The sequence below is a fragment of the Mucilaginibacter limnophilus genome, assembly GCF_004005815.1.
GTDB classification, from domain to species: Bacteria; Bacteroidota; Bacteroidia; order Sphingobacteriales; family Sphingobacteriaceae; genus Mucilaginibacter; species Mucilaginibacter limnophilus.
This window is the reverse complement of the sequence record NZ_SACK01000007.1, coordinates 115344-173014: the sequence shown is the minus strand read 5'-3', so window position 1 is coordinate 173014 and position 57671 is coordinate 115344. Positions and strand designations below refer to the sequence as shown.

Genomic DNA, 57671 nt, shown 5'->3' with positions numbered 1-57671 from the left:
TAACTGGTTGGGCGATGTGGTGATGAGCACCTCATTCGTTACTGCGGTAAGGCAGCTTTATCCTGATGCGCAGGTTGACGCCATTGTAAAAAAAGAGCTTCAAGGCGTGGTTTCTTTAATACCCGGCATCAATAATATTTACCCGTTTGCCAAACAGGAATATAAAGGGCTGCAAGGCGTGTACCGTTTTGGCAAAAGTTTTAAAGATCAGCATTACGATATTTACTTTAACCTGCCGCCGTCACTTTCGTCGGCTGTTATGGCGTTTGCAACAAGTGCACGGCACCGCGTAGGCTTTAACTCCGAGGGAGGCTTCTTCATGCTTACAAAAGCCTGCAGGCGTCCTAAAAACACCCATCGGGTACGTGAGTACATCGCCTTATTGGAACAATACACCAGGCAACCCGTGCCTTCAGAACCCGCGAAAGTAGCAGCCCACCCGCTGGTAAACGACACAAAACTGTTGCTGGTAAATTTTAACTCTGAAGCCATATCACGCCGTATGCCGGTTGATAAAGGCATAACGTTGCTTAACCTGCTATTGAGTAATTTTGATAACATTACGATAGGACTAATAGGTTCACCAAAAGATGCATGCTATGTGGACACGCTTATAGCCGGGATTAATAACAGCGAACGCATTGTAAATTACGCCGGGCAAACCAGTTTACCAAGTCTGGCCGGTATTATGGCAGGATCAGCTGCATTACTAACCGTTGACTCTGGACCTGCCCATTTGGCTAATAGTGTGGGTCAGCCGGTGGTGGTGTTATTTGGGGCCGGTAACGAAAACAACACCGAACCTTTTAACCTTGATAACTTAACCGTGATTCGCGCAAACCAGCTCTCATGCGAACCCTGCGTACGTAACACCTGCAAACTGTATGGCATACCTAAATGCATGCAGTTGCTTAATGAAAATAAAATAATTGAAGCGCTAAGTAAATACTTACCTCATGCTTAAAGAAGAAGTTGCCAAAGCATTAAAAGTTATTCAGGATGGTGGCATCATCCTTTACCCTACCGATACCATCTGGGGCATAGGCTGCGATGCGACAAACAGCGAGGCAGTGAAAAAGATTTATGCCCTTAAACAACGTGAAGAAGCGAAAAGCATGATCATTTTGCTGGATACCGACAACAAGCTGCAAAGCTATGTAAGCGAGGTGCCCGATATTGCGTACGACCTAATAGAGTTTGCCGAAAAACCGTTAACGCTGGTAATGCCCGGCGCCAAAAACATCGCGCCCGAACTGATAGCCGCTGATGGAAGTGTAGGTATCCGCATTGTAAAACATTCTTTTTGTGAGCAACTGATACAGCGACTTCGCAAACCGCTGGTATCTACCTCAGCCAACATCAGCGGGCAGCCATCACCCAAAAACTTTAACGATGTTTCGCCTGAAATTTTAGAAGGCGTTGATTATGTGGTGGATGTTGATCAGCACGATACCACTGAAAAAAAACCGTCAACCATTATGCGGCTTTCTCCAGGGGGACAGTTTGAGTTTTTGAGGAGGTAATTTTTAATTAATGATGCGTCTTTAATTTAGTAAGCAACGCACGCGTTTCTTCTATGAAATGCAATGTACTATTATTGGCATTGTCTGCGCCGGTTGTCAGTAATATTTCCTCGTATTGTTCCAATAATTTTAATGCATCATATCTTGTAGTGTCTGAAATATTTAATGCATGAATTTTCAAGATGTCGAAAGCACCCCATCTTGCTTCATATTCCTGCTCACAAAGTATTTTTACTATATCTAAATAATACTGGCTTACATCCATATCAGATAATGCAAAAACAAGTGTTCCATTGCAATTGTATAATTCCGGCTCATTTATTTTCTGAATAATGAAGGGTGCGGCTTCATTATAACGAAAATCATAAAATATCAAGGCAAGATGATTTCTAATACCTGGATCCTGAGTAACCATAAAAAATCTTAATAGCTCCTCTTTATCAGTGCTATCCAGTTCTTTTATGTCTATGGTTTTAATCAAATTACGAATTTGAGTAGACATATTTATGATGAAGCTTGAATTTTCAACCCTAAATTATAGTAAATAATTAAATTTGCCCGTTCAAATGCCTTTTGTGGCATTAGCCGGGATGAAAAAACATTTGCAGCATCATATCTTCACAATATTATCGCAACTGGCCGGCGAACAAAACCTTCAGATATATGCTATAGGCGGTTTTGTACGTGATATCCTGCTGAAACGCCCCTCGAAAGATATTGATATTGTGGTGATTGGCAATGGTATCGCCTTTGCCGAAACAGTTGCCAAAAAACTCAACGTACAGCTATCGGTGTTCAAAAACTTTGGGACTGCCATGCTGCGCTACCACGACCTTGAGGTAGAGTTTGTAGGCGCACGTAAGGAGTCGTACCGCCGCGACTCCAGAAAGCCAATTGTTGAAGACGGAACGCTTGAGGATGACCAGAACCGCCGCGATTTTACCATAAACGCGCTGGCCATATCGCTGCATCCGGATACTTTCGGAGAAATGCTTGACCCGTTTGGTGGCGTACAGCATCTCGAAGAAAAACTGATTAAAACACCGCTTGACCCGGAAGTAACCTTTAGCGATGATCCGTTACGTATGATGCGGGCAATCCGCTTTGCTACTCAACTTAATTTTACCATTGATGAGGCCGCTGTTGAAGCGATAAAAAAAACCGCCGATCGCATCACTATCATATCACAAGAGCGCATCACGGACGAGCTCAATAAGATCATTCTGTCGCCAAAGCCATCAATTGGATTTAATTACTTGTTTGATACCGGTTTGCTGCATAAAATATTTCCGCAAATGGTAGCCTTGTATGGCGTTGAGTATCGTGAAGGAAAAGGCCATAAGGATAATTTTTACCACACCTTGCAGGTGCTTGATAACATTTGCGAAACTACCGACGACCTTTGGCTGCGCTGGGCGGCAATATTACATGACATTGCCAAGCCGCCAACCAAACGCTTTGAACCCGGTCACGGCTGGACATTCCACGGACACGAGGATAAAGGCGCACGCATGGTGCCTAAAATTTTCGCACAGTTAAAACTACCGTTAAACGACAGGATGAAATTTGTCCAAAAGATGGTAGCCCTTCATTTAAGGCCAATAGTTTTATCACAATCAATAGTTACTGACTCGGCAGTACGTCGCCTGCTTTTTGAAGCTGGTGATGATATTGAAAGCCTGATGAAACTATGCAAGGCCGACGTAACTACCAAGAATGAATACAAGGTTAAAAAGTACCGCAACAACTTTGAACTGGTTCAGCAAAAGCTGAAGGATGTTGAGGAACGCGACAACATACGCAACTGGCAACCACCAGTAACCGGCAACGACATTATGGAACTTTTTGGCATTAAAGAAGGCCGTGAAGTGGGCATTATAAAAAATCAGATACGCGAAGCTATACTTGAAGGCGAAATACCTAATAACCGCGAAGCCGCGCTTGAATTTACAATATACAAAGGCACACAAATTGGCTTGAAAGTTGTTGCAAAAACCAAATAATTCAAAACATTATTAATTTTGACTAAAATCTATACACACAATGGCATTATACAGGTTCAGGGTTACTTTTGAGGATTATGATGACGTGGTAAGGGAAATTGATATCAAATCGAACCAAACCTTCCAGGATCTTCATTACGCTATACATCAGTCGACAGGTTACAAACCCGACTATCCTTCATCTTTTTATATCAGTAATGATCAATGGATAAAAGGTGAAGAGATTACCTTTATGCCTAATCAGCGCCGCGTTGACCGTGGTGTTTCACTTATGGAAAAAGTAAAACTGAGCAGTTTTATTGATGACCCGCACCAGAAATTTTATTACACTTTTAATTTCGACCGCCCGTTTGATTTTCATGTAGAGTTAATGAAGATCATTCTGGACGAATCGCCATCGGCAACATATCCACAAGTGGTTAAAACGGTAGGTGAAGCGCCAAAACAGTTTGGCAACGTATTCAATCCAACTGTGTTGCCACCAACCAGTGAAGAGTTCGACTTTTTGAACGAAATGGAATACAATCCTGAGGATGCCGAAGATTTTTCGGAAGTAAATGAACATGGCGAAGCCGTTGAAGAGGAAGAAGAGGAAGTAGGAGAAGAAGAGGATGAGTTTGGTGACGAATTTTCAGACAACGAAGGATTTGAAGATGACGATCGCAGAGGCGGTAGCAAAGATGATTATTGATTAGACGATAGTCCATGGTTAATAGTCCATGGAAAAAATAGCAAAATAGCGATGGGTTTAAAACCCATCGCTATTTAATTTTAAGGCATCTATTCAATCGCAATCTATGGTCTATTGACCATCGACTATGGACACAAAAAAAACCCTCATAGTAGTAACCGGACCAACGGCTGTTGGTAAAACAGCGGCTGCCATTCGTGTTGCGCAGCATTATGATACGGCAATAATTTCGGCCGATTCGAGGCAGTTTTTTAAAGAGATGTCTATAGGCACGGCTAAGCCCGATGCGGATGAACTCGCGGCAGCAAAGCATTACTTTATTGATTCACACTCGGTAACCGAAGATTTTAGCGTAGGCGATTTTGAGCGGAAGGCACTGCAACTGCTTGATGAACTGTTTAAAACGCATGATGTGGTGATACTTGCAGGCGGATCGGGATTGTATATCAATGCTGTTTGCGAGGGCTTTGACGATTTGCCTAAGCCTGCTGAAGGTGTGCGTGAACGCCTGAACGAAGAACTGGAAAACAATGGCATTGAATATCTGCAGGAAAAATTAAAAGCTGCCGATCCTGACTATTATACGCAGGTTGATTTAAATAATCCTCGCCGTTTGGTACGCGCGCTCGAAGTATTTGAAACTACAGGTAAGCCCTTTTCATCATACCGAGTATCGGCACAAAACAAACGGCCTTTCAATATTATCAACATAGCGCTTAACATGCCGCGCGAGCAATTGTATGAGCGTATTAACCGCCGGGTAGATATTATGATTGAACAGGGGCTTGTTGAAGAAGTACGCTCGCTGCTACCCTATCGCCGTTTAAATGCACTGAACACTGTTGGATACAGTGAGATATTTGACTACTTTGATGGCAAAACAGATCTTGATACAGCTATTTCCCTTATAAAACAAAACACCCGGCGCTTCGCAAAAAGACAGCTAACCTGGTTTGGCAGAGATAAGGAAATAAATTGGGTTGATGCCGCAAGCCCTTCCCTGCTTCAGGATGTGCTTGATATTATAGAAAAGCGTATTCAGTTAAACCATTAATTTACCCTCTGTTTGCATTTACTGTTTTAGTTTTTACTTTTAGCAACCTTTACACAACTGATTGGTTAATCTCGCTGAAAATGCCTTAGGAGTAAACCAAACGCTATGTAAAAGGTTAATTTATCATGCCGTAAATCAAACCATAAGCGGCATTGCAACGTAAACAGTAATACAAAGGCCTTATAACTTATATATGACAGATATTAGCAACGACCGTTTTACAAAATCCATCATTATTACCGGCGGCGCGGGTTTCATTGGCTCGCACGTAGTAAGACGGTTCGTACAAAACTATCCTAACTATCAAATTATCAATGTTGATGCGCTTACCTATGCAGGCAATCTTGAAAATTTGAAAGACATTGAGCACTCGCCAAACTACGTTTTTGAGCGTGCCGATATAAAAGATGCTGAAAAAATTAATAGTTTGTTTGAGCAGTACGGCGTTACTGATGTAATACACCTTGCAGCTGAATCGCACGTTGACCGTTCGATAACTAATCCGCTTGACTTTGTGTACACCAATGTTATCGGCACAGTTACACTGCTTGAAGCAGCGAAAAAATACTGGAGTGCTGATTATTCAAGTCATCGTTTTTATCATATTTCAACCGACGAAGTTTACGGTTCGCTTGGTACCGAAGGTTTTTTTACTGAAACCACCAAGTATGATCCGCACTCGCCGTATAGTGCCAGCAAGGCATCAAGCGATCACTTTGTGCGGGCTTACCATGATACCTACGGCATTCCGGTAGTGGTATCAAATTGCTCAAATAATTACGGGCCAAATCACTTCCCCGAAAAGCTGATACCACTGCTGATCAATAATATTTTAAACAACAAGCCTCTTCCTGTTTATGGCGATGGGAAGAACGTGCGCGACTGGCTGTATGTAAAAGATCACGCCCGCGCTATTGACCTGATATTTCACGAAGGCAAAAACGGTGATACCTACAACATCGGTGGCTTTAACGAGTGGGCCAATATTGACCTGGTGCGCGTACTTTGTCGCCAGATGGACGAGAAGCTTGGTCGCGAACCCGGCACTAACGAAAAACTAATCACTTTTGTAAAAGATCGCCCGGGACATGATGCCCGTTACGCCATTGACGCAACCAAATTAAATAAAGAGCTGGGTTGGGAACCATCGGTTACATTTGAACAGGGCCTTGCCGAAACCATTGACTGGTACCTAGCCAACAAAAGCTGGATTGAACATGTTACAAGTGGAGCTTATGCCGATTATTACGAGAACCAGTACGATAAACGCTAAATATGACCATTGAACAAACCCCTCTTGAGGGTTGCTACTTAATAAAGCCTGCCGTTTTTAATGATGACAGGGGCTACTTTTTCGAAAGCTATAACCAGGAAAAATTCGATAACCTGCTGGGTAATAACATCCGTTTTGTACAGGATAACCAGTCGTACTCGGTAAAGGGTACGCTGCGCGGACTGCACTTTCAAAAAGGTGAGCATGCGCAAGCTAAACTTGTGCGTGTGGTAAAAGGTGAAGTGCTTGACGTGGCGGTTGATATGCGCCCCGGCTCAGTTACCTTCGGGCAACATTTCAGCGCTTTGCTTACCGAAAGTAACCAGTTACAAATGTTCGTGCCTCGCGGTTTTGCGCATGGCTTTGTGGTGTTGAGCGACGAAGCGATATTCTTTTACAAATGCGATAACTTTTATAATAAGGCTTCAGAGGGCGGTTTGCACTATGCCGATCCTACCCTGAACATTGATTGGAAACTGCCGCATGATGAGCTGGTAGTATCTGAAAAAGATAAGGTACTGCCTTACTTTGAAGGCACTGAAGCATTTTTTTAGCAGCATACACTATGAAGAACATTGTAATTTTTGGCGCATCCGGACAATTGGGCAGCTGCTTTAAACAGATTGCCGAAAATGAAGGCATTACTGACATTTATTTTCCGCCTGAAAGTGAGGCCAACATATTAGATATTGATGCTTTACGAAAAGTATTTGAGCAGTACAAACCTGCGTATGCGGTTAACTGCGCTGCTTATACCGCTGTTGATAAGGCTGAAGATGAGGTTGAGCTTTCTGAAAAAATAAATAAAACGGGAGCCGAAAACCTTGCCAGGTTATCTGCAGAGTATGGCTCGGTGCTGATACACACCTCTACTGATTTCGTTTTTAAAGGTGATGTGGCATCTCCGCGTACTGAGGATGATATAGCGGAACCAATCAACGTGTACGGGCAAACTAAGCTTGACGGTGAGAAAGCGGTAATTGATAATCTTGAAAAATACTTCATTTTACGTACCAGCTGGTTGTATTCGGAGTACGGAAACAACTTTGTTAAAACCATGCTGAAGCTTGGCAGCGAGCGTGCTGAACTCAAGATCATTGCCGACCAGATAGGTACGCCCACTTATGGCATCGACCTGGCATACGCTATTATGGAGATCATCAATACTGAAAATACCTGTTATGGCATTTACCATTATAGCAACGAGGGCGTTGCATCATGGTATGATTTTGCCAAAACGATATTTGATATTTCTGAAACCCATGTAAAAACGCTGCCTATCCGCACCCACGAGTATCCAACAAAGGCAGTACGCCCGGCGTATTCGGTAATGGACAAAAGCAAAATAAAATCGACATTGGGTATTGAGATACCCTACTGGCGCGATAGTCTGCATATTTGCATAAACAGGCTGTTGAGTGAGAATCAAGAGCAAAGAATTAAAAATTAAGATAAACAATCAGTTCAATACAAACTTCAATATCAATGAAAGGCATCATTTTAGCAGGCGGATCAGGAACAAGGTTATACCCCATTACCAAAGCCATCAGCAAGCAGCTGATGCCTATTTATGATAAACCGATGATCTATTATCCGTTGTCGGTTTTAATGCAGGCTGGCATTCGTGAAATTCTTATTATTACTACCCCTGAAGATAACGAAGGGTTTAAACGTTTGTTAGGCGATGGGCACGAACTTGGCTGTCAATTTGAGTATGCGGTTCAGGAAAAACCCAACGGACTTGCACAAGCATTTGTGATAGGCGAACAGTTTGTTGGTAATGATAAGGCTGCCCTTATACTTGGTGATAATATTTTTTGGGGAACCGGTTTTGATAAGCTAATACAAAGCTTTAACGATGTTGATGGCGCTGCGATATTTGCCTATCCAGTTAACGATCCCGAACGTTATGGTGTTGTTGAGTTCGACAATGAGTTCAGAGCAATATCTATTGAAGAGAAACCGGAGAAACCCAAATCTCGCTTTGCGGTACCCGGCTTGTATTTTTATGACAACAAAGTAATTGAAATAGCCAAAAACCTTGAACCTTCCCCGCGTGGCGAATATGAGATAACCGACGTGAACAAAGCATATCTGGAAGCCGGCACCCTGCATGTAGGTGTTATGGACCGCGGTACAGCCTGGCTGGATACCGGTACGTTTGATTCACTTAGTGATGCCTCTGAATATGTACGCGTTATTGAGAAGCGCCAGGATACCAAAGTTGGCTGTATTGAGGAAATAGCCTACCGCATGGGGTTTATTGATAAGGAACAGTTAAGCGAACTGGCCAATCGGTACATAAAAAGCGGTTACGGCAAGTACCTGCAAAAGCTGATCAGCTAAGTTTTTAGCTTTTTAAATCATAGTTGAGTTCAACACTGGATTTTTACTGGCATTAACCTGATAGGTGTATATCTTATTATCGTCGCTCACCTCAACCACGCGGTAACCTTTGTAGCCCGTACCCCAGCTTCCGCCTATGTGCGAATCAAAGAAATGAGGCAGCTTAGCCGACCGGCGCATACTGTCGAGCGAGTGTTCGTGCCCGTGAAATAACGCCTTTACATTTGGTGCCTTTTCTAATAACCGCATTACTTCCGGACAATCAACAAAGGCTTCGCCTTTTAACCAAATCACCGGCGGAATATGCAGTATTACAAACACTATTTCCTTGGATGAGAACTTATCTAATGATTCGGCTATGAAGCTTACATCAGGACAAATGTATTTGCCTTTGGTATCGGCAGTATTAGCGAGTATAAGGCCTACCTCACCTTTATCAACCACATAATTGTCTTTATAGCCGAATATCTTTTCCCACAAGGTAGCATCCGCAAAATCATGGTTACCGGGAATAGTATAATATGGCGCTTTCAGCTTATCAAGGCAATTGGCTTTCAGTTCGGGCAACAACTCAGGCTGATCGTGCACCAGGTCGCCGTTAATTATTACAAAGTCGAAATGATTTTTCGCGTGGTCTTCATTCAGCCAGCGAACCATATCGGCATGAAAGTTTTTATAATCGGTACCCGGTTGCCCGTAATGCCCGTCGGAAGCCAGTGCGAAACGCAGCTTGGGTTTGGCGTTAAACATCCTGTTGTAGCGGTTATCTTCACCCGCGAATGTATTTACCGCCGGCAGCAAACTGATAGCAGCCATGCCGGTAATTCCGTTTTTAATAAAATTCCTGCGTGAAGCCATACCTAAAGATAAGGCATTATATATTAATGCACTATTAATTTTTTGAGGCGGCATCAACCAGTACAAGCGCCATTTTTGCCAGCTGTTGGTTACGGGTTTTTTTGTTAAGGAACGACGGCTTTAAACGTGTTACCGGATAATTATCAAATACCTTAAGTGGTTTTACTCGCCTGCCTGATGCTATGTTATTAACTGCTTCTGCAGGCGCGTAAAGCATGAACATGCCATGAGGCAACACCACAGTGCTATCGTCTGCAAGGTTTATCATCGGCTGGTCGAGATAGAATTCCATCGCGAAATTCACCTTGTCACCGGTTTGCAGTACAGGTAATTTTTGCGGATTATGTTTGTTTATCCACATAGCGGCTTCACTCCCCCCCTGATACTTCATTAATGATGAATAAAAAGCACCATTAAGATACACATTTACAAGCGCTGCAGTTAAAATACATGCAAAACCTATCCGCTGGTGCCATGCTGCAGAAGCTTTAGCAGGAAGTACTAATAACAAAACAACTAACACCCCGACGGCCATCCATATCGATAAGTTGATATTTTCAGGCCGGTAAAAGTAATGCAAAGCAAAAACCAGACTGAATAGTATGGCTATTATCACTGCCTGGGTAATGCTTATAAGCTTCCTTGTTTTTTGCTGCACTATGCTACAGAAATACTGCGCTGTTATTATGGCAAAGAAAGGAAATACAATGTTGAGGTAATGCGGCAATTGAAATTTTGATGCCGAGAATAATAAAAAGGTAATCAAGCCGCCGCACATGCAATACCACTCGTAAGCCCGCGGGTTTCGCACTCCGCTTTTTATGTATTGAAATATGGCGGCAAACAACAACAACGACCATGGCAGAAAAGCCCACAACGTAGTATGTACAAAAAAGAATGGGTCGCCGGTGCCTTTAATGGGGCCGGTATTAAAAAAGCGTCCGAACTGACTATCCCACAAGAAAAATTTAATGCCGGATACGCCTTGCTGCCCGAACACTATTTTTTCGGGATGGGCATCAAACTGTTCGTATAAGCAATATATTTCAGGCAATGTAAATATTATTGTCAGCACCGCCGCTATCAACCAGCGCCAATGCAAAAGGCGTTTCCATTGACCGGTTATAAGCAAATGGCCAACTATTGCACCGCCAATTGTTATCAGCACGAAGATACCTTTTGTCATCACCGCACACCCGGCAAATAAGCTCGCTGCAAGCAGGTGCCAATAGTCATTCCCTCTTTCAGCTTTGTAAAAGTGATATACCGAGGCTATAATGAGACCGGTTAGGTATGGCTCAGCACGGACGTCGTTATCTGAAAGTATGATGTGCTGCGCCGTAAGTAGGATCAGTACGCTCCATAAGGCTATATCTTTGTTATATAATGCCTTTGCAAATTTATAAGTATAAACAGCGGCCATCAGCGTAAACACGATACCCGACAGCTTATACGCCCAGGTATTTATGCCGAATATTTCAAAGAACAACGCCGCTATCCAAAACGGGAAATGCGGTTTATCCAGCCAGTCGGTACCGTTTACAATAATGTTCACGTAATCGTTACGCAGTACCATGGTTTTGGCAATGGTAGCATACAGAGTTGCGTCGGGGTTCATAAGCGGGATGCAAAGTCCGCTCAGGTTTATACAAACAGCCAGCAGTAAAAAGAAGTATAGCCACTTATTAAATACGGTTGTTTGTTGCATATTGCGGTAAAGATATAATGAGTTTTTAAAAATATGAGGCCTGTATTAAAAGTGCTGACAGCATTGCTTTCTATAATAGCTGTGCTTTACCTGACAATATGTTTATATTTCTACTTCTCTCAGGATGAAATGATATTTCCGGCTACAAAACTTGAAGCCAACTACAAGTTTTCGTTTGATCAACCATTTAAAGAATATAATATCAAGAATGTAAACGACACCTTAAGCGGCGTTCTTTTTAAAGCTGACAAACCTAAAGGACTTATATTTTATCTGCATGGTAACGGGGGTACTGTTGAAGACTGGAGCGTAATAGCACCGCTATATAATGGCAAAACACCATATAACAAGTTACAATATGATTTATTTATACTTGACTATCCCGGCTATGGTAAAAGCACGGGGAACGTTCATAACGAAGATGAACTTTTAAGATCGATCCAAACGGCATTTGATACTATAAAAGCTAATTACAACCAACAACCTGTTATTATTATGGGCTACTCTATTGGAACAGGGCTTGCAACATGGCTGGCATCAAAAAACAATTGCAGTAAACTTGTACTGTTCGCACCTTATTATAGTCTGCCCGATCTGGTTGCTACACTTTACCCGTATCTGCCATCATCATTAATATTGAAGTACAAGCTTGAAACTTATAAATATCTTCCACAGGTAAAAGCACCAATAACCATTTTTCATGGCAATGCCGACAAGCTGATATACTATGGCTCGTCGGTGAAATTAAAATCTCAATTTAAGGTGAATGACAGACTGATTATCCTTGACGGACAAGGGCACAATCATATCCAGGAAAATAAAATATTTTTAAAGGAGATTGAAAATACGCTGCGTTAGAGACGTAGCAACAGGTTAATACTCCTGCAACTCTTTCTGTTTAACTATCACCATACCAAATTTACCATACAGATCGAGGTTTATGGTGATGTTATACAGGTCGTCGTCAAAAATGAAGATGTTTTTGGTGTCGTCGAGCCCTTTGAAGCTTAGCTTTAAGCCTGATTTTGCAGCCTGACTTATCAGGTTTGATATGAATTGCTTATTGTTTGATTTATAGTAAACGGTACGCAGCATAGCCCCATCGCCAAGCGGAATGCCGTTGCCAACCTCAACTATTTCATATTTAGCATTTTCACCTGCTTTTTTATATTGTTCTATAAGTTGCCTGTTAACAGCCTGCGAATTGTCAAGCCGAAAGCTCCGTGCCTGTGTTAGGTAAGTATTTGCCTCGCCATTATCTAAATGCGAAAGGTTGGTAAGATCGTTAAAGGTAACGCCCTGCCCGTAAGCACAGGCCCCCGTTAAAAGCAACAGTATAATCAGGTATCGTTTCATTAAAATCAATAGCTTACCAAATATACTCGCCCGGTATTATTCAGCCAAATATTGAAACAAAGTGTATATTAAAATTTCGTGTGAGATATAAAATAGACGTTTGGTATTATCTATTAGGCAAATACATACCGGTTACATCGCCGGCGCGATGGTTTTAAGTTTAGGTTGATGCCGTTTATACCAGGCCATTACCAGTGTTATCATCTGGTTATAAGTAAGCAATCCCTGGGGCTGATTATTCGCTTTTAAAAATTTGTCGTAAAAGATACCGCTGATCACTTCAAGCCGGCCTTCATAATATTGCCAGTATGTATTTTCGGCTTTCAGGTCGGCGCGTACTTTATCAGATATCCGTTTTTTATACTGTTTGAAAGCTACGCTATCTACACTGCGCAGGGCATACATAAACTCCGTCATGCCCGAGTAGTAAGCTGAATACCGCAGCAACCTGTCGCGTGATTTTATGCCTGCCAGAAATCCCGCAAAGTTAGCTTCATCTTCGGGCCCAAAACCCATTTGGTGCGAAAGCTCGTGGCACGACACAAACGGCCGCAGTTGCAATGGCATCTGGTAATTTATCTGCGCCTCGGCTGTGAAAGGGTTATAGTAGCCTGAAGTACTTAAATAATTTATAAGTGGCGTAAGCAGCGATGGCTTAACATTAGGGCTATGCGAATTAAAATTAATTGAGGTGCTTGACAACGACTTCACAGCTGCTATTGCATTTTGATATACTGTATCATTGGTTTGGGTACGATCAGCATGTGTTAAACGTTCGCGTGCCACATTAGCGCTGTCAATCAGCATCAGCGTTACGTTTTTAAGCTGATCCATACTGTAAACCGTATCTTTCAGGTTGAGCCTCACTGCCGCAGGCTGGCGGTAATAGTTCATTCCCCAAAAAAGATAGAATATAACGATGCCCGCCTCGATACCGACGACTATGCCTAAAAGAACATTTAATGCTTTAGCAAACTGTTTCCGGAAGGCCCACCTGATTATGTTTACTACTGAAGCGATAAGCGCTATAACGGCAAATACATACAATACATCGCCAACACTAAAAGGAAATAAGTTTAATACCGGGTGCAGTACCATGCAAATAACCGGGTATAATCCGCGCGAATAATATTTTTCGATAACGTCGGGGTACCCGGCAAGCCACATAAGCAGGCAAATTACAAGCAGCAGTATTAACACTGCCGCTATACGTTTACGTAATTTTTTATTCGCCCTAAAAGACATCGGAATAAATATACATATTGGAACAATACATCAGGACGGGACAATACAATAAAAAGCCCCGCCAATATATGGCAGGGCTATAAAAATCTCCGTTTTACATTGATTATTTTATTTTAACCGGAACGGTGACATTTTCCCAGTTAAGGGTAATGCCATCACTATTAAGCGCATAAGTTAAACGTTCGCTCATGGCAGGCGCCTTTACCGGTTTAACCTTTACACGCAGAGCGTCTTCTTTTTCATCGTATTTATAAGCGCCCCACTGGTCGGCAGTTTTGTTAAAGATAATTGTCCACTCACCTTCGGTTGGAATGGTAAAAAAGCTGTAGGTACCAGCCGGAAGCGATTTGCCTTCTACTTTTATTGCCTTATCGGTTGTAAAAGTGGTAGCTTTGTTTGCACCTGCACGCCAAACCTGCCCAAAAGGCACCAATGAGCCCCATATTTTACGCTCACGTACCGATGGGCTGCCGTATTTAATGGTGATATTGGCTTTACCTACTTTTCCGCTTACACTGTCGGCCGGGCTTGCCAAAGGTTTGTTTTCCTGCGCCGAAGCACATAACGAAATAAACAGCATTACAGCCGCTACCGGAAGCGCCTTTAACTGAAATAATTTTTTCATAGTATTTTAAGATTGATTAGCTGCACAAATGTAACAGGTTACCTGCTTTGTAGTATGCGAATAGCGCACAAATTATTCATCAACCTAAAAACCAAATATATAAGCGACTTGTTATATCAACTGAAGTCACATTGCAGTTAGGAATAGCCTTTAAATAAGGTTAAACAATTGTTGTGAATTTTTGCCCTTGCCCTTCGATAAGGCAGGGGTTTTTTATTTAGAGCCTGCATCATCTTTTACTTCCTCCCAGTAAACATGATTGATCAATATTCCGTTTTGCGATGCAACCTGAGCTTTTACCTTTTCCAGTTCTATCTTGATTTCTGCTATGTCTTTATCGCTGCTTATTGAGTGATAGTAAATAGAATAACCTGTGTTGCTGTTGATAAATCTATAGTGTTTAGCGGCTGTTTTCATTTGGGGTAGGGCTATATGTTAGCCAACGTGATAAACAGTAAATAGTTTAATTAAAATACATTTAACATAACAAAGTGCTTACTTGTAAATTATTTTTTAAAAAATTTTCTTTTTACGAATAAATCTGATTTATCAACGTTATTTATATATTTACAAACGTATGACAAAGAAAACTGACTTCATCTACTCGGAATATTCCGAACCGCACCGTATTCGCACCAAGAAGATTTTAAAAGAATTTCCGCAGATGCGTAAGCTAATCGGTAAAAACCCGAATACCATTTATGCTATTTTAGGATTGGTAGCATTTCAGGTTATTATGGCATGGCTGGTACGCGATCAGTCGTGGTGGGTAATAGTTGGAGCAGCCTACTTGCTGGGCGCCTTTGCCGATCATTCATTGTTTGTAATGATACATGAGTGTGCACATCATTTGTTATTTAAAAATAAAGCAGCCAACCGCTGGGCAGGTATGATCGCCAATATGCCACAGATCTTCCCAAGCTCGGTATCATTTGAGCGTTACCATATTAAGCACCATGCCTTTCAGGGCATACATGAGCTGGACGCCGACCTCCCTAACCGCTGGGAAGCTAAGCTAATAAACAACTCGTTTTTAGGCAAAGCCATCTGGCTACTGTTCTTCCCGGTTTTTCAGTTATTCCGTTTGTCACGCTTGCGCGAGATACAAAATTTTGATAAGTGGATTGTTGCCAACGTAAGTGTACAGGTAATATTTACTGCAGCGATATGGTACTTCTTTGGCGCCCCTGCTGTGGGTTATTTGTTTTTAAGTTTTATGTTTTCGGTAGGATTACACCCATTGGGTGCACGCTGGATACAGGAGCATTACCTTACCCATACCGAAGAGCAAGAAACTTACAGCTATTACGGCAAGTTGAATACGGTATCATTTAACGTAGGCTTTCATAATGAGCACCATGATTTCCCTTCAATTCCATGGAACAGGCTTCCGCAGATAAAGAAAACCGCGCCTGCATACTATGATACGCTGCATGCACACAAATCATGGACATTGCTTTTCCTGCGCTTTTTGTTTGATAAAGAAATTTCGCTTTTCTCGCGCATAGTACGTAAAGACCGTGGCAAAGTGCCGCTGCAGGATACATCGAAGCCCGACCAGGACCTTGTTAAAACCCAGGCCGAGCCCGTAGCTGTTGTTTAACGGCCTGTAGCCCTTAACCTTTCATCTAAGAATTTTTTAGCGCGGGGTACATCGCTTTCATCCAAATGTTCTATTATTATCGGAATATTTGGATGATCGCGGCCCAGGCGGTCAAGATAGAGATCGTAATTAAGCGAGCCAAGGCCCGGCGCAGGTAATTCAATCATACCTACACCGCGCAGGTTATGCGCTTCAGAGGCTTCAATGTTTGCCATTGTCACGCCCTGCTCTGCTTCAGCACGTTTTACGTCTTTGGCGTGTGATATCTTAACACGGTGCGACAAGGCGTCGAATATATAGTTCAGCACCATATCCATATCATCAATGTTATGGTCTTCAAAATAATTCGTTGGATCCATCAGTAAACCCAGGTGCTGGCTGTTTATGTCGGCAAAAAGCCTTAAGGTCTCTTCAACCGAGCCAATTACGTTGTTCACGTAAGTTTCGGTAAGAAAGGTAACCCCATGATCGCCTGCGTAGCGCACAAGGTCATATATCACATCACGGCATTCAGCATAACCTTCTTCGGTTTTATTTTTAGGGTGATGCACCCAATCACTTTCTGTGTCAAAAGTACCGGTTTCACTAATGACATAAGGTGAGCCCAGGTCGTGCGCAAAACGTATCAGTTCCTTCAGCCTGTCAAGGTTTGCTTTACGTTTTACAGGGTCAGGATGTACCAAATTGGTGTAGCCTGAAATACAGCTTATAGGCAAATCATGGGCGCGGAACATATCACGTATGCGGCAGCTTTTTTCGGTTGTAAGCTGCCCTACCGATACATCAATATCTTTAAAGCTTACATCAAGCTGTACGGTGTTAAATCCTATTTCGCGTATTTTTTTAGCCGTTTCTTCAAGGCCGTAAGGGAAATACCCTGTAAAAATTCCAACCTGTATCATTGTTTATAATTTAAGTTTAGTGATTGAGAAAGTGTCTACCCTTTTAATATTTCATCAATAAAAACCGGGCGGTGGTCCTGATATGACAGATAGCATGCATCAACCAACGCCATGGTTTTCAAGTTATCTTCGCCGCTTATTTCAGGCGCTGTACCTTCTTCAAGCGCGCAAAGTAGTTGCGCCATTGGCCCCACAAAAGCGTCGGGGAACCAAACCTCATCCCAGCGGGGTTGTATCCAGCCCTCATGCTGTGTGGTTGACAGATCGATAGTACTCGGCTGCCGCTGCGGATATGACGGCCAGCCTATCGAACCTTTGGCCAGGCCTTCGGTGCCTTCAACACGCCAGTTAATGTAATGGTCGGTTACACCGCCTTCACGTGCAGGGCCTGTCCAGATATCGTCCCATGCTACGGCCCTGAAACCGTTCGCGTACTCCAATATGTAAACGCATACACCGTCGGTATGCTTAAGGGTTTTGCTAAGCCGGGGGTCTTCGGTAACGCTGGTATAAACGCTCACCGGGTCGCCAAACAGGTAGCGGAACGCATCAAGGTGATGAATGCTCATGATACGGATGGTAGCCCAGCCCAGCGGCTCCTGCCAGGGCGCGAAATGCGGAATGGCACGCATATCAATAGTAGCAAAAACCGGCTGGCCAAGCAGGCCCTGATCAAGCGCCGATTTACATGCCCTGATACTTTGATCGTACCGCATATTCTGGTTAACACCCAATGTGATGCCGGCATCGGCACAAAGTTTTACTATCTCTTTTGCTTCACCGAAATTTAAGCCCATAGGCTTTTGCGCCAGTATGCCTCGGATATGTTTTTTTGTTACCGCTTCGCGGATAATTTCCAACTGGTATTGCGGAGGTACGGCAACGTCAATCACCTCAACTTGCTCGTCGTCTAAAAGCTGGTGATAATCGGCATATACCTTTTTAATATTATGCCTTTCGGCTACTTCGGCACTATGTAATGGATTTTTTGAAGCTATAGCAACAGGGTTAAAACCGGCGTTACGATAAGCTACCAAATGACAGTCGGCCATAATAAAACCGGCACCTATACAACCAATTGCAGGTTGCAAGTTTTTAGGCAGCCTGGGTAAATAATCAAGCTTAACAAACGACATAGGGAAAGAAGATTTATAATGGTATGCATCAAAGGTTGCGCTAAATTCATGGGTATTCCACCGCTTTTAAATCAAAAAAATAAAGTATATTGACATTATTATGCAGATATGAAAAATAGTTTGCACATTAACTTTCTTTTATAAACCAATGCGCCCGCTTGTACAAAAATTGCCGCTATCAAAAAATTCATCGTTTTTGATAGACAAGTTTATTACTCCGTACTTTGAAACACCATGGCATTACCATACGGAGTATGAAATAACCTTGGTGCTATTTGGCAAGGGCAAACGGTTTGTTGGCAACCACGTAGGCGATTTTACCGAAGGCGACCTGGTATTTCTTGGCCCTAACCTGCCGCACTGGTTCCGCAAGGAAAACAATGAAGATACCGGCGGCACACTGGTGATCCATTTCCAGGAAGACTTTTTAGGGCAGCACTTTCCGCATATACCCGAGATGCAAAAGATAAAACATCTGTTCGAAAGGTCGAAAATGGGTGTACTGCTCAATGGAAACACAAGGGAAGCGATAGCGCGGCAAATGCATAATGTTTATGAGACTGAAGGTATGCACCGGCTGATAGCGCTGCTCCAGTTATTTATCACGCTTGCCGATACTGATGAATACGAGTTGTTATCGAGCCCTGATGTAAGCGGACAGAATGCCCGTGACAGCGACCGTTTGAATAAGGTGTTTGATTATGTAATGAACCACTTTACCGAAAACATCCATCTGGAGAAAGTGGCCGAAATTGCCAACATGAGTTATTCGGGCTTTTGCAGGTATTTTAAAAACCGTACGAAGAAAAATTTCTCGCACTTTGTAAACGAGATACGCATTGGTTATGCCTGCCAGCGACTGATGGAAAGCGATGTATCAGTAAGCAGCGTATGTTATGAGTGTGGATTTAATAACCTGACAAACTTTAACGAGCAGTTTAAGAAGATCATCAAATTGACACCGCATCAATTTAAAATGAAGAGCAAGCTATAATAGTCCTCTCCGTTGGAGAGGATTTAGGAGAGGTACCTTTCTTTTAGCAAACCCTTCATAAACTTATTCACTTCCCATTGATCGGCTATGGGCTGTTGGGTATAAGGCAAATGTATCATGTACGGGTGCGGACCGAACTCGGGTAAAATGGTCAACTCTTCTGCGTCTTCAGCCCTTTTTGTTGCTACTATCTTATCCCACCAGGCCAGGTGATGATCAAGGGCTTCCTGCCATTCGGGTGCACGTGGGTCGGATATTTGCGGCCCTTCAGGGTAGCCTACCCGGGCATGTATATGGTCTGTACGGGAAATGGCCAGGTCAACTGCTTCCTGCTGATCCTGCAGGTAAGACTCGGCTACATTCACCCAGTGCGAAATATCCAGCGTAAGGCGCAGGTAATTTATTTTTTCGAGGTATTGCTTGGTAATATGTGCCGCGAAGTTGAACTTGTTTCGGTGGGTTTCATGCGAAACCGGCATACTATATTTCTGCTCATACTCAACGGTAAAATCAATTAACGCCTTATTCTGCTCAAATGTGAAATAATCTTTACCGGTTTGGGTACTTACACGCATCCATGGGTACGGACTTATCATTTCAAACCATTTTATGTAATTATCATAATGCAAATTAAAATCGGCATCATAAGTACTGTAGTGCTGGGCTATAACGCCTATGTTATGCTTCCGGCAAAGGTTGTGAAGCAAATCAAGTTCAGCCCGATCAACATCCAGCGGGAAAGCAAATTCCAACCCATCAAAGCCGTCGGCTAAAAGCCTTTCAAAAAATATGTCCCAGGGTTGATTGTTTCCCCATCTGGTAGCCAGGAATTTTATGTTCATAACAGCAGGTTTATATCGATACAAGTATAGAAAATTACAGTATGTAGTAGTAAAAAGTGTAGATTTTTATTTGTTTGTTACAGATATAATTGATTAATTTGCTAATAAAATTAGCAAATTATGAAACGGATAACAGCGGCGGAAAAGATATTAATATTCAGTAAATACATAGGACAACAGGTTGTTATAACCAATCTGCTGGACGACATTGAAATTGGCTTTTTGCTTGGCGTACGTGACAATGCCGTGCTTGTTGAAGTAAATAAATATAACCGCTGGATACCGCTTTCAGATGAGATTACCTTGTGTGATATCAAGCTTATATTGAAACCTTTAAAGAAGCTTACCCCTCAAATCATAAAGACAGCAAACAGTTTGCCCGTTCAGGCATTCATCACTCCCTACTACCAATCATTAGGGTTTGATATGCCCGTATTTATTTCGCCGGGACATCCTTGTAATTGCAGATATGTGCAGGAGATTGGCCTGGCAGATTACCGTACCCCTGCCGAAATCAGGAATCAGCATCAGATGGCTGCGGTTCATGCCGGTTGATTTATTTATCGGGGAGTACAGATATGGTAACAATAGTTTCCGTTGGAATAAGCATACCACCCGGAAGTTTGGGATTATCCTGAATTTCTGCATTGCCTTTTAGGGTGCGCATGATCTTAGCCTGTTTTATCCAGCCTGTTTTTTTGTCTACGGTGATAGTTGCATTTGAGCGTCCTGCAAGCCGGTACTTTACAGGCATGCCGTTAAGTGACGCCATAGCATCAGCAGTATTAATAGTTGCCCCGCCTTCAATAACGTAATTAAACGCGGTTACATCTTTTATAAAGTGAATGGCATGCTGATTTGCCTGCATGCGTCCGCTGATAATATTATCTATTACCCATTTTTCGGTTCGACTAACAGGAGCTTCAGGATAGATATGAGTAAATGCTTCGATGCCTGCTTTAACTTCGCCGGTACTAAATGTTTGTTGCAACTGTGCAAGTGCCTGTTCTTTTTGCGATGCCGAGAAATTGCCGATGCTATCTGTTATATTTTTTAGTACTGTTTCTATACTGTCGATATCCATAATAATACCGGTATGGCTTAGGTTCAAATTGCATGACCTTAATTTTAATCTGTTCAGTATGGCTGAAAAGATATTCTTAGCATTAACAGTATCTGAATTGTAATTTAATGTTGCACCAAGAAGGTCTATTTTTAACCCAATGCTGTCATAACACATCTTTACATTATAAAGAGTATCATTTATACCGTTAACAGTGAACTGCATACGGGCATTGATAGTGGTTGATATATCCAGCTGATGCCCATTAATAGTTTGTAGTATTTGATTCTTTGCAAGGATATTGCACTTGTATACGGCTGCCTGTTTTAACTGCAAATGTGGCCACAGCTTTTGTGAAAAGCAGGCTGTATTCAGCATCAATAATGTTACAAAGCAGAAAATTATTTTCATTTTCACAATTATACCTGCTTTACTAAAACATCAACCGAAAAATTTATAATTTTTTTATCGTTTTATTGAAAAATTACTCAACATTAGCGATATTAAAGTTAATCATAGCGATAAAAAGTTTATAAAAGTGATATTTTATCAATACAGTAAGAACATTTTGTATTGTATTGTGAACAAAATGAACGACAACTCTATCTAAGCGAAATTTCCATTTAACCTACAATTAAAATTTCGCATTTTAAAAATCACATTTTCTGCGTTTTTAAAACTTTTGAGAATAAATCATATATTATTCCGGCATTTATCCACATTATTCATTTATGGCAAAGCTTTGGTTGTAATCGGCGCAGATAAGATAGATGACCCATGAAATCAATTTACGTTTACAACAAGTATATTACATGTATTCATAATGCTAAATCTGCCTTCACACAGTATGAGAAGTATCGGCACTGTTATTCTATCCGTTCGGTTGATGAAGAAATGCAAAACATCTTCAGGCGCATTGGACTTACTTATGCCAAACTGATACAAGTTGTAGCACTTAACAAAACCGGTAGTGCTAAAATTGAACCGGAAGTAACCAATATTATTGATGAATGTGACAACCTGCTTAAAGATAAGCACTCATTTTTTGATAACATCATCAACTACCTTGATCAAAACAGAATCAGTATATCAACCGTATTACGCAACAAACTATTAAACACAAAACTACTTACCGACTTAACCGCGCTTGAAAATCACCTGGCATATGCCAACAAACTTGTGAATCGCATGGAATTGATGTTGAAATCATCACAGCAAATTTACCGCGGTTCTGAGTTAATGCTTAAATCAGCCTGACTTAGTACGAAACAACTGCTACTACCGGAAAATGGTCTGACGGTACACGCAGCTTCGGCTTAGCATCCTGAGGTGAGCTGCCAAAATAGGTGTCAGAAAGAATAGCATAACGCAAAGGTTTAAACTTTCCGGTTACAAAAATATGATCGATACGGCTTTCACTTATCGTATTTGGATCGAAAGAATTAAACGTGCCATGTGTAGCAAATTTAACTGGCGATAACTCATACACATCACGTAAAACGCCCGACGTATTTAATAATTTATAGCTCTCATCAAACTGGTCGACATTAAAGTCGCCGGTTAAAACAACAGGCAAACCGCTGGTCATCTCTTTAATTTTTGCCAGTATCAGTTTAGAACTTTCTCGGCGGGCTTGTACCCCGACATGATCGAAATGTATGTTAAAAAAGAAGAACGTTAAATTACTGCCGTTTTCTTTGAATTTTCCCCAAGTACAAATTCTTGGTAACATGGCGTCCCAACCTTTTGATACTACCGTTGGCGTTGGCGACAACCAAAAATCACCATGCTGAAGTAATTTGAATTTATTTTTTTTATAAAATACTGATGCAAATTCGCCGCCTTGCTTACCATCATCACGGCCTACACCTATATAACTGTATTGCGGCAACATTTTCAGCATATCCTGCTGCTGCTCATATTTACCTTCCTGCGTACCAAAAATATCAAGATCCTGAAACTTTACCTGTCCGGCTATATATGGTGAGCGTTGCGCCCAGCCATCGCCCTGCAGCGAGTCACCTTCGTTTTTGTAACGGATGTTATAAGTGCCTATCCGTAATTGCTGGGCGTTAGCAACCATGCCCCAAAGCATAGCCGCAGCCAAAAGGCTGTGAAATAACTTAGTTTTCATAGGAAGATGTTTTAGATGTTACTTGCTTTTCAGGCTGTCAGCACGTTCGCGCTCACGTTTTTTGAAAAATCCGCGAAGCAAAAAGTTATGCTGTAATGCCTCAAGGTTATCGTTTAGTTTAACTGAACTTTGCTCAAGCTGATTAATAGTATTTTGTACCTGCACTGCTGATTTCCTGTCGTTAAGCAGAACACCCAGCGCGTTATCTGTACTGTTTAATTTGTTACTTGCCTTATTCAAATTATCAGTTAATACTGAAGCATTTTCTGCCGACTGCTGCAACTGTGTAACAGCAGCACGTATGCGGTTAAAGGTCATTGTATCAGTAAGTACATTATCGGCAAAGCCCCCCTTGGTGTTCATTTTACGGGCGAAACCATCCAACTGAACAGCCATTTGTGAAGCGCTCTCTGTCGTAGCCTGCAGGTTCCGCATGGCGCTACGGAGTTGCATAGCCATAGTGCTGTCGGCAAGTAAAGCACCCACAGTGCCTTTGCCCTGCAATATCTGTCCGCTAAGCTGTTTAAAATCACGGGTTATGGCAAGCAGGTTCTTGTTATTCTCCTGCAGCGTGGTCATCATATCTTCTGTTGACAATAATTTTTCCGACTGCAGCATGTCTCCATCCTGAATCATAGGGGCCTGCGGGCTGCCGCCGTCAATAACGATGATCTTGTTACCTATCAAACCATCTGAACTGATTTTTGCCTGGGCGTTACGATGAATGTACTGCTGCACATTAGCATCAATGGTCATGATAACATCAACCTGCGAGGCGTTTGTAAAACGGATATCTTTTACGGTGCCCACTTTTACACCCGAAAACCATATGTTACTGCCTTTTTTTAAACCGGCAACATCGGTGAAGTTTGACCGCACCTGGATATTTTTTCCAAATGTTTTTTGCGAGCTGCCCAGTGTAAGCACCCCTACCACAAATATTACAAGGCCAAGGGCTATAAAAATACCTACTAAAATCGCTCTTTTTCTTTCCGAAGCATCCATGTTAAATGGTGTTTATTGTATAAAGTTATAATCAAAAAATGGTTTAACGCGTTCATCATCTGTGTCAAATACCTCATCAAAAGTGCCAACCCGCTGAAACTGCCCGTCAAGCAGCATGGCAATACGGTCGCCAGTGCTTTTGGCGCAGGTAAGGTCGTGCGTAATGATAATAGATGATGTACGGTAGCGTTCCTGAACCTCGTTTATCAGTTCGTTGATTTCGATACAGGTAATGGGGTCGAGACCGGCGGTTGGCTCATCATACATCATAATCTCAGGGTTAAGTATCAGCGTACGTGCAATACCGATACGCTTACGCTGCCCGCCCGAAAGTTCTGAAGGCATCTGGTTAATGGTTTGCGATAACCCTACCGCGTCAAGCACCGTCTCAACCGACTTGTTGATTTCTGCCCTGCCAATACCCTTACGGTTACGCACCAGCGGAAATTCAAGGTTTTTACGCACGGTCATGCTATCGTATAAGGCGCTGTTTTGAAACGAAAACCCTATGCGTATGCGTAACTCCTGCAGTTGCTTATCTGATAATGCCAGCACATCGTTACCCAATACACTTATGCTGCCTTTATCAGGACGCAACAAGCCTGAAATAAGTTTTATAAGTACCGATTTACCTGTACCTGAGCGGCCAAGCACCACCAGGTTTTCGCCCTGAAAAATATCCAGATCGATGCCCCGCAGTACATGGTAATCACCAAACGACTTTTCAAGGTCGCGTATGCTGATGACCGCGTTATTATAATCAATATGTGATGCCGCTTTCTTCATTTTATCTGAACCAGCCGGTTATCTGTACAATTAAAATTTCTTCAATAAATATTAAAAACATGGCTATAACCACCGCGTTGTTAGCAGCCTTGCCTACGCCTTCGGTACCTTTATTTGAGTGATAACCCTGGTAACATCCTACTATACCAATGGTAAAGCCAAAAACAATGGCTTTTACAAGTGATTGGTTGATATCTATAAAGCCGATGGGTTCAAATACATCCGACATAAAAGCGCTGTAGCTTGTGCCTTCATTTGTGTTCACGTTTAAAAATGCACCAAGCAATGCAATTAACGCAACATAGGTTGCCAGTAAGGGTATGCAAAGCGTTGTAGCTATAACACGTGTGCAAACCAGAAATTTAAACGGTTTGGTACCTGATACTTCCATAGCGTCAATCTGCTCGGTTACGCGCATTGAGCCTAATTCGGCACCGATACCAGACCCTACTTTACCCGCGGCAATAAGTGCGGTAACCAGAGGAGCAAGTGCTTTTAGTATAGCTATTGATACCAGCGAAGGTAGCCATGATGTCGCACCAAACTCAGATAGGGACGGCCTCGACTGCTTGGTGAATATCACCCCAACAATAAATCCGGTAAGCGTGATAAGCGAAAATGATTTCACGCCAACCTCGAAACATTGCCTTACAATTTCCCTGAATTCAAAGGGCGGCACAAAGGCTTCTTTAAAAAAACGTGCGGTAAAACCGCCTATCTTGTACAGATCGACAAAGAAATCGGTTACTCGTTTTTTAAGCTTTGATCCGGGCTTTTGCTGCTGCGGAGTTGTAGTGCCTGCTGTATCCATTAATGCGGCAAAGGTATTACTTATACAATTACTTTAACGTCTATTACTTTACAAAATCAGGCGCATCTTGTTTACCTGTACTGTAATATTGAACAAAACTGACATTTTGAGAACCTTTAACTGAGTATCAGAATCAATATTTTCAAAATTGTTACATTACAACCAATCCTATAAAATCTGCAAATAAATAAAACCTTTATTCAGCCTGTGTTATTTATGGATTAAAAGACAATTAAATGGGCGCATATAAACAAAAATGGTTGCAGATACTGGAAAGGGCCAATTTACCGGGATGGGATATTGAAGACCGTGATGACGGTATTTTTATTAATATGCCTAATGTTACTGATATTAAGCTGATAAGAGATAATATACCGCTTACTATAGCCGGCCTTACGTTAGATATTAATGCACCAAAAGAAAGGTTAAAGTTTACGTTTCATAACGGGCACGAACAATTTGATTATGTGCTGAACCCCGACGCGGTAGATACCGGAGAATAACTAAAGGTAAAGCGTGATATATAATATCTATATTGCAGATATTATTCTTACTTCATGTCAACCTCAAAAAACCTTATAAAATTCGCTACGGCTTTACTGTGCTTGGCTTTTAATAACAGTTATGCTCAGCAAAAACAAAATAATTTGTACAGTGCAGGCCATGCAGGTGCGTTTATAGGCGGTTTGTATGATGTGTATTTCCCGTACAGTGAGGTTTTGCAACATGGCGATTTCGGGCTTGGTGCGCCAGAATTGCTGGATGGAGAGCTAATGATCTTTAAGGGTGTTCCATATAAAACTCAATATACAGGCAAGACCACCGCAATTAAAAGCGGCACTACCCCTTACGCCATTGCATGCTTTTTTAAAGCCGGTAAAACCATTAAACCCGGCCGCACGCTAAATAAAGAAACACTGTTTAAATATATTGACAGCGTTACCGCTAATACAAACGGATTGTACGCCATACATGTAAGCGGAAAGTTTGGCTATATCCGCACCCGGGCTTTTCCGCCGGTTGAAAAGCCTTACAGGCCATTGTCTGAACTGCTAAGCAATCAGCGTTTTTTTGAGTTTAGGGAGATCAAAGGCGACCTGATAGGTTTCCGTGTACCTGATTATATGGAAGGGCCGTTTATCAAAGGCTACCATTTTCATTTTCTTTCTGATGCAAAAGATGCCGGAGGGCATATCATCGATTTGATTGCCAATGACGTTACAATTGAAATTAACGAACTCACCGGCTACACCATGGATTTACCTCAAACCGAAAGCTTCAAAAATTTTGATTTCAAAAAGGACATGAAAGAAGCCGTTAAAAGTGTTGAGAACGGCAAAAAAGATTAATAGATCAGGGTGTTTTGTAATAATATATGTTTGAATAAACGCCCTCGCTGGTAGTATAATACCCTTTACCATCGTGCGTAAAACCGATGGCCTCGCCAAACTTTTCCTGCTTATAAGGCGGCTCGGCATCAGGCTTTCTTTTTAAGGCCTGCCAAACTGCCTCTCCCTCCCTACGGTGCCAATAGTAAACCTTTTGATAACTTTTTAGCAGGATATGTTGCCCGTCGTGCGAAATGCTTCCGGCAGTTATCCATTTAAAAGGTTTCATTCCCTGGAAGAAAAGGCTGCACCTTTTTTTCAATGTCAAAGTATCATTTGGCTTAAAACTTAACGGGGCGGTATAAACTGTAACGCTATCGCGGCGCTTGGTTACAATATACATCAGCTTGTCAAGCGGGTCTATCATAAATGCTTCGGCATCCTTTGGGCTATCCGGATATTTTAAATTTACAACGGTAGCTTTCACATCTACCTGTTTTTTGGTAACAAAAGCCGGACTGTCCTGCACACGGTAAATACTTACAAACTTCCTTTCCGAGCGATTATCGCCAATATTTGCTATATACACATAACTTTTCCCTGTTACCGGGCCGGGCCCTGTGGCTATATCTTCACAGTCGTGCTGCTCGGCATGCGTATCCCATGGGTAGGATATGGTTGAAAGGATCAATCCTTTGGGGTTTATTGCGAAAAAACGGCTTTTATCACCGCTATCGTTCATCACATAAAAAACATCTTTATTTATGGCTGATGCAGCGATACCGGATATCTCGTTAGTTTTTTTGCTGAGGTGGCCGGTTACCACGTATTTACCATCAATAAAACGGTGCTTGGCATAAGCGGCTAAAAAAAGCACCACTACCAGAGGAATTATTACTTTTAACTTTTTTCGCCTGCTCATTTATTGATTACAACAGCAAAGCAACGCATTTATTATGATACTATCATTAATCAAGAAGTTTTATTGAAAAGATTTATAAAACAGCAGTTAACTTTGACCGTTCAATTAATGCCTGAAAATCCATCGCTTGCAAACACAATAATTTATATATTTGAGGTTAGCTGACTACTACTAATTGGATACACGTTTACAATATTTATCTGCCGATACCCCGCAACATCGGGTTAAAGCCATACAGGCGCTATACGAGCGATATGCAGGTATGCTATTTGGGTATATTCTTGACGTTGTTAAGGATGAAAAGCTTGCCGAGCAATACCTTGCCGAAACTTTTAGCAGCATTCCATTGCAGGAAAATGAGTTTTTTACCTCAGATGGCAATGAGTATTGTAAACTGCAAAATCTTGCCCGAACAGCGCTATCGTCGTTTTACAATAGTAATAAAAATGATAGCACAGAAAACGGCTCCCCTAAACGACCAAACAGTTTTTTGAAACTGATGACCGCCACGCAACGGCAGGTTTTTTGCGGATTATATTACTGCGGCAAAACCACATCGGGTTTAGCTGCCGAGCTAAATATTACTTCAACAGAGGTAAGAAAATTATTAAAAGAGGCGTTTACAATAGTGAGGAATAACAGCGGAAATGCAACAGGCGTACATTAATAGCGGGATACTTGAAACGTATGTACTGGGCTGCGCTTCAGAAAAGGAAGCTGAGGAAGTATTGTACATGGCCGAGCAATACCCTGAAATAATGGATGCTTTACGTCAACTTGAGGATGATATGGAAGTAATTGCAGCAAATATGGCAATAAATCCTCCGCCGCATGTATGGCCTAAAGTTGAAAGAAAAATTGAAGACTTGATAAGGCACCGTCCGCTTGAGCCTGCGCTGTACCGCGAAACCACTGAAAGTTACCGGAAAGCCCATACGGATGGTTCACATATTATAGCAATTGAAGGCGAATCAACCCATATGCGCGTACATAAAGTATGGCGTTGGGTGTTTTTAGGTGTGTTTATTTTAGGCAAGATATTTTTAGCCTTTGCCATTTATTACTTCGTACAATCCATGCGCTCAGAACGCGAGATAGAAAAACTGCAAAACCAAATAGAGCAGTTAAAGCGTTAAATTATCCGATGAAAGCAAGCAATAAGATCATTCTATTTTCAGGGATTATTGGGACAGTATTTATGCTGGGATGCAAATCAAAAGTTCAGCCCGAAAAACTGTATGGAAAATGGAACTACATCCGTGCATACAGCCCAAATGCTAATCCGCCTGACAGCGTATCCAATACCGAACTACAGGAATTAAAGCCTTATATTGAATTCACCAGGCCAGATAAGTTACGTATTATATGGGACGGGAAAGTATTATCGCAAGGAACCTTCACTTTGGATGGTGACAACATCCGCTACAAAGAGATTTTTGCCGATGGGCAGTCGCGACAGTTTCCCTTCTATGTTTCAGAACTTACTGATAAGCAGATTATTTTTGAAACAGTAGGTAAAGACGGCTCAAAGGTAACGGCTGTGAAGGATGGCAGCAGATAGTTGATAGACCATAATAGACCATGGTCGATAGTCAATAGTAGTGCAAGCTGTTCCCAATGACTAATGGCCAATGACAAATGACTGATGACTAATGCACTGCCGCTACTGCAGTTGCATCATCAACGCTCACAAACTTACCTCGATTTACGCGTACACTTATAAAGTGCAGTCCAAAAGCGAGCAAGGCTGTAATGCACATTACTATTGCTAACGGAACTGTTGAATGTGCTTTAAATTCGCTCATAGTTACAGTTACCAGCGAACCAATACCTAATTGTATCGCCCCGAAAAGAGAAGATGCCGTACCTGCATTTTTTGAAAACGGTGCCAGGGTTAAGGCTATGGCATTAGGGTTGATAAACCCTACACAAGCGAGAAACAGGAAAAGCATCACTATGGTACCGGCCAGATCAAACACTCCGGCGTAAGCGCCCATCGCGAACACAATGCTGACAATACTTTGCACACTCAGTGTTACACGGATGATCTGCTCACTGGTAAACTTACGCAGTACCAGGCTGTTTAGCTGGCTTGCACCGATCAGCGCGACAGACAGGCCGGCGAAAATCCAGCCGTAAGTTTTATCATCCAGATGATAAATTTCCATAAATACCTGCGGCGAACCTGATACATATGCAAACAATCCCGCGAATGCAAACGAACCGGTAAATGTGTATGTATAAAACTGCGGGTTTTTAAATACCGTTAAAAAACCTGTAATAATTGGCTTTGGCCTAAGCGATATGGTTTTATCGGGCACATAGCTTGAAGGTAAAACCAGTGCTACAGCCAATAATATTAACGCCGCCATAATGGCAAGAATAATAAATACCCATTGCCAGCCCGGGCCGGCAGTTACATAGCCACCAACAGTTGGCGCTATCATGGGTGATGTGCCAACAACCAGCATCAGCAGGGCAAATATCTTGGCGTTTTCGTTAACCGGAAACAGATCACGCACCATAGCCATTGAAGCAACCGCGGCGGCACAACTGCCAATTGCCTGTATAAAACGTACGGCTATCAGCATTTCAAGCGATTGCGCTAATGCACAGCATACCGATGCTACTATATAAACACACAAGCCTATGTAAAGCGGTTTCTTGCGTCCGTACTTATCAAGCAACGGGCCGTAAAGCAGTTGCCCTGCAGCCAAGCCAATAAAAAAGCCTGATAATGAAAGCGCTACTCCGGGTACATCCGTATGAAGATACTTTGCCATGGCCGGAAATCCCGGCAGATACATATCAATAGAAAACGGCCCAAGGGCGGTTAGCGTACCTAAAATAAGTACCAAAAAGAAGTGCTTTTTCCTCGTCATACATCAGTGCATTTGCACGCCTGCAAAGATGCTGCAATAAGCCCGAAATACAGCGATGATAATATCAACAGTTTGTAAACTGTTTATTCATTATCGTAGTAAGTGGCGTCTTTAATAATCTTTCCGTCTTTAAATGTAAGTACCGAACATATTGGCAAATACCATTTGGCCTGCCCTGCGGGCGTACCTGATGAAACAAACTGAACGGTCACCCTGTCACCTGAAGCACTGATATCGGTTATGTTATCGTTGATATCCGGGAACATCTGCTGCATGCCCGCGTACTTTTCGGCTGTTTCTTTGCGAGTTTTCTTCACATAATCAATCCCAAACGCGGGATCAAGAAATTCGGCAGTATCTGCATAAAAAGAAGCCATTTTTTTCCAGTCGTGACCATTAAACGCCGCGAACATTTCTTTTGCTGCCGCAAGATTTTTTTCGGCGGTCTGATCGGTGCTGCTGCAACCGGCAAGGGCCATAGTTAATAGTAATAAGTATATCAGGTTTTTCATATCTAAAATAATGAAGCAAGTTTTAAGTAATGATATCGTTGGCTGTCATCTTCGCAAACAGTTTTCAATTTAAGCAATAATGCTTCCCAATCAATAACGGGTTGACTGCTTGACCAGCATTTCAGCTTAAAGGTAAGTATTGTATCACTATTTTTGGGTTCCAACTCAAAACAAACGATGTACTGTTCGTTTGACTCATCCGCCAAATGTCGCCATTCCACATACCGGTTGGGTACTTCGTCAGCAACTATAAACGATACTGTTGTACCGGCCTTAGTTATTACAATATGTCTGTTATCCTTTTTAATAAGATCCAATTGTTTTAACCGGAATGCATCTGTAAGGGAGGGGTAAATAACCTGCACGGGTTTATTTATTGTTACAGACAACAATATCTGATCGTCACAACCACTATTGTACTGAAATGCATTGAGAGTAAACAGCATAAGATCACCGGTTTTAACTGAATACTAAGTTAAAGGGATTATTATCGCCGGGTACGGTTAAAAATGTCAACATGAGGGGGTAAACAAGACAATTTTTCTATTTTAGTATCCGGATAACCAACATTATGATAAACCTTGCCGTATTATACACCAAGAAATGCAGGCCTTTAAGTATTGCCGCTATTCTGGATGTTTTTGAAAGCGTGAATAGTTTTTACCAGCACAGGCAGTTGCAGCCGGCATTTAATATCCAGCTGATAAGTTTGGAAAAAGGGCTTAACGTGCTTGATAAATATTCAACCCTTGATACCGGTGGCGATTACAAATCCAGCCTGGTATTGATACCCGCCTTCAATTCTGAATACATTGATATCAGCGAGGCGATAAAACAAAACTATGGGTTTATTCCGTGGATACAGCAGCAATTTCAGCAAGGGGCCGAAGTAGGCAGCTTTTGCACCGGGGCTTTTCTGCTTGCTGCAACCGGATTGCTTAACGGCCGTAAAGCTACAACACATGTTATGGCTACATACAATCTGGCAAAAAACTTTCCGGAAGTTAAAGTACAGCCCGAAGATGTGGTTACCCATGATAATGGTGTTTATACCAGCGGCGGCGCTACCAATACTTTCCACTTGCTTTTACATTTGGTTGAACGGCATTGTGGCCGCGACATTGCCGTGCAGGTTGCCAAACTGTTTGCCATTGATATGGACCGTGACCGGCAAAACTATTTTGCTACCTTCCTACCAAGTAAAGATCATGCCGATACGCTGGTAGCACAGGCGCAGCAGCGCATGGAAGAGTTATACGGCAAAGCCTCAACCGTTGAAGAAATTGTCGGCGATATCCCCTCAAGCAGGCGCAATTTTGTGCGCAGGTTTAAGCATGCTACCGGCATCACCCCTATTGAATACCTGCAGCGCACACGGCTTGAAGGCGCTAAAAAACTACTTGAGAAAACCAATCAAAGCATCTCCGAAATAATGTACAACTCGGGCTACAATGATGTAAAATCTTTCAGGCAACTGTTTAAAAAAGGAGTCGGTTTAACACCAAAAGAGTACCGCGACAAGTTCAATACCATCAAAAGTAACTGATAGTAACTGCATTGGCTTGCTATTTGCATAAACTCAGTCGGAACAAAATAAATGAGTTATGAAAAAGCTGTCAATATACATAAGCCTTGCCATGGCCATGCTGCTATCGGCAGGCGACGCTGCTTATTCACAGCAGCAACCAAAAAAGAAAAAAGAAATAAGCGCGCAAGGTAAAGGCGCAATCATCGGCGGTGCCGGTGGCGCAGTTGCAGGCGGTATAATAACCAACGACCTTAAAGGCGCGCTTATAGGCGGGGCCCTGGGTGCAGGAGGTGGTTACATTATAGGTAACGAAAAACAAAAAGCAAAAGAGAAGAAAGCCGCTCAACAACGCGCTGCTTCTAAAAGCTCAAATTAATTTTAAAAAAAAGCAGCCAGGAAGAAATATCCCGGCTGCTTTTTTTATATCTTTAAAGCAGATCGCTCTCCAATCCCTAAATTACGGCATGTTCAAATATTTAATCGTATTCCTGTTAATACCCTTTTGTGTGCTTGCGCAGCCGCAGATGGTTAGGGACACGGCTAATTATGTTGATTACAGCAACCAAACAGACCTTATTGACCTTGGCCGTTCATTGTTTAACGTTACCCCACCAAAGGTTAAGGTAGAAGAAGACAAAGATGTGTATTTTTCATTCCTGCCTGTTTCATCACAGGTACCGGGCGGAGGCAAAGCGCTTTTAACTTCAACAACCGCGGGTTTTTACCTGGGTGACCGCCGTACAACTTATATATCCACTGTAACATTTACGCCTTATCTTAATTTCCGGGGTCGGTACGGATTGCCCATCCGCTCAAATATATGGCTGAAAGACAACTCATATACCATCCAGGGCGATATGCGCGTTATGCGTTACCCGCAATACACCTGGGGACTTGGCGGCGGCATGAGTAATGATACCCGTGTATTGCTCGATTATAAGTATATCCGGTTTTACGAAAGCGCGCTTAAGCGCATCACACCCTACTTTTTTGCAGGGGTGGGCTACAATATGGATTACTATATTAACATTGAAGGGAAGGATGAAGCGCTTCAAAACTTTTCCAACTACATGCATGGAACTGCCAATAGCCAAAATTCATTCTCATCGGGTGCTACTTTAAATTTGTTGTATGATACCCGCAACAACTCCATTAACCCACTTCCCGGTTGTTACAGTAATTTAGTGTACCGGTATAACAGTAGTGTTTTTGGCAGCGATACGCATTGGCAATCATTATATTTTGACATGCGGAAGTATATTTCACTTAGTAACAGCGGCAAAAAGAACATACTTGCGCTTTGGGGATACTACTGGACGATACTTAAAGGCAATACGCCTTATCTTAATTTACCAAGCGTGGGCTGGGACCCCTACAACCGTTCTGCACGCGGTATCAGCCAAAACCGTTACCGGGGCGAAGGTCTTATTTATTTTGAAAGCGAATATCGCCGGGACATTACACGCAACGGGCTGTTAGGGTATGTAGTATTTGCAAGCGTTAATTCGGTTACCGAACCTGGTACCCGCCAATACCGCTACTGGCATCCTGCCGCCGGCGGAGGGCTAAGGGTAAAATTCAATAAAAAATCAGGCACCAACATTGGTGTGGATTATGGTTTTAGCAAAGGCTACTCTGCTGTAATGCTGAACTTAGGCGAAGCGTTTTAATATCGTAACGAATAATTTACAATCATCATATCTGTTAAATTAATTACAACCGTTTTTATTGAAAGGCAAAAAATGATTCAATAAGTGACCTGTGTCACATTTTTAATCATTTAAGATACTTATAATCCTACTAAGAAAATTTTTATGTACTTTTGTTCGTAATTCCGAACAGGTTCAAGCCAAAACTTTTTTACGCGTTTAAGCGTATGCACAAGCACAAAACACATTATTAGCTTTTCGGCATTATAATATATTAGCTTTAAGATATTGAAACGCATTTTAGTACTGGATGACAATCAGGATATACTTGACATTGTTCATGAAACCCTAGCTTATGAACAATTTGAAGTAAAAAGCACTCCCGACGGTGAGGATGTTATGCCTCTTGTCGAAAAATTTAGTCCTGACCTTGTTATATTAGATTATCGTGTAGCAGGCAAAAACGGCGGTGAACTATGCAAACAGATCAAAACTCATCCACACTTCGGTAACATACCTGTCATCATTTTCTCTGCCTATGTAAATAACAGCAGCGAACTTTTTGCCTATGGCTGTGATGCCATAATTAACAAGCCCTTTGATTTGGGCGAATTAGTTCAAAAGGTGAATAGCCTGCTGTAAGTGCAGGCTTTGTTATTAATTCGTTAATAAACCTTACTCCACTAGCCCAAATATTAACAATTTATCAAATAAATAATAAGTTTGTTAATTATCAACTAATTTACAGTATCAACCTTTGACAATTTGATAATATTTTGCTAAGTTAGCGAAGTATTAACTGGAACCGTTCACCTGCCTGAAACAAACCGGCCCCAACTTGTTCAAATGGTAAAGGAAACATCACAACTTGGGCACGCTCCCGAAGCAAAGAAATCAGTGGTTTGCCCATCATGCAAAGGCAACATGCTAAGCCGTATTCCGCGAGGTTTTATTGTAAAAACATTTCTATTCTGGCTACCCATTAAAAAGTACATGTGCTACAAGTGCCAGCGTAAAACCTACCTGTGGGGTTAACCATTAAATAAATACTTAATTATAAGTATTTTGATATAAAGTTTTATTATTAATTTTGATTTTTTTATGGTGAATACGAAACTAAACCCCCTTATTAGTACGTATTTGTATTAAACCTAACTTACCTTTTTGTTAATATTAGTATTAAAACCTTGAGTGACTCATCTAAACAACGCAAAGAACGTGTTTGTCCGAAATGTGGATTTCCTTATCATTTCCAGCTAAGGCGTAATCTTTTTGAACGATTACTGGCCTCTATAGTCCCTTTTAAAAAATACTTTTGTGCTAAATGCCAAAAACCCCGGTATGTTTTTACCCGTAGTGTTGAAACCGTTGATATGTTAATTACCGCGGCATTATTAATAACTTACTGGTAAACAACTGATATTTGGTATAACATTTGTTCACGTATGTTAAAAAACATGTTTTTAATTCAAGACAACGTGAGACGGATATTAGCAGTTGACGATAATAAGGATATTCTGGAGCTATTACAGTATATATTAGAAGATTACGGATATAAAGTTTTAACCCTTGCCGACGGACATAATCTTTTCGAAAAAATAAATGAGTACCGGCCCGATCTGATTTTACTGGACATAATGTTGGGTGATATGGACGGACGTGAACTTTGCAAAGAAGTAAAACAAAAAACTGAAACAAATAATATCCCGGTAATACTTATTTCTGCCAGCCATGATGCCGGCGATTTGACCAGGCATGAAAACGGCAAACCTGATGGATTTATTCCAAAGCCATTTGATATCAATACATTACTTAACACTGTGCAGCGTCAGATAGCTGCCTGACACTCTTCCACAAGCAACAAAGTTTTCCACAAGCATAACAACAGGCGTATTGCGCCGTTAAATTTCTGTTTTCCACACTTGTTAAATACTCGTGTGGATTGCATCTTTGCCGTTTAGGTAATTTAGCACTATCCAAAGTACGTCTCTTGTATGGTAAAACTTAAATATATTGTGCTGCCGGCGGCGGCCGCACTCATCATAACGCAGGCAAAAGCCCAGCAAAATCCCTCGTTTCATATTTACAAAACCTATCATACTGGTCTCGACCTGCTTGACAAGGGTAAATATGTAGCTGCTGCAGAGCAGTTCAGGCAGGTGGAAGCAACTTCGTTAAAAACTACAACGCAAGCCAAATTTGAATCAGAACTGTCATTGCTGCAGGAAAACGCTTCGTATTACGAGGCCGTTTGCGCACTCGAATCGGGAAGCGAGGATGCAGAAAGCCTTTTCCAAAAGTTTATAAAAGAACATCCTGAGAACCCGCTGGCCAAGATGGCGTTCTTCCAGGTAGGTAAATCATACTTTAAACAAGGCAAATACAAGGAAGCGCTTGAATGGTTCAACAAAGTAGAGGCAGGTGAGCTTACCGGCGGAGATAATACTGAATACAAATTCAGAAAAGGTTATGCCTATTTTGCTACCGGCGATTATGTGAACGCCCAAAAATTGTTTAGTGATGTAAAAAATAAACGCTCGTCCTATTCAGAAGACGCCACTTACTATTTTGCATACATAGCGTATTTAAATAAAGACTATCATCTGGCACTGCTGAATTTCGAAAAGTTAAAAAATTCAAAGAAGTATGAGAAGAGCTATCCTTACTATATAACGGCTGTTTACTTTCTGGACAAACGGTATGACGATGTACTGAACTATGCTATACCAATAATCAACAGCACACAACAGCAGCACGAAACAGAAATGCTGCGCATTATTGCCGCTTCGTATTTTGCAAAGGGCGATTACCCTAAATCAGTTAGCTATTACAACCGCTTTCAGGACCAGGATCAGGGCAAAACGCAAAATACCCAGGATAGCTATCAATTGGGTTATGCCTATTATAAAACAGGTAACTACCCAAAAGCTGCTGAAGAGCTTAAAAAACTGGCCGGTCGTAATGACGAATACGCGCAAAGCGGTAACTACGCCCTTGGTGATGTATTTATTAAGTTAAACAACAAGCAAAGCGCGCGTAACGCTTACATGACTGCTTCAAAGCTCGACTTTGACAAGCAATTACAGGAAGACGCGTTATTCAATTACGCAAAACTTTCATATGAACTCGATTTTAACAGTCAAGCACTTGAAGCCACAAGACTTTATTTAAAGAAATATCCGCGCAGCGCACGCACCGATGAAGTTAAAACCTTACTGGGCGAAGCTTTACTGAACTCACGCAATTACAAAGAAGCTGTTGAGATTCTGGAACCTATACCGAATAAATCAGTAAGTGCACAAACAGCTTATCAAAAAGTGACTTATTACCGTGGCCTGGAATTTTACAACGAACGCGCTTTTGAGAATGCTATTGGTATTTTCCTGCGATCGTTAACCTATCCGAATGATAAAAAAACCGAAGCCTTAACCCGTTACTGGATGGCCGAGGCAATGTTCGAGGTACGTAAGTACGGCGAATCGGTAGAGAATTTTGAGATTTTTCTGGGAATGCCGGAGTCAAAAGAAACCAGGCTAAGCAATTATGCCAACTATGCACTGGCATATGCGGCATTTGGCGGTGAGCAATACGGCAAAGCAGCAAAATATTTCGAGCGCTTTTTGCAGGGTACCACAACTGATGTAAATACTGTTAATGATGCCGTTACCCGGCTTGGCGATAGCTACTTCGTTATGAAAAGCTATAGCAAAGCGCTTGAGTACTACAATCGTATTATTGCGCAACGCAGTCCGGGTGAAGATTATGCTTTGTTTCAGCGGGGTATAATACAGGGCTTACAGGGCGCTTTGGATACAAAGATCAGCACACTTAACGATGTGTTGGCCAAGTTCCCGAATTCGGATTATGCAGACGACGCTTCGTTTGAGATCGCTTATACCTACTTCCTGAAAAACGATGGCGAGCGCGCTAAAACAGACCTGCAGGCTATGATACAAAAGTACCCAAGCAGCAGTTACGTACCACGTGCCTTGGTTACCATCGGTCTTATCGATTACAACGCTAATCGCGATGATCTGGCCGTTGAATCTTTCAAAAAAGTGGTACAGGATTACTCATCTACAGATGAGGCCAAACAAGCGCTTAAACAGGTTGAGAAGATCTACACTGATAAAGGCGACGCACAAACATTTATCAACTACGCTACTGGTACGTCAATAGGTAACTATACCACTGCAGAGCAGGAAAACATCATGATGACCGCTGCAAATAACCTGTATTTAAGGAACGACTGGCAGGGAACAGTGAACGCTGTAAACGCTTATATGGATAAATTCCCTAATAAGCAGATATATGACAAGCAAGCCCGTTACATACGCGCACAGGCGTTGGTAAACCTTGGCCGTAACGAAGAGGCGGTGATGGATTACAACTACATCCTGAACGACTGGACAAGCGGTTACACCGAAAAATCGCTTATCGCAATGGCTAAGCTGTACATGTCGCAAAAGAAATATAATGATGCAGTAGTATTCTTGAAACGCTTAGAGATCAACTCTGAGTACAAAGCCGATTACACTTTTGCTATTAACAACCTGCTGATCTCTTATGACCAGATGGAAATGCCTGACGATGTGTTGAAATATGTAACGCTGGTGCGCGATAATGAAAAATCGGCCGAAGAGGATAAATTTAAAACAGGATTGTTCGCCGGTAAGGCACACCTGCAACTGGGCGACACTACAACCGCTGTTAAAGAATTTAATTACACAGTAAGTAATACTAAAACAGTATCGGCAGCCGAAGCGAAATACAATATTGCCCGGGTAGAATACCTTCAAGGCAAATACAAGGCATCGCAAAAAACATGTTTTGATCTGGCTAAAGAGTTACCGAACTACGATTACTGGATAGCCAAAACCTTTATACTGCTGGCCGATAACTATACCGCTTTAAAGGATGACTTTCAGGCTAAGGCTACCTTGCAAAGCGTAATTGATAATTACAAAGGTAACGATGATATACTGCCTGAAGCAAAAGCAAAGCTTGCTAAACTGAATGGCACGCCGGTACCAACAACTCAAACACAGGAAACACAACAGGAAAACTAAATAATTATACAAGCACGCAATGAATTTAAGATACGGATATATACTTACAGCGCTGGCAGTTTTTTATTTTGCTCCTGTTAACGCGCAGGTTAAACCTAAAAAAACAACAGCAAAAAAAACGGCGGCGGTTACGCCTGCCGCCGCCAACAAACTTGGCGACGCGGCTTCAAAAACAAAGCAGGATACTACAAAAAAGACCGATAACGCTGCCAGTCTTTCTGAAGAGATTGTAGTAACAACGTCATACAAACCGGTGCTGGCCGACGCGGTGAAAATACGCCGCAACCCCGACCTGGAAGACACCTCGCCTTTTAAGGCTCCGTTAAGCTATACCTCGCTTGACAAAAGGCTTGAGAAAGATAATGAAATACAGCAACTGGAAGCCATGAAACGTCCGCCTGAGCGGGATTCGGTACCTACCAACAACTACGTACGTGCCGGTTTGGGCAGCTTGAAAACTACTTTTGCTGAAGGCTACTTTGGTAATGGCAAAGATGAAGCTTTACAGGTTGGCGGTTATGTTAAACACTTCGCTCAAAGCGGAACCCAGTTTGAAAAACAAAACGAAAGCAGGAATGAGATCGGCGTTTTTGGCAAAACTTTAATAGGCGATAACGCACTTAACGGCCGCATAAATTATAAACGCCGCGGTGTTTACTTCTATGGTTTTAATGATCTTAACGAAGCTTTACCTGAATTTGATCCGCAGAGACAAACATTTAATACCATAAGCGCCGAGGGTGAAATGGCAAAAAAATACACCGGCGCCGAGAAAGACTTTACTTACGCGGCTAAACTACAAGGTTACATTTTCAGCAACGCGTTCAGCGCAAAAGAAAACAATCTTATTCTTTCAGGTTTCCTGAACAAAACGGTTAAACAGTTTTATGCAGGCCTTGCAGCTTCGCTTGATTTAAGTACCCAGAAAGATGTGGCATATTCATACAACAACAGTATTGCGCGCGTTAACCCATACATAAAACTTCAGGGTGATCAGTATAAAGTTGACGCGGGTGTTAACATTGTAAAAGAATTTGGCTTCAGCGACAGGTTCTTTATTTTCCCTGCTGCCAAACTGGAGTTTCAGGTGATACCTAAATATGTACGCTTATTTGCAGAAGCGACCGGCGATGTTAATAAATCATCACTTAAAAACTTTGCCGAGATAAATCCGTTCATCGGCGAAAATATTGCTCTCCGTAACTCAGTTGACCAGCTGAATATCAGCTTAGGATTAAAAGGAACGTTGGCACCCGGTTTAGGGTTTAAGGCGACATTCTTTCGCAACAGCGTAAAGGACCTGCCAATGTTTGTTAACGCATTCGACGAAACCGGCATCAATAATAAATTCGCGGTTATTTATGACAGCGGTCGCTCACGCGTAAGCGGGTTCAATGGCGAGCTTGATTTTAAAGCGACTGACGATTTCAACCTGTTTGGAAGGGTTGAGTTTAAAGATTATCAATTAAACACAGAAACACAGCCATGGAACCTGCCAAAATTTAAGCTTACGGCAGGTACAGTTATCCGCATAACTGATAAAGTTAATGTGAACGGCTCGTTACTCATCCGCGGCAGCACTCAGGACAGGCGCATAAACGGCGAAGAGATAGTTGGTACGCCAATAGACTCATACGTTGACCTCAATGGCGGCGTTGAATATAAAGCCACTAAGCAGATCAGCATATTTGTACAGGCGAACAACCTGCTTAACAACACCAACCCAACCTGGTTGTATTACAACAATAACGGGTTTAATATATTTGGCGGTGTTGGTTATGCTTTTTAGAATTTTTTAATTTTACAATTAACCGTACTTTTACCCGGAATGAATCTTTCCCTGTATTTGGTTGAACTACTCGCGCTTGAAGGCAAAGTTACTGTGCCCGGCCTCGGGCATTTCTTCAACGCGAGGGCCAGCGCCTGGTACAACGAGGACGAGGGAAAGTTTTACCCGCCGCACAATACAATAAAGTACGAGCAAGATTACGATCATGATATCCGCTTTGCGCAGTTTATTGCGGAGCGGAAAGGCATATCGGTAACATCAGCCAGCTTTTTTATTGACAAGTATGTTGATGGCTTGCTGCAGGAAGTTGCCACAAATGATGCTCAGATAAGCGGATTGGGTTGGTTACGTTATGATGGCATCAAAATCACTTTTAAGCCAGATACAGTAGCGGAGAATGATCCCGCTTTTTTTGGCTTGCCGGCTTTTGAACTGCACAGAACCGGCGCGCAACCGGTTACCGCTCAGAAAATACCCGACTTATCGTTTTCATTTTCGCCGACACCAACACCGCCTATAGCGCAACCGGAGCCTGAACCTGGGTCAGTAGAATTCACCTTTCCGCAGCAAGGACAAGACTACTTTCAGAATGAAGAATATGAAGAAAAACGCGGGTTTAATGTCTGGATTATTATAGCCATCGTGTTTATTGTATTGGGTGGTGCAGCTATTGGTTTATATTTATACAAGCCTTCGTTTTTTGGCTTTGCGGAAAAAAATAAACCTTTGGTAGCAGTAAACCCTGATACTTTACGGCATAATGATTCAGCCATACAGTCGCAAAGGCCGGTGAATGACGTTGTTGTTAACGAAGATAACAGTACAACCGTGATTGAAGGTCAAACTGGAAAGATTGCTCCTGATACAGCGGCTGCTTCTGAAACAACGCCTGCGCCAACTGCATCGGTACCGGAAACAAAAACCGTTACTGAAACACTGCCGGTTGAAGATAACCGCACACGCTGGGAATTACAGGCCGGCTTTTATAATTCTGAAGCAAAGGCTACACAATATTTATCTCTCTTTACAAAAAAGGGGCTTAATGCAGAAGTAGTTCCTGGCCGGGGTAAAAAATACATCATCACCCTGGGCACTTTTTACACTTATAACGAAGCACGGACTTTACAAAAAGAACTGCTTGCAGCAAAAAAAATCAAACCAAAAGAAACCATTATAAAAGATTATCCACCAGTTAAGAAATGAGTTTATTAGCACAGATTACAGACACTACTGCACAACTAACAGATAGCGTGAACAGGGCAGCCGTACCCGTGGTACAGGCACAAGAAGAATTGCGCTTTGGCGATCTGCTTTTAAAAGGCGGATGGGTGATGATACCTATCGGCTTACTGGCTATTTTAGGCTTAGTAATATTTTTCGAACGTTTTTTCACCATCCGCAAGGCTGCTAAAGATGAATCGAACCTGATGACGCAGGTTCGCGCCAGCATCATGTCGGGTAACCTGCAATCGGCTATAGCTATTTGCCGCAACAGCAACTCGCCGCTTGGCCGTATGTTGCAAAAAGGCCTGCTGCGTATTGGCCGTCCTATAAAAGATATTGAAGGCGCTATTGAGAATGTTGGCAAGCTTGAAGTATCAAAACTGGAAAAGAACATCGGCATCATCGGTATAGTAGCCGGTATTGCGCCCATGTTTGGTTTCCTTGGTACTATTGCCGGTGTAATCCAGATCTTTTACGACATCTCTAAAACGGATAACATCAGTATGGGTGTTATCTCGGGTGGTTTATATGTGAAGATGGTTACTTCGGCAGCGGGTTTATTTGTAGGTATAGTTGCTTATGTTTGTCACCATATTTTAAATATGATGGTTGACAAAGTGATACTGAAATTGGAAACCGACGCTATTGAATTTATTGACCTGTTAGAGGAGCCAAGCAAATGAATTTAAGAAAAAGGCACGGACGCGCGACGGCCGAGGTACATACTTCGGCGCTGAACGATATTATGTTCTTCCTGCTGCTGTTCTTCCTTATCGCTTCAACGGTTACCAACCCTAACGTGATCAAGCTGATGCTGCCGAAATCGTCAACAGGGCAGTCGGTATCAAAAAAAACAATCACCGTATCGGTAACAAAAGAACTGCGTTATTATGTTGATAAGAAGGAAGTAAGCGTTGATCAGCTTGAGCCTACCTTAGCGAGCTATAAACCTTTGGCAACAGAATTGACCATTGTATTATATGTTGACCGCACTGTAGCCATACAAGATGTGGTACAGGTGATGGACATAGCGCAAAAACTTAACATAAAACTGGTTTTGGCAACAGAACCGAAGAGCAAGTAGATTGTTGGGCAGAGAATAGTGATTGGAGATTAGTTAAAAGGTCAGGATGTAACATCCTATAAATCCGAAATTGAACATCCGATATCCGAAATAAAATGAATTACCGCGAACAGGACAATAATTACCCAAAGGCTTTTGCAGCGACAGGTTTGATACTTGGCGTGTTTCTGGCCTTGAGCTATTTTATTGTTTTTCATAACGCGCCTAAGGAAGAGGACGGCACCGGAGGGATTTTAGTAAACTACGGCACTGTTGACGAAGGCATGGGCGACGATTATATGAGCACTGAAGAACCATCTGTTGCTGAAAATGCCAATAAATCGGCACCTGATAAAGTTACGCCAACTCCACCCACCGAAGAAAAAGTACAGGCCGATAACAGCGACAAGAATGTTGTTACCCAAAATAACGAGGACGCGCCTGAGGTAACAGCTAACACAAAAAATCCGAGCCCTACTGTATCTACAAGTCCTAATAAAACCGAGAGCAAGCCTGTAGTTAATCAGAACGCTTTGTATAAAGGGGCAACCAACAACGGCACAGGCAACGGCGACGGAACAGGTAATACTCCCGGCAACCAGGGTAAAACAACAGGCACAACGCTTACTAATAATTACGACGGAACCGGCTCGGGCAACGGCGGCAACGCTTTAACTGCCCGTAACTTTGTTAGGCCGCCTTCAAAGCCTGATGTAGGCAATCGCTACAATGGCAAGGTAGTAGTGGAGTTCAGGATTGATAAAAGCGGTAACGTTATATATGCCAAGGCAGGCGCGCGGGGTACCACAATTGTTGATTACGACCTGCTTGAAAAATGCGAACAAGCCGTAATGAACGCAAAGGTAAGCCCGTCGGCAGGTGCGTCAGACGTGCAAACCTATACTCAAACTTTTGTGTTTAAGGCCAAGTAGATTTGACCATAGTCCATGGTCCATAGTCCATGGATGTCTTTACTATCGACTATGGACCATCGATCATGGACTACAAAACCACTCTCGATTACTTATACAGCCAGTTGCCTATGTTTACCCGTGTTGGGGCCTCGGCAATAAAAAACAACCTTGATAATACGCTTGCGCTTTGCGATGTACTGGATAATCCGCAGTATAAGTTTAAAAGTGTACACATAGCTGGTACTAACGGAAAGGGTTCGACATCCCATATGCTTGCGTCTATTTTGCAAACGGCGGGTTATAAAACCGGGTTATACACTTCTCCCCACTTAAAAGATTTCCGCGAACGCATACGCATAAACGGACAAATGATATCCGAAGAAACGGTTATTGATTTCGTCGCGAAGCATAAAGAAGCGTTTGAAAGCATAGAGCCTTCATTTTTTGAAATGACAGTAGCATTGGCTTTTGATGACTTTGCTGTTGAAGAAGTTGATATTGCTATAATTGAGGTTGGATTAGGCGGCAGGCTCGACTCCACCAATGTGATCACTCCCCTGCTGTCAGTAATCACTAACATTGGCTGGGACCACATGAACATGCTTGGTGATACGCTACCTAAAATTGCCGTCGAAAAGGCCGGTATCATCAAACCATCGATCCCGGTTATAATCAGCGAAAAGCAACACGAAGTAGCGGATGTATTTATACAAAAAGCAGAGCAAGTAAACGCGCCAATAACTTTTGCGGAAGATGAATGGCGTGTGGAAGAGTCGATAGACGATAGTCCATTGACCATAGAAAACTCTTCACCATCGTCTATAGGCCATGGACTATGGACTAAAAATCTCACCGCCACCCGCCTTGCACCCTCTACCTTGCTCCCAATACAGGCCGATCTTACCGGCACTTATCAGCTTAAAAATATAAAAGGTGTTTTATGCGCTGTTGACGAACTGCGCAGGCAGGGTTTTACTATCACAGACGAACATATTCAAACCGCTCTGCGACAGGTAAAAGCACTAACAGGCTTGCACGGCCGATGGGAAGTGCTTAGCCAATCGCCGCTTACCATTTGCGACACCGGGCACAACCCAGACGGTATTCAGGAAGTGCTGAAAAATATTGCATCAGTAGAGTATAGTCAACTACATTTTGTTATCGGTATGGTAAATGATAAAGACATCACCAAGGTGCTTTCTGTGCTACCAACGGATGCCGTTTACTATTTCTGCAAGCCTGATATTCCTCGGGGATTGGAAGCTGAAAGTTTAAAAGAACAAGCGGAAAGCTTCGGATTAAAGGGTAAAACATACCCATCTGTAAAAAAAGCTTTGCAAGCGGCACAGTCTGCGGCCACATCCAACGACCTGGTTTTTGCAGGTGGAAGCACTTTTGTTGTAGCCGAAATAGTTTAATACAGAAATATCATTCAAACTGCTATTTTTACCGCCACACAACTACTTCAAGTATAGACAATGACATACCAACCATCACCAAACAGGTACAACAATATGACATACCGCCGCTGCGGAAAAAGCGGCATCAAACTACCAGCCATTTCATTAGGGCTTTGGCATAATTTCGGGCATGTAGACGTTTACGATACCTATCAAAAAATATTGCATTTGGCGTTCGACAGCGGCATTACTCACTTTGACCTTGCCAACAATTATGGACCGCCGCCGGGATCGGCAGAAGAAAACTTTGGTAAGATATTAAAGGAAGACTTTGCCGGCTACCGCGATGAAATGATCATTTCATCAAAAGCAGGCTACACCATGTGGGACGGTCCTTATGGTGACTGGGGCTCTAAGAAATACCTGGTGGCCAGTCTCGACCAAAGCTTGAAGCGCATGGGGTTAGACTATGTAGATATTTTCTACCACCACCGCCCTGACCCTGAAACACCGCTTGAAGAAACCATGCAGGCGCTCGACCTGATTGTTCGTCAAGGCAAAGCCTTGTATGCGGGCATTTCAAACTACCCGGCTGAGTTGGCTAAAAAAGCCATCGGTATATTAAAAGAACTTGGCACGCCATGCCTTATCCATCAGCCTAAATACAGCATGTTTGAGCGTTGGGTTGAAGGCGGGTTATTGGATGTGCTTGGCGATGAAGGCGTTGGTTGTATTCCATTCTCGCCATTGGCACAGGGCTTATTAACCAATAAATATTTAAATGGAATTCCTGAAGATTCGCGCGCGGCAAAAAGCAGTGGCCACCTGCAGGAAGGGGAAGTAACCGAAGAGAAAGTTGCAAAGGTGCGTAAGCTTAATGAAATAGCCATTCAGCGCGGACAATCACTTGCGCAAATGGCCATTGCCTGGCTGCTGAAAGACGAGCGTGTAACCTCGGTGCTTATTGGCGCAAGCCGCCCGGCACAACTTGCTGATTCGCTAAAAGCGCTGGATAACCTGACTTTTTCAGCAGAGGAGTTGGATAAGATTGAAGGCATATTGAAATAATACTATCAAACCAACTATCATTTCGACGAGGAACGAGGAGAAATCTTCCGGGACATATTAATATCGCTTGCCGAAGATTTCTCCCTACGGTCGAAATGACATCTTTGTGAAATACTCATGGAAACCATCAATTGGGGTATTATAGGCTGCGGTAACGTGACCGAGAAAAAAAGCGGACCGGCATTTAACAAGGTGCCCAATAGCCGCCTTGTGGCCGTTATGCGCCGCGATGCTGGCAAAGCCGCCGATTACGCCCAACGCCACGGTGTAAGCAAATGGTACAGCGATGCCGACGAACTGATGAACGACCCGGAGATTAACGCTGTTTACATTGCTACCCCGCCTGCACAGCACCTGCCCTACGCACTGTCAGCACTTAAAAAAGGCTTGCATGTGTATGTGGAAAAGCCGGTTACCCTAAACGCTGCTGAAGCAAAGCAAATAGCTGATGCCATTGCCCAAAGCAACGCCAAACTAACCGTTTGCCATTACCGCCGGCAGTTACCACTGTTCCTGAAAATAAGGGAACTTATAGAAACAGGCGCTATTGGTGATATCCGTATTATACAGATACGGCTGTGGCAATCGCGCAAGCCGGGGTTGGTGGCCAACAGTGAAACCAACTGGCGAATTAACCCTGAATTATCTGGAGGCGGGTACTTCCATGATCTTGCTCCGCATCAACTGGATATTATGCTGTATTACTTTGGCAAGCCGTTAAAATATTCTGGTTTCAGCCTTAACCAGGCGGATATGTCAGCAGCGGATGATAATGTGAACGGACAGATATTATTTAGTAATAACATCCCTGTAAGCGGCTCGTGGAGCTTCAATGTATTTGAGCATGAACAAACCGACTTATGCGAAATCATCGGCTCGACCGGGAAGATAAGCTTTGCTTTTTTTGGCAACTATATCAAACTGAATAATGAACTTATTGAAGTTACACATCCTGAGCATATACAGCAGCCCATGATAGAGCAGGTGGTAAGGTATTTCCGTGGTGAGCGTGCTGTTAACCCCGCTCCTATTGAAGAAGCCGTAACGCTTATGCAAATAATGGATGCGTTTACATCCAAATAAAAAAAGGAGGCGGTAACCGCCTCCTTTTTTATGATTTAGAAGTTTCTTTTTTCTTTTTGGGCACCTTGGCGCCTTCTTTTCTCGCTTCAGATAAGCCAATGGCAACAGCCTGTTTTTTACTGGTAACTTTTTTACCGCTGCCGCTTTTCAGCTTGCCTTCTTTCATTTCGTGCATGGTTTCTCCAACCTTTTCCTGTGCTTTTTCCGAATACTTTGCCATAATGGTAGATGTTTGGTCAATACCAAATACGTGCAAAACACCTGCCAATGTTTTAATACGCGCTTCCTATATTTATTGACATAAAAACTAATGTCTTTCAAGCCTGTTAGGATATAACATTTAACACAATGACCACAAACAAACTGCTGCCACCTTTTTACGAACGGCTCGCCCTGGTGCTTATCGGCATTATATCGCTTAGCTACCTGGTAATCTTAGGTAAAGAGATACTTGATCCTCTGCTGTTCGGCTTTTTGTTTGCCGTACTGCTGCTTCCTGTGTCAGCCTTTTTAGAAAAGAAACTCCGTTTTCCGCGCAGCGCGTCTTCTTTTGCGGCAATCTTGTTATTCGTCGCTTTTATAGGATTTATCGCCTATATGGTTGGTTCACAGATAACCAACCTTACCAAAGATTGGCCTATGCTGAAAACGCAGATCAACCAATCTTTAACCGACATACAAAACTGGATACAGATGGCATTTCATATTAATGCCGATAAGCAGATGAGCTATGTGCACGATACCACTCAAAAAATAATGGCATCGGGCACTGTTGTACTGGGCACTACTTTCGGCGCAGTATCATCATTGCTGCTGTTTTATGTGTTTATACTGATCTTCACCTTCTTCATTTTATTTTACAGGCGACTATTGTTCAGATTCTTTATCCATGTATTTAATGAAGACAACTCACACGTAGTGATGGACATCGTGCAGAACATTCAGAAGATACTGCGCCAATACATAATAGGCCTTATTTTGGAAATGGTAATTGTTGCAGCTATAGCTTGTGCAGTGTTCTGGATCATCGGGATAAAGTATGCGGTTTTACTTGGTATAATTGTCGGGTTATTTAACATCATTCCTTACATAGGCATATTCACCGCGCTGCTGCTTAGCACAATTATCACGTTCGCCACCGGAACAATCTCTCAAACGGTAACCGTGGCCGTAAGTGTAATCGGCATACACGCGGTTGATTCTAACTTCCTTCTACCTATTATTGTTGGTGCAAAGGTTCGTCTGAATGCGCTGGTGACATTCATCGGTATAATTCTGGGCGAAATGATATGGGGATTATCGGGTATGTTTCTTTCGATACCGGTTATCGCCATTTTTAAAATTATTTTCGACCGGGTACCAAGCCTTAAGCCTTGGGGATATATCCTTGGCGGCGATTACGAGTACGACGAAAAGGCTAAGGAGAAAATGAAAACCGAGTGACCACTATTAAGTATTCAAGGCGTACTTTAGTAGTGTGAGATCACTGTACAAAAAATTATTACCAGCACTCCTAATCGCATTAAATATAGGCGCAACGGCCCAATCGCCAAAATCTGCCTTTACCATTGTACCGCTTGGCATTAAAGGCGGTATCGACGAAAGCAACCTTTCGGCTTACATGGTAGCGTCGGCAAACTCAACCAACTATATATGTCTTGATGCAGGCACATTGAATTACGGTATTGAGAAAGCGGTTAAGAAAGGAATATTTAAGGTATCATCAGAACAGGTTTTATGCCAATATATCAAAGGTTATTTTATATCACATGCCCACCTTGATCATATCTCCGGCCTGATCATCAACTCACCTGACGATAGTACCAAAAGCATTTACGGACTTGCGCCAACTCTTGAAACCATCAAAACGCATTATTTTACCTGGGCAAGCTGGGCAAACTTCACCAACGACGGCGAAAAGCCTTTACTGAATAAATACAGCTATAAATCGCTTGAACCGGGTAAAGAAGTAAAGATTGATAATACTGAAATGACGGTTAAGGCATTTCCATTGAGTCACTCTAACCTTACTTCAACCGCCTTTTTAATTAAAAGCGGCGATAACTACTTGTTGTATCTTGGCGACGTTGGCGCCGATACCATTGAAAAAACCCAAAACCTGCGTAACTTGTGGCAGGCTATTGCTCCATTAATTAAAACCAAGCAATTAAAGGGAATAATGATTGAGGTATCATATCCAAACAGTCAGCCTGAAAAAAGCCTGTTTGGGCACTTAACCCCTAAGTTGTTAATGGATGAACTGACGGTATTGGGCGGCTATGCGGATATGGAAAACCTGAAAGGCTTTAACATAGTTGTAACTCATGTAAAGCCACCTGAAGAGAATATCAAAAAACTGAAAGAAGAATTGAAGTCAGAAAACAGTTTGGGGGTGAATCTTATATTTCCCAAACAAGGTAAAAAGCTGGAGCTATAACTTTGATAAGGTTATTTATTATCTTTAATAAACTTATTACATGTTCAAAAATTCCTTTTCCTTCTACGGCAGAATACGGCGTACAGAATATGCTTATACACTACTGATTTACTTATTCGTCTCTCCGCTTTTGCAAATTATAGCGCAATCTATTACCAACGAAAGCATATCGAAGTATTTCGATATATCTGCGTTTATAGCTTTAACATGGTTTTATCTGGCACAGTCAGCAAAGCGCTGTTATGATATGGGTAAAATGCCATTGTATCAATTTATTCCTATGTATAACTTATGGATGCTTTTTTCTGACGGTGAACCATACGCAAACCAATATGGTCTCGATCCGAAAGGCCGTGAAATAGGGACATATTAGCCTTAAACAGCAAACCGCCAAACTATCATTCAGAAGACAAAATATCTATGCACTTTTTAGCTTTGGCGGAAAGACGTTTGTTTAAACTTTTCAAGCCCGCTTGGTCGTTCAGTTTTTTATAGAGTGTTTTAATCACCTCCAGCGTTTCGTCGCTTGGGTCGCAGGCCTGTGCTTTTTCCAAATGGAACAGGGCCTTTTTAGCTGCCGTCGCGAAATCAATATTAGTCAGGTCTTCTGATTTTTTTAAATACAAATACCCTAAAGCGCGGTGCACCACATAGTAATCGGGCGCGGAAGCTGCAACCCTTGAATAATATTTTATCGCCTCGTTAGCATTGCTTTCCTCATACAGCTTACCCATTATGTTATAATAGCTAACGCGGGCTTTGACAGGCAGCGCGGCGGTATCGGGCATAATGGTATTGCTTAAACTGATAGCCTTATCCATGTCGCCCTCAAGCATAGCCATGTTAAGGTCGAGATAATTGTTGTACACAGTCGAGGTGTCGGTCGTTTGCGCATATGAAACACTCACCAACAAGAACAATGATATACTTAAAGCTATTTTTTGCATGGTACTTTACAGTTGCAGACTTATATTTTATCAATAAGTTCAACTCACAAGACTTTACCGAGTAAATACAATAAATCCGAAATCAAAATCACTTCATCACATCCAATACCCTAAACATTTTTTCCTTAATGCCTTTTGTTGTGCCGTTGTAATTGTTCACAATAATGGAAAAGCATAACTTATGACCATTATAGGTTTGATATCCGGCGTAAGCCAGCACATCGGCAATGCTTCCGCTCTTCATCTTCATATCGTTATAAATGGGTAGGCTTTCATAAAAATCGTTATACCAGCTTTCCTTAACAGCCGATTGCAGCACACGCGCCATCGTCATGGTAGTTACACGGTTGCCCGGTGACAGACCGCTGCCATCGTAAATATTCAACGACTTTGCATCAATCCCTTTCGTTGCCCAAAAATCTTGCAGAACCTGAACCCCGTTTGGTGTGGTAGGTTCTTTACCGGCTTTCATGGCCAATGATTTCAGCAGTTGCTCGGCATACAGGTTAACGCTCTTTTGATTGAGCCAGTATATGATTTTGTTTAATTCAGGTGAAAGTATTGTGGTGAGCTCGATTTTTATTGCGGGCGTTTGCTGCTGTCCTATGGCCAGTGTGGTAGTCGACTGCGGTTGTCCGCTTACAGCTATGCCCAGTTCGTTCAGTGTATCTGTTAAGCGAATGGCAATATCATAAGCAGGATCAGGCAATGCGGCTGAAACCGTTTTCTTTGTCTGATCTACAGCATAAGTGCCGCGCAGGTAAACCAGCTTTCCGCCTGAAGGCAGGTAGATATACGCCTGGTCGCCGGTACCGGCAGGGGCATTCGTCACTTCGCTTTTAAACAACAGGTATGGCATAGCGGGTACTGTACGTAATACTTCAACTGGCGTACCGGCAGGACCTGTCTTTAGCTTGATATCGAATTGATTTTCATGCCAGCTAAGGGCGTTTATACCGCCTCCGTAGTAGTTGCCTACGTCCTGCCATATCCAGCCGTCGGGAATAGCCTGGGTGCCGTAAGCCGTATCATCACCAATAATACTGCCGGTTATTTTTTTAATACCTGCTTTTTGCAGGGCAGTAACCAATTGGTTTAATATAATTTCCGTTTTAGTTGATGCCCATCGCCAGCTGCCCAGCGTTGGGTCGCCGCCGCCACGGATGATGATATCGCCTGTTAAAACTCCGTTAGTAACAGTACCGTTGTAGCCGAACCTGGTTTGATACTGATAATCTTTCCCTAACAAATTAAACGCGGTTACCGAAGTTACAACTTTTAGGGTCGAGGCTGTTGCCAGCCCCATATTCGGGTTACCCGCAAATACCTGTTCGCCGGTCTTAGCATCAAGCACAGTTAGCGACACCGAAGCGTAGCGGCACTGGCTGTCCTGCTGTAATTTGTTAAAGGCCGCCTGCAGCTGTTGCTGCAGGGTTTGGGCGTAAGTATGCCCACATATCATTAAAAAACTAAATAGTAGCAGGCGTCTCTTCCTCATTCTTCACGTTGCGTTGCGAGATAAAATAAAGTGGTATGCCAATTAAAACGACGATCAACCCCGGCCAAGTATATTCAGGCTTGTAAATGATCAGTAATAAACAAAATGCCAATCCCATTATAACGTATATGGCAGGCAATACCGGGTAAGCGAAAGCTTTGTAAGGCCTTTCAATCTCAGGACGCTTTTTGCGTAGTATGAATATACCGATGATGGTAAGCACATAAAACATTACAGCCACAAACGATATCATATCCAGCAGGTTGCCATATTCGCCGCTAAGGCAAAGTATCGATGCTACTATTGCCTGTATCCAAAGACCAAACTCAGGAACGCCTGCCTTATTTAATGTGCCTGTACGTTTGAAAAACAGCCCATCTTTAGCCATGCTATAATACACTCGCGCACCCGCTAATATTAACCCGTTATTACAGCCAAAAGTTGATATCATAATCATCAATGCAATAATCATGGTGCCTATACCACCAAATATTACTTGCGAAGCCGCTACAGCTACACGGTCACGCTCGGCGGTCGCAATATCATGCAGTGGCAGTACAGCGGTGTACATTACGTTGGCTGATACATAAATAACCGTTACAATAAGCGTCCCAAAGAACAGGCTCAGCGCCACATCCTTTTTAGGATTCTTCATTTCTCCGGCTATAAAGGTTACGTTGTTCCAGGCATCGCTGCTGAAAATTGTGCCTACCATGGCTATTGCGATAGCCCCAAGTGCCATATCAATGGTTAAATTGCTGCCAAAGCTGCCATCGGCATTAAGCGAATGAATATTCCAGGCGTTGCTCCAGTTAGCGTTCCACACCTCGCTTTTAAAAGCCCAAAAACCGAAAACAATTAACCCGAAAAGACTAAGGAGTTTGGTTAATGTAAATGTTGTTTGTATCAGCTTGCCGCTTTTAACCCCTTTGGTATTGATAAAAGTAAGCAGGAAAATCAGGGCTATAGATACTAATTGCGCGGCGCTGATGTTCAATACCTTGTCTCCCCAGTAATTAATGCTGAACAAAATATTTGTTTCGCTTACAGGCTGATACAGGTAAGCCATAAATTTAGAAAAGGCAACCCCTACCGCGGCAATGGTACCGGTTTGTATAACGGCGAAAAAACTCCAGCCGTATAAAAATGCAACAAACTTATTGTAGGCCTCTTTAAGATAAATGTATTGTCCGCCAGCTTTAGGGAACATGGCGCTTAATTCGCCATAGCTTAGCGCTACAGTAAGCGTCATAAAGCCTGTGATTACCCATGTACTGATCAGCCAGCCCGACGAGCCTACACGACGTATTATATCGGCACTAACAATAAATATACCCGAGCCAATCATAGAGCCGGCAACCAGCATGGTGCCGTCTAACAGGCCAAGTTCATGTTTCATTTTGGCCGGAGCCGGAGATTCGTTCATAATTGTGAGGGGATTAGTCAGTATTTAAGGGGTTAAGATATGGAATAATTGTGAATTGGGGAAAAGGTGCAGGCATTCACAATTCAATTTATTATTCGGGCGTTCCCTGCGGGCCAGGCTTTCCGCTCATACGCCTGCATCCTTAGGCACAAGGCCTGTATCCGCTTCAATCCTTTACGCTTTGTCTGAACCCGAATTTTAGAATTCTCAGAATAAGTTATTCCTGCGTGCAATTTTCTTTTCCGGCAAAAGCAAAAAAGAACATCCACTAACACTCAAACGTAGCACATCCCATCCATCATGAGAAATAGCTGCCCTTCTTTCACAATCGTAAACAACTCAAAAACTTTCTCTAACTATCTGCTTGCAAATAAATTAATTTACTATTTTGCATCCCCCTTAAGGGAACCAATAACTAACTGTATCTTATAAATCTAATTTTCTTGTATGGAATTTCTTAACAATTACCTCATCTACCTTATTCCTGCTATGGGTATAATTGGTATCCTGGTGATGGCTTCAAAAGCAGCATGGGTTGGTAAACAACCCAGCGGCGAGGCAAACATGGCCGAGCTTGCCGGATATATCGCTAAAGGCGCCATGGCTTTTTTACGTGCCGAATGGAAAGTGCTGAGCTATTTTGTGGTAGTGGCGGTACTGCTTCTGGCATGGTCGGGTACCACGGTTGAAACATCGAGCCCTATTATTGCCATTTCCTTTGTTATAGGCGCGCTGCTGTCGGCATTTGCCGGGTACATAGGCATGCGCATTGCTACTAAAGCTAACGTACGTACTACAGAGGCGGCACGTACCAGTCTTGCAAAAGCATTAAAAGTATCGTTTACCGGTGGCACCGTGATGGGCCTTGGCGTTGCCGGTTTGGCGGTATTGGGCCTTGGCTCGCTGTTTATAGTTTTTTACCAGATGTTTGTAGTAAGTAAAGGCGGCAACGTTAACGGCTTCGAAATGGAGAAGGCTCTTGAAGTGTTAGCAGGCTTTTCATTAGGTGCCGAATCTATCGCGTTATTTGCACGTGTAGGCGGCGGTATATACACCAAAGCTGCCGACGTAGGCGCCGACCTTGTGGGCAAGGTTGAAGCCGGTATCCCTGAGGATGATGTGCGTAACCCGGCCACCATTGCTGATAACGTGGGTGATAATGTAGGTGACGTTGCCGGTATGGGTGCCGACTTATTTGGCTCATACGTGGCAACTATGCTGGCTACCATGGTATTGGGCCGCGAAATACATTCGGAAGATGCATTCGGCGGTATCGCCCCTGTGTTACTACCCATGGTAATTGCAGGTTTAGGTTTGCTATTCTCAATTGTAGGCGCTGCCTTCGTAAAAATCAAAAATGAAACTGATAATGTTCAAACAGCCCTAAACATTGGCAACTGGGCATCTATCGTGCTTACAGCAATCGCAACTTTTTTTGTAGTAAATTGGATGCTGCCGTCCGGCGAATTGCATCTTACCCGTGACGAGTTAGATGGTGTTGTAAAAACCGGAGCTAAAGTGTTTGATAAAACAGGTGTATTCCTGTCGATTATAGTAGGTTTAATTGTTGGTACCCTGATGTCAATCATTACCGAGTATTACACCGCTATGGGTAAACGCCCGGTAAAGAGCATTACACGCCAGTCGTCAACAGGGCATGCTACTAATATTATCGGCGGCTTGGCTGTGGGCATGGAATCAACTGTATTACCTATCCTGGTACTGGCAGCAGGCATATATGGCTCGTACCATTTCGCCGGTCTTTACGGTGTTGCCATCGCGGCAGCGGGGATGATGGCTACCACAGCCATGCAGCTGGCTATTGATGCGTTCGGGCCGATTGCCGATAACGCCGGTGGCATTGCCGAAATGAGCCGCCTTCCTGAAGAAGTACGCGGCCGTACTGATAATCTCGACGCAGTGGGTAACACCACAGCGGCAACTGGTAAGGGTTTCGCCATTGCTTCGGCTGCGTTAACCTCATTGGCGCTGTTCGCGGCGTTTGTAGGCGTTGCCGGTATCGATCATATCGACATTTATAAAGCCGACGTATTAGCAGGTTTATTTGTAGGCGGCATGATACCTTTTATCTTTTCTGCACTTGCCATATCAGCTGTGGGCCGTGCGGCTATGTCAATGGTTGAAGAAGTTCGCCGCCAGTTCCGTGAAATCCCGGGCATTATGGAGTACAAAGCAAAGCCTGAATACGAAAAATGCGTGGCCATATCTACCAAAGCCTCTATCCGCGAGATGGTTGCACCGGGTTTAATCGCGCTTATTACTCCAATCGTAATAGGCTTTGCCTTCGGTCCTGAAGTATTGGGCGGCCTTCTTGCAGGCGTAACCGTATCTGGCGTGCTTATGGGTATATTTCAAAGCAACGCGGGCGGTGCCTGGGATAACGCTAAGAAATCGTTTGAAAAAGGGGTTGAAATAAACGGTGAGATATACTATAAAAAGTCTGAGCCTCACAAAGCTTCGGTAACGGGTGATACCGTGGGCGATCCGTTTAAAGATACCTCAGGCCCGTCAATGAACATCCTCATCAAATTGATGTCAATTGTATCATTGGTAATAGCACCGCACCTGCACAGCGGTGAAGCTAACGAAACCGCAAAACAGCAAATCAAAGCGCCTGCAATTGAAAAAACCCTTACTCTTGTTAAACACGACCGTACCATATAAGCAATTTAGTCTTATTAATTAAAGGGCGATGAGGTAATCTTATCGCCCTTTATAATTATTTAAACTATGCAACTGAACCTCAAATAATTAAATTAAAAATTGGCAAATAGTTACTTAGTTATCCGTAACTTTAGTATACCAATTTAAAACGTCGTCAATTTTAACTAAGGAGGTTATTATGAACATGGTTCAAAAAGTAGAGCATTGGGGCGACCTGCACCATGCTAAGTGGCTCGATGTTATTCGTGTAATTTTAGGCTTGATTATCCTGGTAAAGGGAATTGAGTTT

The 57671-nt window shown here is 42.6% G+C and carries 62 protein-coding genes (2 of these 62 cut by a window edge); 39 read left to right on the top strand and 23 right to left on the bottom strand.

Going from position 1 to position 57671, the window contains the following annotated elements; translation table 11 throughout:
• Positions 1-964 carry the 3' portion of a glycosyltransferase family 9 protein gene (locus EOD41_RS15655; protein WP_127706620.1) on the top strand. 23 nt of this gene lie to the left of the window's left edge, so 964 of the gene's 987 nt are visible here — the last part of the coding sequence; the start codon falls outside the window, past its left edge; it ends in the stop codon at positions 962-964.
• Positions 957-1523 carry an L-threonylcarbamoyladenylate synthase gene (locus EOD41_RS15650; protein ID WP_127706618.1) on the top strand — a complete coding sequence of 189 codons (567 nt, stop codon included), beginning with the start codon at positions 957-959 and terminating at the stop codon, positions 1521-1523. The genes EOD41_RS15655 and EOD41_RS15650 overlap by 8 nt, the downstream gene beginning before the upstream one ends.
• Before the next feature lie 7 nt (positions 1524-1530).
• Here the strand turns inward: EOD41_RS15650 and EOD41_RS15645 are convergent, their stop codons facing one another.
• On the bottom strand, positions 1531-2025 hold the full coding sequence (locus tag EOD41_RS15645; RefSeq protein ID WP_127706616.1) for a hypothetical protein: 495 nt from the start codon (positions 2023-2025) through the stop codon (positions 1531-1533).
• Between the two features lie 88 nt (positions 2026-2113).
• On the opposite strand from EOD41_RS15645, the gene EOD41_RS15640 reads away from it, so the two are divergent.
• From EOD41_RS15640 to rfbA, 7 genes are all read left to right on the top strand, one after another.
• On the top strand, positions 2114-3526 hold the full coding sequence (locus EOD41_RS15640; protein WP_127706614.1) for a CCA tRNA nucleotidyltransferase: 1413 nt from the start codon (positions 2114-2116) through the stop codon (positions 3524-3526).
• A 40-nt stretch (positions 3527-3566) separates the two neighbouring features.
• Positions 3567-4217 carry an IS1096 element passenger TnpR family protein gene (locus tag EOD41_RS15635; RefSeq protein ID WP_127706612.1) on the top strand — a complete coding sequence of 217 codons (651 nt, stop codon included), beginning with the start codon at positions 3567-3569 and terminating at the stop codon, positions 4215-4217.
• 127 nt (positions 4218-4344) lie between these two features.
• Positions 4345-5271 carry a tRNA (adenosine(37)-N6)-dimethylallyltransferase MiaA gene (miaA, locus tag EOD41_RS15630; protein ID WP_127706610.1) on the top strand — a complete coding sequence of 309 codons (927 nt, stop codon included), beginning with the start codon at positions 4345-4347 and terminating at the stop codon, positions 5269-5271.
• Positions 5272-5464: 193 nt separating this feature from the next.
• Positions 5465-6544: a dTDP-glucose 4,6-dehydratase gene (rfbB, locus tag EOD41_RS15625; protein WP_127706608.1), complete on the top strand. Its 1080-nt coding sequence runs from the start codon at positions 5465-5467 to the stop codon at positions 6542-6544.
• A 2-nt stretch (positions 6545-6546) separates the two neighbouring features.
• Entirely contained in the window at positions 6547-7098 is a 552-nt protein-coding gene (gene rfbC, locus EOD41_RS15620; RefSeq protein WP_127706606.1) for a dTDP-4-dehydrorhamnose 3,5-epimerase, read from the top strand.
• Between the two features lie 11 nt (positions 7099-7109).
• Positions 7110-7994: a dTDP-4-dehydrorhamnose reductase gene (gene rfbD, locus EOD41_RS15615; RefSeq protein WP_127706604.1), complete on the top strand. Its 885-nt coding sequence runs from the start codon at positions 7110-7112 to the stop codon at positions 7992-7994.
• Between the two features lie 35 nt (positions 7995-8029).
• The gene (rfbA, locus tag EOD41_RS15610; RefSeq protein ID WP_127706602.1) at positions 8030-8890 is read left to right on the top strand and encodes a glucose-1-phosphate thymidylyltransferase RfbA; all 861 of its coding nucleotides are present in this window, start codon (positions 8030-8032) and stop codon (positions 8888-8890) included.
• 12 nt (positions 8891-8902) lie between these two features.
• On the opposite strand, the gene EOD41_RS15605 is transcribed toward rfbA, so the two are convergent.
• Together EOD41_RS15605 and EOD41_RS15600 are read right to left on the bottom strand one after the other, a co-directional pair.
• Positions 8903-9748 carry a metallophosphoesterase family protein gene (locus EOD41_RS15605; protein WP_127706600.1) on the bottom strand — a complete coding sequence of 282 codons (846 nt, stop codon included), beginning with the start codon at positions 9746-9748 and terminating at the stop codon, positions 8903-8905.
• Between the two features lie 34 nt (positions 9749-9782).
• Positions 9783-11456, bottom strand: coding sequence for an ArnT family glycosyltransferase (locus EOD41_RS15600; RefSeq protein WP_127706598.1), 1674 nt, complete (start codon positions 11454-11456; stop codon positions 9783-9785).
• Positions 11457-11489: 33 nt separating this feature from the next.
• Here EOD41_RS15600 and EOD41_RS15595 point away from each other — a divergent pair, with 33 nt between their 5' ends.
• A complete protein-coding gene (locus tag EOD41_RS15595) occupies positions 11490-12314 on the top strand; it encodes an alpha/beta hydrolase (RefSeq protein WP_127706596.1) in 825 nt (274 codons plus the stop codon).
• A gap of 15 nt (positions 12315-12329) precedes the next feature.
• Here the strand turns inward: EOD41_RS15595 and EOD41_RS15590 are convergent, their stop codons facing one another.
• From EOD41_RS15590 to EOD41_RS15575, 4 genes are all read right to left on the bottom strand, one after another.
• Positions 12330-12812 carry a hypothetical protein gene (locus EOD41_RS15590; RefSeq protein WP_127706594.1) on the bottom strand — a complete coding sequence of 161 codons (483 nt, stop codon included), beginning with the start codon at positions 12810-12812 and terminating at the stop codon, positions 12330-12332.
• Between the two features lie 132 nt (positions 12813-12944).
• A complete protein-coding gene (locus EOD41_RS15585; protein ID WP_127706592.1) occupies positions 12945-14057 on the bottom strand; it encodes a DUF3810 domain-containing protein in 1113 nt (370 codons plus the stop codon).
• A 103-nt stretch (positions 14058-14160) separates the two neighbouring features.
• Positions 14161-14682 (bottom strand): DUF2911 domain-containing protein, encoded by a 522-nt coding sequence (locus tag EOD41_RS15580; protein WP_127706590.1) that lies wholly within the window; start codon positions 14680-14682, stop codon positions 14161-14163.
• Between the two features lie 213 nt (positions 14683-14895).
• Positions 14896-15099 carry a hypothetical protein gene (locus tag EOD41_RS15575; protein ID WP_127706588.1) on the bottom strand — a complete coding sequence of 68 codons (204 nt, stop codon included), beginning with the start codon at positions 15097-15099 and terminating at the stop codon, positions 14896-14898.
• Between the two features lie 160 nt (positions 15100-15259).
• Here EOD41_RS15575 and EOD41_RS15570 point away from each other — a divergent pair, with 160 nt between their 5' ends.
• Entirely contained in the window at positions 15260-16285 is a 1026-nt protein-coding gene (locus EOD41_RS15570) for a fatty acid desaturase (protein WP_127706586.1), read from the top strand.
• Here the strand turns inward: EOD41_RS15570 and EOD41_RS15565 are convergent.
• Both EOD41_RS15565 and EOD41_RS15560 read right to left on the bottom strand, forming a co-directional pair.
• On the bottom strand, positions 16282-17187 hold the full coding sequence (locus tag EOD41_RS15565) for a sugar phosphate isomerase/epimerase family protein (RefSeq protein WP_127706584.1): 906 nt from the start codon (positions 17185-17187) through the stop codon (positions 16282-16284). The two genes, EOD41_RS15570 and EOD41_RS15565, sit on opposite strands and share 4 nt — an antisense overlap.
• 35 nt (positions 17188-17222) lie before the next feature.
• Complete coding sequence (locus EOD41_RS15560; RefSeq protein ID WP_127706582.1) at positions 17223-18323, bottom strand: Gfo/Idh/MocA family protein; 1101 nt, start codon at positions 18321-18323, stop codon at positions 17223-17225.
• Between the two features lie 148 nt (positions 18324-18471).
• Here EOD41_RS15560 and EOD41_RS15555 point away from each other — a divergent pair, with 148 nt between their 5' ends.
• Positions 18472-19317: an AraC family transcriptional regulator gene (locus EOD41_RS15555; RefSeq protein ID WP_127706580.1), complete on the top strand. Its 846-nt coding sequence runs from the start codon at positions 18472-18474 to the stop codon at positions 19315-19317.
• A 23-nt stretch (positions 19318-19340) separates the two neighbouring features.
• On the opposite strand, the gene EOD41_RS15550 is transcribed toward EOD41_RS15555, so the two are convergent.
• Positions 19341-20159, bottom strand: a complete 819-nt coding sequence (locus EOD41_RS15550; RefSeq protein WP_127706578.1) for a sugar phosphate isomerase/epimerase — start codon at positions 20157-20159, stop codon at positions 19341-19343.
• A gap of 120 nt (positions 20160-20279) precedes the next feature.
• On the opposite strand from EOD41_RS15550, the gene EOD41_RS15545 reads away from it, so the two are divergent.
• Entirely contained in the window at positions 20280-20714 is a 435-nt protein-coding gene (locus tag EOD41_RS15545; RefSeq protein WP_127706576.1) for a hypothetical protein, read from the top strand.
• A gap of 1 nt (position 20715) precedes the next feature.
• Here the strand turns inward: EOD41_RS15545 and EOD41_RS15540 are convergent, their stop codons facing one another.
• On the bottom strand, positions 20716-21633 hold the full coding sequence (locus tag EOD41_RS15540) for a DUF6263 family protein (protein WP_127706574.1): 918 nt from the start codon (positions 21631-21633) through the stop codon (positions 20716-20718).
• Between the two features lie 366 nt (positions 21634-21999).
• Here EOD41_RS15540 and EOD41_RS15535 point away from each other — a divergent pair, with 366 nt between their 5' ends.
• Complete coding sequence (locus EOD41_RS15535) at positions 22000-22479, top strand: hypothetical protein (protein WP_127706572.1); 480 nt, start codon at positions 22000-22002, stop codon at positions 22477-22479.
• Position 22480: 1 nt separating this feature from the next.
• Here EOD41_RS15535 and EOD41_RS15530 read toward each other — a convergent pair whose 3' ends face one another.
• The 4 genes from EOD41_RS15530 to EOD41_RS15515 are packed head-to-tail and all read right to left on the bottom strand — an operon-like array spanning position 22481 to position 25958.
• Positions 22481-23356 carry an endonuclease/exonuclease/phosphatase family protein gene (locus EOD41_RS15530; RefSeq protein WP_127706570.1) on the bottom strand — a complete coding sequence of 292 codons (876 nt, stop codon included), beginning with the start codon at positions 23354-23356 and terminating at the stop codon, positions 22481-22483.
• A gap of 18 nt (positions 23357-23374) precedes the next feature.
• A complete protein-coding gene (locus EOD41_RS15525) occupies positions 23375-24361 on the bottom strand; it encodes an MlaD family protein (protein ID WP_127706568.1) in 987 nt (328 codons plus the stop codon).
• A gap of 12 nt (positions 24362-24373) precedes the next feature.
• Positions 24374-25147 (bottom strand): ABC transporter ATP-binding protein, encoded by a 774-nt coding sequence (locus EOD41_RS15520; RefSeq protein WP_127706566.1) that lies wholly within the window; start codon positions 25145-25147, stop codon positions 24374-24376.
• 1 nt (position 25148) lies between these two features.
• Positions 25149-25958: an MlaE family ABC transporter permease gene (locus EOD41_RS15515; RefSeq protein ID WP_127706564.1), complete on the bottom strand. Its 810-nt coding sequence runs from the start codon at positions 25956-25958 to the stop codon at positions 25149-25151.
• Between the two features lie 236 nt (positions 25959-26194).
• Between EOD41_RS15515 and EOD41_RS15510 the strand changes: the two genes are divergently transcribed.
• The gene (locus EOD41_RS15510) at positions 26195-26461 is read left to right on the top strand and encodes a hypothetical protein (protein WP_127706562.1); all 267 of its coding nucleotides are present in this window, start codon (positions 26195-26197) and stop codon (positions 26459-26461) included.
• A gap of 54 nt (positions 26462-26515) precedes the next feature.
• Positions 26516-27307: an acetolactate decarboxylase gene (locus EOD41_RS15505; protein ID WP_127706560.1), complete on the top strand. Its 792-nt coding sequence runs from the start codon at positions 26516-26518 to the stop codon at positions 27305-27307.
• A 4-nt stretch (positions 27308-27311) separates the two neighbouring features.
• Here the strand turns inward: EOD41_RS15505 and EOD41_RS15500 are convergent, their stop codons facing one another.
• Positions 27312-28208, bottom strand: a complete 897-nt coding sequence (locus tag EOD41_RS15500) for a hypothetical protein (protein WP_127706558.1) — start codon at positions 28206-28208, stop codon at positions 27312-27314.
• Positions 28209-28383: 175 nt separating this feature from the next.
• Here EOD41_RS15500 and EOD41_RS15495 point away from each other — a divergent pair, with 175 nt between their 5' ends.
• The 3 genes from EOD41_RS15495 to EOD41_RS15485 are packed head-to-tail and all read left to right on the top strand — an operon-like array spanning position 28384 to position 29769.
• The gene (locus EOD41_RS15495) at positions 28384-28875 is read left to right on the top strand and encodes an RNA polymerase sigma factor (RefSeq protein ID WP_127706556.1); all 492 of its coding nucleotides are present in this window, start codon (positions 28384-28386) and stop codon (positions 28873-28875) included.
• Positions 28856-29344: a hypothetical protein gene (locus EOD41_RS15490; RefSeq protein WP_127706554.1), complete on the top strand. Its 489-nt coding sequence runs from the start codon at positions 28856-28858 to the stop codon at positions 29342-29344. The genes EOD41_RS15495 and EOD41_RS15490 overlap by 20 nt, the downstream gene beginning before the upstream one ends.
• 8 nt (positions 29345-29352) lie before the next feature.
• Complete coding sequence (locus EOD41_RS15485) at positions 29353-29769, top strand: hypothetical protein (RefSeq protein WP_127706552.1); 417 nt, start codon at positions 29353-29355, stop codon at positions 29767-29769.
• Between the two features lie 88 nt (positions 29770-29857).
• On the opposite strand, the gene EOD41_RS15480 is transcribed toward EOD41_RS15485, so the two are convergent.
• The 3 genes from EOD41_RS15480 to EOD41_RS15470 form a co-directional block, all read right to left on the bottom strand.
• Positions 29858-31090 carry a multidrug effflux MFS transporter gene (locus EOD41_RS15480; protein ID WP_127706550.1) on the bottom strand — a complete coding sequence of 411 codons (1233 nt, stop codon included), beginning with the start codon at positions 31088-31090 and terminating at the stop codon, positions 29858-29860.
• Between the two features lie 83 nt (positions 31091-31173).
• Complete coding sequence (locus EOD41_RS15475) at positions 31174-31602, bottom strand: nuclear transport factor 2 family protein (RefSeq protein WP_127706548.1); 429 nt, start codon at positions 31600-31602, stop codon at positions 31174-31176.
• 2 nt (positions 31603-31604) lie between these two features.
• Positions 31605-32048: an SRPBCC family protein gene (locus EOD41_RS15470; RefSeq protein WP_127706546.1), complete on the bottom strand. Its 444-nt coding sequence runs from the start codon at positions 32046-32048 to the stop codon at positions 31605-31607.
• Positions 32049-32173: 125 nt separating this feature from the next.
• Here EOD41_RS15470 and EOD41_RS15465 point away from each other — a divergent pair, with 125 nt between their 5' ends.
• The 15 genes from EOD41_RS15465 to EOD41_RS15395 all read left to right on the top strand — a co-directional run bounded on the left by EOD41_RS15465 (position 32174) and on the right by EOD41_RS15395 (position 48389).
• Complete coding sequence (locus EOD41_RS15465; RefSeq protein WP_127706544.1) at positions 32174-33148, top strand: GlxA family transcriptional regulator; 975 nt, start codon at positions 32174-32176, stop codon at positions 33146-33148.
• Positions 33149-33206: 58 nt separating this feature from the next.
• Positions 33207-33506, top strand: a complete 300-nt coding sequence (locus EOD41_RS15460; RefSeq protein ID WP_127706542.1) for a glycine zipper domain-containing protein — start codon at positions 33207-33209, stop codon at positions 33504-33506.
• An 88-nt stretch (positions 33507-33594) separates the two neighbouring features.
• Positions 33595-34800, top strand: a complete 1206-nt coding sequence (locus EOD41_RS15455; protein WP_127706540.1) for a BamA/TamA family outer membrane protein — start codon at positions 33595-33597, stop codon at positions 34798-34800.
• 267 nt (positions 34801-35067) lie between these two features.
• Complete coding sequence (locus tag EOD41_RS15450; RefSeq protein ID WP_164849951.1) at positions 35068-35421, top strand: response regulator transcription factor; 354 nt, start codon at positions 35068-35070, stop codon at positions 35419-35421.
• 204 nt (positions 35422-35625) lie between these two features.
• Positions 35626-35814 (top strand): hypothetical protein, encoded by a 189-nt coding sequence (locus EOD41_RS15445; RefSeq protein ID WP_127706536.1) that lies wholly within the window; start codon positions 35626-35628, stop codon positions 35812-35814.
• A 443-nt stretch (positions 35815-36257) separates the two neighbouring features.
• The gene (locus tag EOD41_RS15440; protein WP_240663440.1) at positions 36258-36623 is read left to right on the top strand and encodes a response regulator; all 366 of its coding nucleotides are present in this window, start codon (positions 36258-36260) and stop codon (positions 36621-36623) included.
• A 150-nt stretch (positions 36624-36773) separates the two neighbouring features.
• The gene (locus EOD41_RS15435; protein WP_127706532.1) at positions 36774-39848 is read left to right on the top strand and encodes a tetratricopeptide repeat protein; all 3075 of its coding nucleotides are present in this window, start codon (positions 36774-36776) and stop codon (positions 39846-39848) included.
• 19 nt (positions 39849-39867) lie between these two features.
• A complete protein-coding gene (locus EOD41_RS15430) occupies positions 39868-41637 on the top strand; it encodes a porin family protein (RefSeq protein ID WP_127706530.1) in 1770 nt (589 codons plus the stop codon).
• 39 nt (positions 41638-41676) lie between these two features.
• Positions 41677-42840, top strand: a complete 1164-nt coding sequence (locus EOD41_RS15425; RefSeq protein WP_127706528.1) for an SPOR domain-containing protein — start codon at positions 41677-41679, stop codon at positions 42838-42840.
• Positions 42837-43544 carry a MotA/TolQ/ExbB proton channel family protein gene (locus tag EOD41_RS15420; RefSeq protein WP_127706526.1) on the top strand — a complete coding sequence of 236 codons (708 nt, stop codon included), beginning with the start codon at positions 42837-42839 and terminating at the stop codon, positions 43542-43544. Before EOD41_RS15425 ends, EOD41_RS15420 begins: the two co-directional genes overlap by 4 nt.
• Positions 43541-43945, top strand: coding sequence for an ExbD/TolR family protein (locus tag EOD41_RS15415; RefSeq protein WP_127706524.1), 405 nt, complete (start codon positions 43541-43543; stop codon positions 43943-43945). Before EOD41_RS15420 ends, EOD41_RS15415 begins: the two co-directional genes overlap by 4 nt.
• A 95-nt stretch (positions 43946-44040) precedes the next feature.
• Positions 44041-44856 (top strand): energy transducer TonB, encoded by an 816-nt coding sequence (locus EOD41_RS15410; RefSeq protein WP_127706522.1) that lies wholly within the window; start codon positions 44041-44043, stop codon positions 44854-44856.
• A gap of 65 nt (positions 44857-44921) precedes the next feature.
• Complete coding sequence (locus tag EOD41_RS15405; RefSeq protein ID WP_127706520.1) at positions 44922-46256, top strand: bifunctional folylpolyglutamate synthase/dihydrofolate synthase; 1335 nt, start codon at positions 44922-44924, stop codon at positions 46254-46256.
• Between the two features lie 60 nt (positions 46257-46316).
• On the top strand, positions 46317-47306 hold the full coding sequence (mgrA, locus tag EOD41_RS15400) for an L-glyceraldehyde 3-phosphate reductase (protein ID WP_127706518.1): 990 nt from the start codon (positions 46317-46319) through the stop codon (positions 47304-47306).
• Positions 47307-47423: 117 nt separating this feature from the next.
• Positions 47424-48389: a Gfo/Idh/MocA family protein gene (locus EOD41_RS15395; protein WP_127706516.1), complete on the top strand. Its 966-nt coding sequence runs from the start codon at positions 47424-47426 to the stop codon at positions 48387-48389.
• Positions 48390-48417: 28 nt separating this feature from the next.
• On the opposite strand, the gene EOD41_RS15390 is transcribed toward EOD41_RS15395, so the two are convergent.
• Positions 48418-48609, bottom strand: coding sequence for a DUF6496 domain-containing protein (locus EOD41_RS15390; RefSeq protein WP_127706514.1), 192 nt, complete (start codon positions 48607-48609; stop codon positions 48418-48420).
• A 128-nt stretch (positions 48610-48737) separates the two neighbouring features.
• Between EOD41_RS15390 and EOD41_RS15385 the strand changes: the two genes are divergently transcribed.
• Genes EOD41_RS15385 through EOD41_RS15375 form a run of 3 tightly spaced genes read left to right on the top strand, consistent with a single transcriptional unit; the run spans position 48738 to position 51199 of the window.
• The gene (locus EOD41_RS15385) at positions 48738-49832 is read left to right on the top strand and encodes an AI-2E family transporter (protein ID WP_127706512.1); all 1095 of its coding nucleotides are present in this window, start codon (positions 48738-48740) and stop codon (positions 49830-49832) included.
• A gap of 34 nt (positions 49833-49866) precedes the next feature.
• Positions 49867-50826 (top strand): MBL fold metallo-hydrolase, encoded by a 960-nt coding sequence (locus EOD41_RS15380; RefSeq protein ID WP_240663438.1) that lies wholly within the window; start codon positions 49867-49869, stop codon positions 50824-50826.
• 40 nt (positions 50827-50866) lie between these two features.
• Positions 50867-51199, top strand: coding sequence for a DUF805 domain-containing protein (locus EOD41_RS15375; protein ID WP_127706510.1), 333 nt, complete (start codon positions 50867-50869; stop codon positions 51197-51199).
• Between the two features lie 25 nt (positions 51200-51224).
• Here the strand turns inward: EOD41_RS15375 and EOD41_RS15370 are convergent, their stop codons facing one another.
• From EOD41_RS15370 to EOD41_RS15360, 3 genes are all read right to left on the bottom strand, one after another.
• The gene (locus EOD41_RS15370; RefSeq protein WP_127706508.1) at positions 51225-51773 is read right to left on the bottom strand and encodes a tetratricopeptide repeat protein; all 549 of its coding nucleotides are present in this window, start codon (positions 51771-51773) and stop codon (positions 51225-51227) included.
• 88 nt (positions 51774-51861) lie between these two features.
• A complete protein-coding gene (dacB, locus tag EOD41_RS15365) occupies positions 51862-53271 on the bottom strand; it encodes a D-alanyl-D-alanine carboxypeptidase/D-alanyl-D-alanine endopeptidase (RefSeq protein WP_127706506.1) in 1410 nt (469 codons plus the stop codon).
• A complete protein-coding gene (locus EOD41_RS15360; RefSeq protein ID WP_127706504.1) occupies positions 53243-54697 on the bottom strand; it encodes an APC family permease in 1455 nt (484 codons plus the stop codon). Before EOD41_RS15360 ends, dacB begins: the two co-directional genes overlap by 29 nt.
• A 447-nt stretch (positions 54698-55144) precedes the next feature.
• Here EOD41_RS15360 and EOD41_RS15355 point away from each other — a divergent pair, with 447 nt between their 5' ends.
• Positions 55145-57382, top strand: a complete 2238-nt coding sequence (locus tag EOD41_RS15355; protein ID WP_127706502.1) for a sodium-translocating pyrophosphatase — start codon at positions 55145-55147, stop codon at positions 57380-57382.
• A 178-nt stretch (positions 57383-57560) separates the two neighbouring features.
• On the top strand, positions 57561-57671 hold the 5' end (the start) of the coding sequence (locus EOD41_RS15350) for a DoxX family protein (protein WP_127706500.1). Its footprint extends 339 nt past the window's final position; the window shows 111 of its 450 coding nt (coding positions 1-111); its start codon is at positions 57561-57563; the stop codon falls past the right edge of the window.

Bases quoted from the DNA above. Each gene is read 5' to 3' on its own strand.
- EOD41_RS15590 (WP_127706594.1), bottom strand. From the start codon at position 12,812: ATGAAACGATACCTGATTATACTGTTGCTTTTAACGGGGGCCTGTGCT.
- EOD41_RS15390 (WP_127706514.1), bottom strand. From the start codon at position 48,609: ATGGCAAAGTATTCGGAAAAAGCACAGGAAAAGGTTGGAGAAACCATG.
- EOD41_RS15530 (WP_127706570.1), bottom strand. From the start codon at position 23,356: ATGAAAACTAAGTTATTTCACAGCCTTTTGGCTGCGGCTATGCTTTGG.
- rfbD (WP_127706604.1), top strand. From the start codon at position 7,110: ATGAAGAACATTGTAATTTTTGGCGCATCCGGACAATTGGGCAGCTGC.
- EOD41_RS15395 (WP_127706516.1), top strand. From the start codon at position 47,424: ATGGAAACCATCAATTGGGGTATTATAGGCTGCGGTAACGTGACCGAG.
- EOD41_RS15420 (WP_127706526.1), top strand. From the start codon at position 42,837: ATGAGTTTATTAGCACAGATTACAGACACTACTGCACAACTAACAGAT.
- EOD41_RS15375 (WP_127706510.1), top strand. From the start codon at position 50,867: ATGTTCAAAAATTCCTTTTCCTTCTACGGCAGAATACGGCGTACAGAA.
- EOD41_RS15520 (WP_127706566.1), bottom strand. From the start codon at position 25,147: ATGAAGAAAGCGGCATCACATATTGATTATAATAACGCGGTCATCAGC.
- EOD41_RS15370 (WP_127706508.1), bottom strand. From the start codon at position 51,773: ATGCAAAAAATAGCTTTAAGTATATCATTGTTCTTGTTGGTGAGTGTT.
- EOD41_RS15545 (WP_127706576.1), top strand. From the start codon at position 20,280: ATGAAACGGATAACAGCGGCGGAAAAGATATTAATATTCAGTAAATAC.
- EOD41_RS15550 (WP_127706578.1), bottom strand. From the start codon at position 20,159: ATGAACATAAAATTCCTGGCTACCAGATGGGGAAACAATCAACCCTGG.
- EOD41_RS15555 (WP_127706580.1), top strand. From the start codon at position 18,472: ATGCGCCCGCTTGTACAAAAATTGCCGCTATCAAAAAATTCATCGTTT.
- EOD41_RS15595 (WP_127706596.1), top strand. From the start codon at position 11,490: ATGAGGCCTGTATTAAAAGTGCTGACAGCATTGCTTTCTATAATAGCT.
- EOD41_RS15635 (WP_127706612.1), top strand. From the start codon at position 3,567: ATGGCATTATACAGGTTCAGGGTTACTTTTGAGGATTATGATGACGTG.
- EOD41_RS15410 (WP_127706522.1), top strand. From the start codon at position 44,041: ATGAATTACCGCGAACAGGACAATAATTACCCAAAGGCTTTTGCAGCG.
- EOD41_RS15510 (WP_127706562.1), top strand. From the start codon at position 26,195: ATGGGCGCATATAAACAAAAATGGTTGCAGATACTGGAAAGGGCCAAT.
- EOD41_RS15415 (WP_127706524.1), top strand. From the start codon at position 43,541: ATGAATTTAAGAAAAAGGCACGGACGCGCGACGGCCGAGGTACATACT.
- rfbA (WP_127706602.1), top strand. From the start codon at position 8,030: ATGAAAGGCATCATTTTAGCAGGCGGATCAGGAACAAGGTTATACCCC.
- EOD41_RS15600 (WP_127706598.1), bottom strand. From the start codon at position 11,456: ATGCAACAAACAACCGTATTTAATAAGTGGCTATACTTCTTTTTACTG.
- miaA (WP_127706610.1), top strand. From the start codon at position 4,345: ATGGACACAAAAAAAACCCTCATAGTAGTAACCGGACCAACGGCTGTT.
- EOD41_RS15460 (WP_127706542.1), top strand. From the start codon at position 33,207: ATGAAAAAGCTGTCAATATACATAAGCCTTGCCATGGCCATGCTGCTA.
- EOD41_RS15385 (WP_127706512.1), top strand. From the start codon at position 48,738: ATGACCACAAACAAACTGCTGCCACCTTTTTACGAACGGCTCGCCCTG.
- EOD41_RS15445 (WP_127706536.1), top strand. From the start codon at position 35,626: ATGGTAAAGGAAACATCACAACTTGGGCACGCTCCCGAAGCAAAGAAA.
- EOD41_RS15425 (WP_127706528.1), top strand. From the start codon at position 41,677: ATGAATCTTTCCCTGTATTTGGTTGAACTACTCGCGCTTGAAGGCAAA.
- EOD41_RS15435 (WP_127706532.1), top strand. From the start codon at position 36,774: ATGGTAAAACTTAAATATATTGTGCTGCCGGCGGCGGCCGCACTCATC.
- EOD41_RS15360 (WP_127706504.1), bottom strand. From the start codon at position 54,697: ATGAACGAATCTCCGGCTCCGGCCAAAATGAAACATGAACTTGGCCTG.
- EOD41_RS15645 (WP_127706616.1), bottom strand. From the start codon at position 2,025: ATGTCTACTCAAATTCGTAATTTGATTAAAACCATAGACATAAAAGAA.
- EOD41_RS15500 (WP_127706558.1), bottom strand. From the start codon at position 28,208: ATGAGCAGGCGAAAAAAGTTAAAAGTAATAATTCCTCTGGTAGTGGTG.
- EOD41_RS15565 (WP_127706584.1), bottom strand. From the start codon at position 17,187: ATGATACAGGTTGGAATTTTTACAGGGTATTTCCCTTACGGCCTTGAA.
- EOD41_RS15535 (WP_127706572.1), top strand. From the start codon at position 22,000: ATGAAATCAATTTACGTTTACAACAAGTATATTACATGTATTCATAAT.
- EOD41_RS15405 (WP_127706520.1), top strand. From the start codon at position 44,922: ATGGACTACAAAACCACTCTCGATTACTTATACAGCCAGTTGCCTATG.
- EOD41_RS15540 (WP_127706574.1), bottom strand. From the start codon at position 21,633: ATGAAAATAATTTTCTGCTTTGTAACATTATTGATGCTGAATACAGCC.
- EOD41_RS15575 (WP_127706588.1), bottom strand. From the start codon at position 15,099: ATGAAAACAGCCGCTAAACACTATAGATTTATCAACAGCAACACAGGT.
- EOD41_RS15430 (WP_127706530.1), top strand. From the start codon at position 39,868: ATGAATTTAAGATACGGATATATACTTACAGCGCTGGCAGTTTTTTAT.
- EOD41_RS15480 (WP_127706550.1), bottom strand. From the start codon at position 31,090: ATGACGAGGAAAAAGCACTTCTTTTTGGTACTTATTTTAGGTACGCTA.
- EOD41_RS15640 (WP_127706614.1), top strand. From the start codon at position 2,114: ATGAAAAAACATTTGCAGCATCATATCTTCACAATATTATCGCAACTG.
- EOD41_RS15515 (WP_127706564.1), bottom strand. From the start codon at position 25,958: ATGGATACAGCAGGCACTACAACTCCGCAGCAGCAAAAGCCCGGATCA.
- EOD41_RS15650 (WP_127706618.1), top strand. From the start codon at position 957: ATGCTTAAAGAAGAAGTTGCCAAAGCATTAAAAGTTATTCAGGATGGT.
- EOD41_RS15465 (WP_127706544.1), top strand. From the start codon at position 32,174: ATGATAAACCTTGCCGTATTATACACCAAGAAATGCAGGCCTTTAAGT.
- EOD41_RS15475 (WP_127706548.1), bottom strand. From the start codon at position 31,602: ATGAAAAACCTGATATACTTATTACTATTAACTATGGCCCTTGCCGGT.
- EOD41_RS15585 (WP_127706592.1), bottom strand. From the start codon at position 14,057: ATGTCTTTTAGGGCGAATAAAAAATTACGTAAACGTATAGCGGCAGTG.
- EOD41_RS15470 (WP_127706546.1), bottom strand. From the start codon at position 32,048: ATGCTGTTTACTCTCAATGCATTTCAGTACAATAGTGGTTGTGACGAT.
- EOD41_RS15455 (WP_127706540.1), top strand. From the start codon at position 33,595: ATGTTCAAATATTTAATCGTATTCCTGTTAATACCCTTTTGTGTGCTT.
- EOD41_RS15525 (WP_127706568.1), bottom strand. From the start codon at position 24,361: ATGGATGCTTCGGAAAGAAAAAGAGCGATTTTAGTAGGTATTTTTATA.
- EOD41_RS15570 (WP_127706586.1), top strand. From the start codon at position 15,260: ATGACAAAGAAAACTGACTTCATCTACTCGGAATATTCCGAACCGCAC.
- EOD41_RS15505 (WP_127706560.1), top strand. From the start codon at position 26,516: ATGTCAACCTCAAAAAACCTTATAAAATTCGCTACGGCTTTACTGTGC.
- EOD41_RS15560 (WP_127706582.1), bottom strand. From the start codon at position 18,323: ATGTCGTTTGTTAAGCTTGATTATTTACCCAGGCTGCCTAAAAACTTG.
- rfbC (WP_127706606.1), top strand. From the start codon at position 6,547: ATGACCATTGAACAAACCCCTCTTGAGGGTTGCTACTTAATAAAGCCT.
- dacB (WP_127706506.1), bottom strand. From the start codon at position 53,271: ATGAGGAAGAGACGCCTGCTACTATTTAGTTTTTTAATGATATGTGGG.
- EOD41_RS15355 (WP_127706502.1), top strand. From the start codon at position 55,145: ATGGAATTTCTTAACAATTACCTCATCTACCTTATTCCTGCTATGGGT.
- mgrA (WP_127706518.1), top strand. From the start codon at position 46,317: ATGACATACCAACCATCACCAAACAGGTACAACAATATGACATACCGC.
- rfbB (WP_127706608.1), top strand. From the start codon at position 5,465: ATGACAGATATTAGCAACGACCGTTTTACAAAATCCATCATTATTACC.
- EOD41_RS15490 (WP_127706554.1), top strand. From the start codon at position 28,856: ATGCAACAGGCGTACATTAATAGCGGGATACTTGAAACGTATGTACTG.
- EOD41_RS15580 (WP_127706590.1), bottom strand. From the start codon at position 14,682: ATGAAAAAATTATTTCAGTTAAAGGCGCTTCCGGTAGCGGCTGTAATG.
- EOD41_RS15605 (WP_127706600.1), bottom strand. From the start codon at position 9,748: ATGGCTTCACGCAGGAATTTTATTAAAAACGGAATTACCGGCATGGCT.
- EOD41_RS15485 (WP_127706552.1), top strand. From the start codon at position 29,353: ATGAAAGCAAGCAATAAGATCATTCTATTTTCAGGGATTATTGGGACA.